39 protein-coding genes, 1 tRNA gene and 2 pseudogenes (1 of these 42 running past the window's edge) are annotated in these 57,671 nt (G+C 44.5%); 18 read left to right on the top strand and 24 right to left on the bottom strand.

What is annotated here, in order from left to right; translation table 11 throughout:
• Together ACM0OZ_RS29455 and ACM0OZ_RS29450 are read right to left on the bottom strand one after the other, a co-directional pair.
• Positions 1–369, bottom strand: the 5' portion of a protein-coding gene (locus ACM0OZ_RS29455) for an RNA-guided endonuclease InsQ/TnpB family protein (RefSeq protein ID WP_414586387.1). Its footprint begins 282 nt before the window's first position; 369 of the gene's 651 nt are visible here — the first part of the coding sequence; it begins with the start codon at positions 367–369; its stop codon lies beyond the left edge, outside the window.
• Between the two features lie 746 nt (positions 370–1,115).
• On the bottom strand, positions 1,116–2,801 hold the full coding sequence (locus ACM0OZ_RS29450; RefSeq protein WP_414586386.1) for a M14 family metallopeptidase: 1,686 nt from the start codon (positions 2,799–2,801) through the stop codon (positions 1,116–1,118).
• Between the two features lie 257 nt (positions 2,802–3,058).
• Here ACM0OZ_RS29450 and pntA point away from each other — a divergent pair, with 257 nt between their 5' ends.
• Both pntA and pntB read left to right on the top strand, forming a co-directional pair.
• A complete protein-coding gene (pntA, locus tag ACM0OZ_RS29445; RefSeq protein WP_414586385.1) occupies positions 3,059–4,717 on the top strand; it encodes a Re/Si-specific NAD(P)(+) transhydrogenase subunit alpha in 1,659 nt (552 codons plus the stop codon).
• A gap of 9 nt (positions 4,718–4,726) precedes the next feature.
• Positions 4,727–6,187, top strand: coding sequence for a Re/Si-specific NAD(P)(+) transhydrogenase subunit beta (pntB, locus tag ACM0OZ_RS29440; RefSeq protein WP_414586384.1), 1,461 nt, complete (start codon positions 4,727–4,729; stop codon positions 6,185–6,187).
• A gap of 462 nt (positions 6,188–6,649) precedes the next feature.
• Here pntB and ACM0OZ_RS29435 read toward each other — a convergent pair whose 3' ends face one another.
• The 3 genes from ACM0OZ_RS29435 to ACM0OZ_RS29425 form a co-directional block, all read right to left on the bottom strand.
• Entirely contained in the window at positions 6,650–7,294 is a 645-nt protein-coding gene (locus ACM0OZ_RS29435; RefSeq protein ID WP_414586383.1) for a retron system putative HNH endonuclease, read from the bottom strand.
• The gene (locus ACM0OZ_RS29430; protein ID WP_414586397.1) at positions 7,291–8,697 is read right to left on the bottom strand and encodes an AAA family ATPase; all 1,407 of its coding nucleotides are present in this window, start codon (positions 8,695–8,697) and stop codon (positions 7,291–7,293) included. The genes ACM0OZ_RS29435 and ACM0OZ_RS29430 overlap by 4 nt, the downstream gene beginning before the upstream one ends.
• Positions 8,698–8,828: 131 nt before the next feature.
• Positions 8,829–9,743 carry a metallophosphoesterase family protein gene (locus ACM0OZ_RS29425; protein ID WP_414586382.1) on the bottom strand — a complete coding sequence of 305 codons (915 nt, stop codon included), beginning with the start codon at positions 9,741–9,743 and terminating at the stop codon, positions 8,829–8,831.
• Positions 9,744–9,898: 155 nt separating this feature from the next.
• Between ACM0OZ_RS29425 and ACM0OZ_RS29420 the strand changes: the two genes are divergently transcribed.
• From ACM0OZ_RS29420 to ACM0OZ_RS29410, 3 genes are all read left to right on the top strand, one after another.
• Positions 9,899–11,044, top strand: a complete 1,146-nt coding sequence (locus ACM0OZ_RS29420; RefSeq protein ID WP_414586381.1) for a hypothetical protein — start codon at positions 9,899–9,901, stop codon at positions 11,042–11,044.
• A gap of 337 nt (positions 11,045–11,381) precedes the next feature.
• Positions 11,382–11,507 (top strand): hypothetical protein, encoded by a 126-nt coding sequence (locus ACM0OZ_RS29415; RefSeq protein ID WP_414586380.1) that lies wholly within the window; start codon positions 11,382–11,384, stop codon positions 11,505–11,507.
• A gap of 38 nt (positions 11,508–11,545) precedes the next feature.
• On the top strand, positions 11,546–13,624 hold the full coding sequence (locus ACM0OZ_RS29410; protein WP_414586379.1) for an NAD-binding protein: 2,079 nt from the start codon (positions 11,546–11,548) through the stop codon (positions 13,622–13,624).
• Here ACM0OZ_RS29410 and ACM0OZ_RS29405 read toward each other — a convergent pair.
• Positions 13,621–13,776, bottom strand: coding sequence for a hypothetical protein (locus tag ACM0OZ_RS29405; RefSeq protein WP_414586378.1), 156 nt, complete (start codon positions 13,774–13,776; stop codon positions 13,621–13,623). The genes ACM0OZ_RS29410 and ACM0OZ_RS29405 overlap by 4 nt on opposite strands.
• Here ACM0OZ_RS29405 and ACM0OZ_RS29400 point away from each other — a divergent pair.
• From ACM0OZ_RS29400 to ACM0OZ_RS29390, 3 genes are all read left to right on the top strand, one after another.
• Positions 13,764–14,003: a hypothetical protein gene (locus ACM0OZ_RS29400; RefSeq protein WP_414586377.1), complete on the top strand. Its 240-nt coding sequence runs from the start codon at positions 13,764–13,766 to the stop codon at positions 14,001–14,003. The genes ACM0OZ_RS29405 and ACM0OZ_RS29400 overlap by 13 nt on opposite strands.
• Positions 14,004–14,320: 317 nt before the next feature.
• A complete protein-coding gene (locus ACM0OZ_RS29395; RefSeq protein WP_414586376.1) occupies positions 14,321–18,742 on the top strand; it encodes an eIF2A-related protein in 4,422 nt (1,473 codons plus the stop codon).
• A gap of 97 nt (positions 18,743–18,839) precedes the next feature.
• Complete coding sequence (locus ACM0OZ_RS29390; RefSeq protein WP_414586375.1) at positions 18,840–21,230, top strand: tetratricopeptide repeat protein; 2,391 nt, start codon at positions 18,840–18,842, stop codon at positions 21,228–21,230.
• A gap of 521 nt (positions 21,231–21,751) precedes the next feature.
• Here the strand turns inward: ACM0OZ_RS29390 and ACM0OZ_RS29385 are convergent.
• The 4 genes from ACM0OZ_RS29385 to ACM0OZ_RS29370 all read right to left on the bottom strand — a co-directional run bounded on the left by ACM0OZ_RS29385 (position 21,752) and on the right by ACM0OZ_RS29370 (position 27,382).
• The gene (locus ACM0OZ_RS29385) at positions 21,752–22,885 is read right to left on the bottom strand and encodes a hypothetical protein (RefSeq protein WP_414586374.1); all 1,134 of its coding nucleotides are present in this window, start codon (positions 22,883–22,885) and stop codon (positions 21,752–21,754) included.
• Between the two features lie 379 nt (positions 22,886–23,264).
• Positions 23,265–26,705, bottom strand: coding sequence for a caspase family protein (locus tag ACM0OZ_RS29380; protein ID WP_414586373.1), 3,441 nt, complete (start codon positions 26,703–26,705; stop codon positions 23,265–23,267).
• A 341-nt stretch (positions 26,706–27,046) separates the two neighbouring features.
• Positions 27,047–27,199 carry a hypothetical protein gene (locus ACM0OZ_RS29375; protein ID WP_414586372.1) on the bottom strand — a complete coding sequence of 51 codons (153 nt, stop codon included), beginning with the start codon at positions 27,197–27,199 and terminating at the stop codon, positions 27,047–27,049.
• Positions 27,200–27,232: 33 nt separating this feature from the next.
• Positions 27,233–27,382 carry a ribbon-helix-helix protein, CopG family gene (locus ACM0OZ_RS29370; protein ID WP_414586371.1) on the bottom strand — a complete coding sequence of 50 codons (150 nt, stop codon included), beginning with the start codon at positions 27,380–27,382 and terminating at the stop codon, positions 27,233–27,235.
• A 15-nt stretch (positions 27,383–27,397) separates the two neighbouring features.
• Here ACM0OZ_RS29370 and ACM0OZ_RS29365 point away from each other — a divergent pair, with 15 nt between their 5' ends.
• Positions 27,398–28,765 (top strand): RNA-guided endonuclease InsQ/TnpB family protein, encoded by a 1,368-nt coding sequence (locus tag ACM0OZ_RS29365; protein WP_414586370.1) that lies wholly within the window; start codon positions 27,398–27,400, stop codon positions 28,763–28,765.
• Here the strand turns inward: ACM0OZ_RS29365 and ACM0OZ_RS29360 are convergent.
• From ACM0OZ_RS29360 to ACM0OZ_RS29350, 3 genes are all read right to left on the bottom strand, one after another.
• The gene (locus tag ACM0OZ_RS29360; RefSeq protein ID WP_414586369.1) at positions 28,721–29,200 is read right to left on the bottom strand and encodes a hypothetical protein; all 480 of its coding nucleotides are present in this window, start codon (positions 29,198–29,200) and stop codon (positions 28,721–28,723) included. The two genes, ACM0OZ_RS29365 and ACM0OZ_RS29360, sit on opposite strands and share 45 nt — an antisense overlap.
• Positions 29,201–29,300: 100 nt before the next feature.
• Entirely contained in the window at positions 29,301–29,654 is a 354-nt protein-coding gene (locus ACM0OZ_RS29355; RefSeq protein ID WP_414586368.1) for a winged helix-turn-helix domain-containing protein, read from the bottom strand.
• Positions 29,651–30,307, bottom strand: a complete 657-nt coding sequence (locus tag ACM0OZ_RS29350; RefSeq protein WP_414586367.1) for a hypothetical protein — start codon at positions 30,305–30,307, stop codon at positions 29,651–29,653. Before ACM0OZ_RS29350 ends, ACM0OZ_RS29355 begins: the two co-directional genes overlap by 4 nt.
• A 94-nt stretch (positions 30,308–30,401) precedes the next feature.
• Between ACM0OZ_RS29350 and ctpB the strand changes: the two genes are divergently transcribed.
• Positions 30,402–31,727, top strand: coding sequence for a carboxyl-terminal processing protease CtpB (gene ctpB / locus ACM0OZ_RS29345; RefSeq protein ID WP_414586366.1), 1,326 nt, complete (start codon positions 30,402–30,404; stop codon positions 31,725–31,727).
• A 774-nt stretch (positions 31,728–32,501) separates the two neighbouring features.
• On the opposite strand, the gene ACM0OZ_RS29340 is transcribed toward ctpB, so the two are convergent.
• The gene (locus ACM0OZ_RS29340) at positions 32,502–34,040 is read right to left on the bottom strand and encodes a slipin family protein (protein ID WP_414586365.1); all 1,539 of its coding nucleotides are present in this window, start codon (positions 34,038–34,040) and stop codon (positions 32,502–32,504) included.
• 693 nt (positions 34,041–34,733) lie between these two features.
• On the opposite strand from ACM0OZ_RS29340, the gene ACM0OZ_RS29335 reads away from it, so the two are divergent.
• Complete coding sequence (locus tag ACM0OZ_RS29335; protein ID WP_414586364.1) at positions 34,734–34,862, top strand: hypothetical protein; 129 nt, start codon at positions 34,734–34,736, stop codon at positions 34,860–34,862.
• A gap of 152 nt (positions 34,863–35,014) precedes the next feature.
• Here the strand turns inward: ACM0OZ_RS29335 and ACM0OZ_RS29330 are convergent.
• From ACM0OZ_RS29330 to ACM0OZ_RS29320, 3 genes are all read right to left on the bottom strand, one after another.
• Positions 35,015–35,084 (bottom strand) — tRNA-Cys (locus ACM0OZ_RS29330).
• A gap of 185 nt (positions 35,085–35,269) precedes the next feature.
• Positions 35,270–36,280, bottom strand: a complete 1,011-nt coding sequence (locus ACM0OZ_RS29325; RefSeq protein ID WP_414586363.1) for a zinc-dependent alcohol dehydrogenase family protein — start codon at positions 36,278–36,280, stop codon at positions 35,270–35,272.
• Positions 36,281–36,453: 173 nt separating this feature from the next.
• Complete coding sequence (locus tag ACM0OZ_RS29320) at positions 36,454–37,053, bottom strand: peptidoglycan-binding domain-containing protein (protein WP_414586362.1); 600 nt, start codon at positions 37,051–37,053, stop codon at positions 36,454–36,456.
• A gap of 690 nt (positions 37,054–37,743) precedes the next feature.
• Here ACM0OZ_RS29320 and ACM0OZ_RS29315 point away from each other — a divergent pair.
• The 4 genes from ACM0OZ_RS29315 (at position 37,744) to ACM0OZ_RS29300 (ending at position 42,278) form a co-directional block, all read left to right on the top strand.
• Positions 37,744–39,009 carry an HhoA/HhoB/HtrA family serine endopeptidase gene (locus ACM0OZ_RS29315; RefSeq protein ID WP_414586361.1) on the top strand — a complete coding sequence of 422 codons (1,266 nt, stop codon included), beginning with the start codon at positions 37,744–37,746 and terminating at the stop codon, positions 39,007–39,009.
• Between the two features lie 1,173 nt (positions 39,010–40,182).
• Entirely contained in the window at positions 40,183–41,286 is a 1,104-nt protein-coding gene (locus ACM0OZ_RS29310) for a M4 family metallopeptidase (RefSeq protein ID WP_414586359.1), read from the top strand.
• A gap of 18 nt (positions 41,287–41,304) precedes the next feature.
• A complete protein-coding gene (locus ACM0OZ_RS29305; protein ID WP_414586357.1) occupies positions 41,305–41,595 on the top strand; it encodes a protealysin inhibitor emfourin in 291 nt (96 codons plus the stop codon).
• A gap of 143 nt (positions 41,596–41,738) precedes the next feature.
• Entirely contained in the window at positions 41,739–42,278 is a 540-nt protein-coding gene (locus ACM0OZ_RS29300; RefSeq protein ID WP_414586356.1) for a protealysin inhibitor emfourin, read from the top strand.
• A gap of 163 nt (positions 42,279–42,441) precedes the next feature.
• On the opposite strand, the pseudogene ACM0OZ_RS29295 reads toward ACM0OZ_RS29300, so the two are convergent.
• The 6 genes and pseudogenes from ACM0OZ_RS29295 to ACM0OZ_RS29270 form a co-directional block, all read right to left on the bottom strand.
• A pseudogene (locus ACM0OZ_RS29295) lies at positions 42,442–43,083 on the bottom strand (response regulator); the annotation flags it as partial.
• Between the two features lie 372 nt (positions 43,084–43,455).
• Positions 43,456–44,043, bottom strand: a pseudogene (locus tag ACM0OZ_RS29290) (sensor histidine kinase); the annotation flags it as partial.
• A 210-nt stretch (positions 44,044–44,253) separates the two neighbouring features.
• The gene (locus tag ACM0OZ_RS29285; RefSeq protein ID WP_414586355.1) at positions 44,254–45,006 is read right to left on the bottom strand and encodes a hypothetical protein; all 753 of its coding nucleotides are present in this window, start codon (positions 45,004–45,006) and stop codon (positions 44,254–44,256) included.
• A 119-nt stretch (positions 45,007–45,125) separates the two neighbouring features.
• Positions 45,126–47,222 (bottom strand): PAS domain-containing protein, encoded by a 2,097-nt coding sequence (locus ACM0OZ_RS29280; RefSeq protein ID WP_414586353.1) that lies wholly within the window; start codon positions 47,220–47,222, stop codon positions 45,126–45,128.
• A gap of 183 nt (positions 47,223–47,405) precedes the next feature.
• Entirely contained in the window at positions 47,406–47,549 is a 144-nt protein-coding gene (locus tag ACM0OZ_RS29275; RefSeq protein WP_414586352.1) for a ribbon-helix-helix protein, CopG family, read from the bottom strand.
• Positions 47,550–48,365: 816 nt separating this feature from the next.
• Complete coding sequence (locus ACM0OZ_RS29270) at positions 48,366–49,043, bottom strand: N-acetylmannosamine-6-phosphate 2-epimerase (RefSeq protein ID WP_414586351.1); 678 nt, start codon at positions 49,041–49,043, stop codon at positions 48,366–48,368.
• Between the two features lie 414 nt (positions 49,044–49,457).
• On the opposite strand from ACM0OZ_RS29270, the gene ACM0OZ_RS29265 reads away from it, so the two are divergent.
• Positions 49,458–50,711, top strand: a complete 1,254-nt coding sequence (locus tag ACM0OZ_RS29265) for a cytochrome P450 (protein ID WP_414586350.1) — start codon at positions 49,458–49,460, stop codon at positions 50,709–50,711.
• A gap of 113 nt (positions 50,712–50,824) precedes the next feature.
• Here ACM0OZ_RS29265 and ACM0OZ_RS29260 read toward each other — a convergent pair whose 3' ends face one another.
• Positions 50,825–52,990 (bottom strand): ATP-binding protein, encoded by a 2,166-nt coding sequence (locus ACM0OZ_RS29260; RefSeq protein WP_414586349.1) that lies wholly within the window; start codon positions 52,988–52,990, stop codon positions 50,825–50,827.
• Positions 52,991–53,081: 91 nt separating this feature from the next.
• Here ACM0OZ_RS29260 and cobN point away from each other — a divergent pair, with 91 nt between their 5' ends.
• Together cobN and ACM0OZ_RS29250 are read left to right on the top strand one after the other, a co-directional pair.
• Positions 53,082–57,146: a cobaltochelatase subunit CobN gene (gene cobN / locus ACM0OZ_RS29255; protein ID WP_414586348.1), complete on the top strand. Its 4,065-nt coding sequence runs from the start codon at positions 53,082–53,084 to the stop codon at positions 57,144–57,146.
• A gap of 18 nt (positions 57,147–57,164) precedes the next feature.
• A partial coding sequence (locus ACM0OZ_RS29250) for a peptidoglycan-binding domain-containing protein (RefSeq protein WP_414586347.1) occupies positions 57,165–57,671 on the top strand: 507 nt, incomplete at its 3' end.

Raw genomic sequence — 57,671 nt, 5'->3', positions numbered from 1 at the left:
GATGGTGACTGTCTTAACTTTTCCCTCAATTAGTCTATGAAAAACTGCTTTAATAACACCAATTTTTGGAACTTCCAAACAGTCTCCCACAACTTTAACATTTTGAGGATACTGGATTGATTGCTTGTGGTGCTTTGACTTAAACCTAGGAAACTTAGCGCGTCCCTCAAAAAAGTTAGTATAAGCCTTGTTCAAGTTAATTGCTACGCATTGCAAAACAGCAGAGTAACAATCGTCTTTTAACCAAGGGTATTCTACTTTTAATTGCGGGAGATAAGCTTTGTAAACACTTAATTTCAAAGACTTTCCAGTTTCTTTGTAGCGTTGAATGCAAGCATTTAAGGCATAGTTCCAATACCCGGAACGCACAACCAAACGATTTGGATAGAGCTATTTCTTGTTCAGTTGTTGGGTATAGCCTGACCTTAACTGCTTTCAACACTTTTAATTACCTCCTTGTTGTACTTATGATAGCATTTATGGGGAGATAATGAGGAGATTTTATGAAAGACGATTATTTAAGAATTCGGATGAGCAAGCGTAGGATGGATAAGTTGCGGTTATATGCAACTATGAAAGATACAACAATGACTCACGTTATTGAAGACCTCATTGACTCGTTAAAAATCCCGGAGATTGACAAAAACTCGGACACCCCTCTCGCGCGCTAACTGACAGTCAACATAGGTCAGGGGTGTACCTCGTTTTTGTCCGGGCATTCATCCCACGTCTCACCCGGAGGGGAGCGTGGGATGAATGCCCGAGCTAGCTAAATTCATACTTTGAATCAGCAACGCCCAAAAAATAATACCCTTGGAAGAGGGGAAATATACGCCTGAACAGCCAGCTTTTGAGACTGGGCATCACAGATAACCTCCTTAACCGAACCGTATTGGTACCACTTGGAGTAGTTAAGTTACACTGTGTTGTACTATAGGACTCCTGTGCAGATTTTTGAACGGCACGCTTGCGGAGGGCAGTGCGAACGCAAAACCCGGATGTAGTTGGCAAAATACGGTAAGCACTGCCCACCCTACAATACTTAAGATTTTTCATAAATCCTGCGCGGATTGCTATAGAAAGATATGACTTGCGGCAATATTCAAAAATGGACATCACTGCAAAGTCACCTCAGTCTGTACAACTCCCGCACGTTCATGACGCGCTGACAGTTTGACTGTACCACCCTGAGGCGATCGCACAACCCATTCTACCTTCGCCCGATCCTGGGTAGAATCTGTATGCCGCCTAATTGGAGCTGAGGGTTTATAGGCACGTCCCTCTAATTGACCCAAGTCTTCACGCAGCTTACCTGTCTCTAAAGTTGCACCAACAGGCAACTCAATTTCACAGATACAGCCCCGCACCAGCTTTTTCTCTAGGGCTTTTTCAGTGACGTAGGTGGGTAGCCAGCCTGTATTATGTATAACCAGCCGCACTCGATAAGTATCATTGCCCAAGCTGTGGACACTCGCTTCGTAAATCTCCAAGTAGGGAGAGATTAATAGATGCCACACTAGCCAATCGGGAAAACGGGCAATTTCCTTCTCTAAAAATTCTGGTGGTGGATTTGACCAAGCATACATAGTATCCCAACCCCCCAGTTCGACTTGACCGAGTTGGGGATGGTTGAACGGATACCAGTCAATGTAGCCTTTTCCTCCCAATTGTTTGTCGCTCCAGCGCAGTAGCTTCAGGTCATCTTCTAAAGGGTGTTCGCGTTGCCATTCAATATATTTATACTCAGTAATACCTGCTTGGCGTTGAGGGCTCCAAACTTCTACCGTCCAGCCAAATACACCTTGGTGTTCATAAACCCAGTCGTGGAAAGTACCGCCAATCACCTGTTTCGGATGATAACGGAACTCATGAAATCCAGAAATAGCGGGGTAATCAGTGAGTTCAGTCCCCTTTTTGCCGATGTGCTGGTAGGTACGCAAGTCTTTAACAGGTAATTCCTCATCGCTGGCATAGCTATAGGCGCGTAACAAAACACCACTAAACGTGTGGAACGTAGTCGCTCCTGTGATGTTAGGATGAGTGCTGATAAATTGTACAAGCGATCGCACCTCCGGCTCAGAAGTAGGATAAGCACCAGAACCTGCCTGCTCATGCTCTTGTCGCCACATATTCGGAAAATTACGGTTCAAGTCTAACCCCTGCTTGGTAGGCTGGAGGTGAATTTGCACACCGTCGTAATTCTCTATACGTCCTTCTGGCAAAACTCGGTAATACTGCCCACCTGTTTCTGTTGGCTCACGGGGTACCAACAGGCGTGGTTCGGTGGGGCAGATTTTCCACGCTCCGTTAGGATCAGGAATTCGCATCATCAAGACGCGGCGATCGCCATCTATATCTTCAATGACTAAACCGTCCTCATCTTGCTCATCATGGGGATAAGGACGGGTGCTAGAGCGAATAAATTTTGGCGAACTCGCCAATGCCAACTCAGCTCCATCAGGGTTGACGCGGGGGCAAATGTAGAAGGTGCGGGTGTCCAAACAACGAGTGATATCTGGGTGAGTTCCGTAGCTTGTTACTAATGTTTGTATGAGGTACAGACAGACACTCGATGGTGCCACTTCTACGGCGTGAATATTGCCATCAACCCAAAAGGCAGGCTTTTCGCGAGCCGAACCTGTGGCAAAATTGGTGACTGTAATCAGCCAGATGTCACGCTCTTCGTAGCTCTTGCCGATGCTTTCTATACTTACAAGGTGAGGAAATTCCTGAGCATAAGCATGGAGAATACGAGTTAAATCTTCATAACCGTAGTATTTATCGAACCGAACATCTGGCATGGCAAAAACAAAGTTGTAATGAGCTAAGGATTATGTATTTAATTGCTAATTTTCCTATTATGCAGTGAACGCTTGTGCTTCAAAAACAATCCTGCTGAACCTAGCACTATCAATCCACTACAACCCTTCTTGTGAAGAATTAAAACAGCCAGACAGATATAAAACATTACCCTTGATAGTATATTTAAAGCCAAACTCTAGACGAGTGATGATCTCTCTTTGCCTAGGGAACTCAGCTAAATGGAAAGGAGACACCCATGAAGGTTGGTATCCCGAAGGAAGTTTACTCTGGCGAATATCGCGTAGCAGCCACCCCGGACACAGCCAAGTATCTTATGAAGCTTGGTTTCGATGTGCTAGTTGAGTCTGGTGCAGGCGAAAGAGCAAACTTTACAAACGCTGCCTATATAGAGACCGGATGCAATATTGTACCGGATGCTCCTACTTTATGGTCAGACGCAGATATCGTACTCAAAGTTCGTCCGCCCCAGATGCGCCCGGATCTCGGCAAAGATGAAACCGAACTGCTTGCTGAGGAGGGCACTTTGATCGGCTTCATCTGGCCAGCCCAAAACCCCGATTTACTGGACAAATTAGCAGCACGTAAGGTCACGGTGTTAGCAATGGATGCGGTGCCGCGTATTACTCGGGCACAAAAGATGGATGCCCTGAGTTCAATGGCAAATCTCGCTGGGTACCGCGCTGTGATTGAAGCTGCTAATCACTTTGGACGGTTCTTTAACGGGCAGATAACGGCAGCCGGAAAGGTGCCGCCCGCGAAGGTCCTGGTGATTGGTGCTGGTGTCGCTGGACTCGCAGCTATTAGTACTGCTAAGAGCCTAGGTGCAGTTGTCCGTGCTTTTGATACGCGCCTTGTGGTCAAGGAGCAAGTAGAAAGTCTAGGAGCAGAGTTTCTGGAACTTCAATTTGCAGAGGATGGCAGTGGTGAGGGCGGCTACGCCAAGGTCATGAGTGACGAATTTATCAAAGCTGAAATGGAGCTATTTGCTGCTCAGGCTAAAGAGGTTGACATCATCATCACGACAGCGTTAATTCCAGGGAAAAGAGCACCTGTGCTAGTGACGCAGGACATGGTTGAGACTATGAAGGACGGCTCGGTCATTGTTGATCTTGCTGCAGAGCAGGGCGGCAATTGTGCCTGTACTCACCCTGATGAAGTCTACTGTTACAAAGGAGTGACAATTGTAGGTCTGACTGACCTGCCTAGCCGTATGGCTCAACAAGCTAGCCAGCTTTATGGCACCAATATTTGCTATGTGCTTGAAGAAATGGGTGGAGCTAATAGCTTCCATGTCAATCTCGAAGATGAGGTTGTCCGAGGTATGCTAGTAGTCCATGATGGAGAGGTGACTTGGCCTCCACCTAAAAAGGACAAGGAGACAAGGGGACAGGGAGACACGGGGACAAAGAGACACCCAGACAAGGAGACACGGGGACAGGGAGACACGGAGACAAAGAGACACCCAGACAAGGAGAAAGAGCCTTCCCTTGTCTCTCCATCACCCACTTCCCCCCTCATCTCCTCCTCCGCTCTGAGTGCTCCGCAATTGAAGGGTAGGCGTGACCTGTTGTGGCTGCTCCTTGTTGGTTTCGCTCTGCTTGGTATTGGTATCAGTGCGCCTCCTTCGTTTTTGTCTCACTTCACTGTGTTTGTCTTAGCTTGCTTCGTTGGCTGGCAAGTCATTTGGAACGTTAAGCCAGCTCTGCACACGCCGCTGATGAGTGTCACCAATGCGATTAGCGGCATCATTATTATTGGCGGTATGCTCCAAATCTCTGGGGCATCGAATTCACTCACCACCATCCTTGGTGCGATCGCTATCCTGGTCGGGACAATCAACATTTCAGGTGGCTTCCTCGTCACCCAACGTATGCTCAGGATGTTTCAAAAGTAGAAAGAAACTATGTCAAATAACCTACTGACAGTGGCGTATATTGTGGCTAGTGCCTTATTCATTCTCAGCCTGGGGGGATTGTCTGATCAGGAAACGGCTCGCAAAGGCAATATTTACGGGATCATTGGTATGCTTATTGCTTTCGTTGCTACCGCGCTCTCACTAGACGTGAGTGCATACGGTATCTTGCCCTCAGTTGTCATACCAGGAGCGGTTATCGGTGCAAGTGTAGCTTCTCGTGTAGCGATGACTTCCATGCCGGAACTTGTAGCCATTCTACATAGCTTTGTTGGTGTTGCGGCAGTTCTAGTAGGCATTGCCAATTATCTGCAACAGTCACAATCGCTGACCGGAGTTGAGTCCACAATCCACCAGATTGAAATTTTTGTGGGTGTCTTCATTGGTGCTGTGACCTTTACAGGTTCAGTGGTTGCCTTTGGTAAACTACGAGGCATCATCAGCAGCAAACCTCTACTTTTGCCAGCACGTCATTGGCTTAACCTAGGTATGCTTGGGGCTGCAGTGTGGCTCGGTGCCCAGTTTTTAGGGGCAGAAAATATCAATGGACTGCAACCGCTGTTGATGATGTCCGCGATCGCCTCAGTGTTAGGCATTCATCTCGTGATGGGGATTGGTGGTGCGGATATGCCGGTTGTGATCTCAATGCTCAACAGCTACTCTGGATGGGCAGCCGCTGCTGCTGGCTTTATGCTATCAAACGATCTGCTCATCATTACAGGTGCGCTGGTAGGCAGTAGTGGTGCAATCCTCAGCTATATCATGTGCAAGGCAATGAATCGGTCATTCATTAGCGTGATTTTAGGAGGCTTTGGCACAGAGACGGACACAGCAGCTGTTGACGCTGAGGGAACTGTGGGTGAGGTCACCAAAACGACGATTGAGGATACTGCGGAACTCCTGCAAAATGCTAAGAGTGTTGTCATCGTCCCTGGCTACGGTATGGCAGTAGCTCAGGCTCAACATACTGTCTCAGATCTTACCAAACTGCTGCGCGATCGCGGTCTACAGATTCGCTTTGGCATCCATCCGGTAGCTGGTCGAATGCCCGGACACATGAACGTTCTTCTGGCTGAGGCTCGTCTGCCCTACGACATCGTACTAGAAATGGATGAGATTAACGAGGACTTCCCAAAAACTGATGTTGTACTAGTCATTGGTGCTAACGACACTGTCAACCCCAGCGCATTGGAAAACCCAAATAGCCCAATTGCTGGAATGCCAGTGCTGGAGGTTTGGAAGGCTGGCACCGTCGTAGTGATGAAGCGCAGTATGGCTAGTGGCTACGCTGGAGTTGAGAATCCACTCTTTTATAAGGACAATACTCGTATGCTCTTTGGCGATGCTAAGAAAAATGTTGACGAGATTGTTGGAAAACTCACACAACTTAGTCAGGAAAGTTTAGACCTCCGCCAACCGAGAAAAGTGGAATTGTTATTTCAACCCAAGTAGATAATTTCTTATCTTAAGTGCTAAGCTGTCACGCTTTTAATTGACACATTTCTTCGTGAGGGTCGTCCAGAGTCAAGAGTCAAAAAGCCAAAAAACTTTTGACTTTTGACCTTTGACTCTTGAGTGTTTTATGGCAAAAGGCAGCTATGCTGCTATGCTGTAGGGCGAAGCCCTTCCCGAAGGGTGGGCAGAAGGTTTATTAACCTGAGTTCGGGATAAGCTGAAACCCTGATTCCACCGTTACTTACTTTATGACTTTACTAACGTGTTTTCGCAGTTTCAGCCAATCAATGCTGCATAAGTGTCCTTAACCCGAACTGACGTTTTATTACTGATTTGCAGTTTCAATGAGTTTGTTGGAGCGCCCGCTTTCAGCGATCGCTTTGCGCCATTGCCCGCTTGGGGTCCCTCCTCAGCATCGTATAGAGCGCAGTGCCTGTTGGAGAATCGCAACTTTCCATACTAAAAATATTGTTTAAGTATATACATAATTGCTGCAGAAAAGGGTGTGTTTCTTCCATCTGCATCTGGCTTGTGATATCCTTGGGCAAGTAGCTGTATTTCTGTATCTGTTAACCCACTAGTCGCTTGCAACGCTGCATCGATGGCTGCACGTCTCATCTTTCTCAACTTATCAATACCAAGTGCTAGTTTTTGAATTGTGATATTAGCCGCTTTTTGCTTATCTACATCATCTGTTGGCAGAATTTCCCCAAAACCAGAGTACTTAAAGTAATCTGCACATTTTGGATCTAAGGGAGAAATCATCAGTTCCTCATCGAACCAGGCTTGTTTTTTGTGTCCACAATGCACTGGTACACGAGGTTTGTGTTCATCTTCACCTTGGCATGAAGCTATCAGATTAGCGTACTCAAATGTCAAGTGTTTATAAACACTCTTGGGTCTAAAGTGTTCTATATGGCATTGCTTCCTAGCTATGGACATACCACAGTAGCCACAGATGTAACCTTGCTCTTGTAATAGCGACTCGTACACCTCATTTTTGATTGCTTGTGGGAAGGATTTCCAATCAGGTGTCCTTTTCCCCAGTTTCTGCTTCCATTTCGTTAAGCTATCTGGTTCTCTGGTCTTTTGAATATATTTCATCGATTTAGAATTTCCTTGCGTCGGATAAGGACATCTGCTCGTACAAACTCCGGATCGTCTTCTCCAATTTCATCGGCTAAGTTTTGGCGCAATTGTTTGGCGCGATCAAGATGTCCCTGGTCAATTAATCTGAACAAATCACGGAGGTTTTCTTTAATTTCCTGTGGTCTTTCAGATACACCCATCAAATCTTCTAGGATCTGATTACTATCTCTGCCAAACGAATTTTCAGGTTGTTCAGTAACGATACCTTCAGGTGTTGCTTCTAGGAGGTAGATGCTATCAGGTTTGACATGACTCAGTACTTGTGGTGAATGGGTGGTGATGATAAACTGACAATTGGGGAATGTTCTAGTCAAAGCTGGAATAATTTGCCGTTGCCATTTTGGATGCAGGTGCAACTCAATTTCGTCAATGAGAACAACACCGTTCCCTTGGAGTGGATCTGGTAAACCTGGGTTGGCAATTGCCAAGCGCCTTGCTAAATCACCCACCAATGCTAATAAGCATTTTTCACCATCAGATAACTGATTGACGATGAGTTGCTGACCTTGTTTTTTTACAGTCATCCGCAAGGGCGATCGCTCAACCCGTAAGTCGGAAAAATCTGGTTGTAATGATGATATTGCCCCTCTGACCGATTCCAACTGTTTGTCTCGATGATTGGGGTTATCCCGCCGCAATTCATTTTCCAAATCTTCCCGGTTTCTAAACCATTCAAAGAAGCCTTTAAAGTCAATTCTTCCTCCCGTGAGTGCTTGATCATAGGCATTTCTTTGAGTAATTAAATATTCCTCGGAAATCTCCAAAGGCATATCAAGAACAGCACGATTTACTGGGTAGTAAACTGTCAAAGGTATGCTAGCGTTATTATTATTTGCTAACTCACTATTTATTTCATCAACCGCTCTTTGTAAATCTTGTAAAGAGTCTTGGCTTACGTCATCAGCTTCTATCTGGTTGAAATTGTCCAACAACTCTTCCAAAGCTCGTTTCAAGCTTTTGTTACCCGGCTGATTTTGCAGGGGTCGCTGTTTCATCTCTAATAAAGACTTGATTTCTTCCAAGCGCCTTGCTGCACTGCTTTGAGAAGATTGGTCTTCCGCCCGAACTTCACTTAAAGACCAGGTTAATTCCTGTCCTTCGTGCAAACTAATTGTAATTTCAATCTGCGTTTGTTGGTCTTCATTAGTGATATCCTGTTCACTTAAAGAACGCGTCGAAATTAGGGAATCTTGAATTCGCCCTGTCAACTGGGACAAAAGAATTGCAAGACAATCAAGTATCCTTGATTTTCCTACCCCATTGACACCGATAAGTACAGTTGGAGCCATGTCATCGAAATCGAGCGTCAAATCGCCGATTCCACGGAAAGAGTTCATTTTGAGGCGCTTGATTTTCATAAGTTGTAACTCATAAAATGACACGTCTGACTGGCAAGTATCGCGCTGTGTCATTTGTTCTTTGTAACAATAAAGAACAAATGACACTTTTTATAAAAAAACTGTAATGCCTCCATGTATCAGCTTAAGAATTAAGCTGATTTCAGTGGAACAATACCTTTATCAAAAACGCGGTTATCGGTGCCGATCCCACTAATTTCTATTCTATCTGCATAAACCTCATAAGCGGCAAAACTCAACTTTTCTGCTGAATATTCCGTCCATTCGGAACGTCCTACAGGACGAGTTCCCGCACCACCACCACATATTAAATAAGTCGTTCCATTAAGAGAACGAGTGCGTTCATAGTGGTGTTCGTGACCATTTATATAGAGTTGCACACCGTATTTTTGAAACAGTGGAGTAAAGCTTTTAATGAAGGCTGGATTGCTGCCATACACACCTGATGCATAAACTGGATGATGACCAAAGACAACTTTCCAAGGTGCATTAGAGGCGCTTAATTCTTGCTCTAACCATTTTAGCTGTTTTTCCCAATCAGCGTTCGTATTCGTATCTAAAGCAAAAAATTGCACATTATCGCGGCGAAATGTGTAATAGCGATCCTTCATATTAAAGCCGACATACTTCAGTTGCAGTTCACCGTTTGCCGTGCGAATATCATGATTTCCTAGAACAGCCTGAAATTTCACACCTTGCTTTAGTAAAGGCGCATAAGGACGCTCAAACACTGCAGCAATTTTTTCCATTTCGCCATTGGTGTAGATATTATCACCAGCTAAAACAACCAAATCATAAGCATTTTTGCTATGATAATCAGTCATTGCCTTAGCAACAGCGTACTGTCCTTGATCTCCAGTACCAGTATCTGCCACGGAAACAAAACGCCATAACAACTCGTTTTTGGCTGGATTACCGGGTGTTGCGGCTTTTGATGCAGCCATTCCACCATTTTTACCAGCTTGACGAGTAACACAGCCAAGAAATCCTAAACCAATGGCGCTGAGGCTACTGAAAAATAAAAATTGACGGCGTTTCAGCTTCATAAATGACCAAATTCAATAAATAGTAAAGTATAGCCGAAGCAATGAAGTGATAAATTAAGGCTGAGGAGGCTGCACCCCACCAGTGTAAAGACGCTTCAAACAGCGCGTCTCTACAGAACTCTTGTCTTTGATTCGCAGCTGACGGTGAAAGTTCCATGCCCCAAGACAATCAGAATTCACAACCACCATTTTCCCCTGAACCGGAAGACAATCAGCCGCAACCGATGGTTGAGTCAACAGCTCAACCTCCCCGAAAACAATACCAGAGAGTCCAGCCAATTTGGAAGGCTACAATTATCCAAATTCTACGAGGGACAATTGGGCTACTAGAAACAACGGTAGAGAAACTGGAAACAGCACCCCCTCGTGGTTCTGAGGAAACCCCCGGTTTTTTGCAGAAGCTTCAGCTGGGGTGGAGTGCAGCTTTAGGTAAAATTCGCTCTTTGTTACCAACAAATTTATCAAGGAAGTTCTCAGATACGGCTTTAACGGGGATAATTGCTGGAATTGCGGTACTGCTGATTTGGACAACTTCCACTGTTTTCTCAGGTAAGCCTACACAGGTTGCAACTGTTCCGCCTACCGAGGAAACACCTCCAGCAACGATCGCCATTCCGCCAGAACTAGAAGCACCTCCCGCACCTCCCGCAGCCGAACAAACTCCTCCGGCTGTAGCAGAAACTACACCACAACCTGAGGAAACGCCTCCCGCAACGATCGCCATTCCGCCAGAACTAGAAGCACCTCCCGCACCTCCCGCAGCCGAACAAACTCCTCCGGCTGTAGCAGAAACTACACCACAACCTGAGGAAACGCCTCCCGCAACGATCGCCATTCCGCCAGAACTAGAAGCACCTCCCGCACCGGCCGCAGCTGAACAAACTCCTCCGGCTGTAGCAGAAACTACACCACAACCTGAGGAAACCCCTGCGCCGCTGGAGGAAACTCCGCCGCCAGAACCGGAACCAACTCCCACACCAACCTTGGTATTGACGCCAGAGCAAACCTTGATTGCATCTATCGAAAATCAAGTCGCCCAGGTTAGCGATCGCTTTGCCCCTGGTTTGATACAGTCGATTCAAGCTAACTTCCGTTCCAGTAGTCTCGCTGTGACGATTAGCGATTATTGGTATAATATAAAACAGTTACAACAAGAGCAACTCTTGGCTCAGATGCTGCAACGCGCCAAGGAAATGGATTTCACACATTTAGACATTCTCGACTCACAGGGTAGACTGGTAGCAAGAAACCCTGTTGTTGGTACTGAAATGATTATTTTTCAACGGCGAGCCATAAGTTGAAGAAGAACTCACAAGTCACAAGTCAGAAATCAGGATGCAATTAGTTATGAAAAAGGATATCTGTGCAAAAGTCTGAAATTTTCTTTCCCCCTGCAAAGCTCTGGTCTTTATGAGAAGTCTTTAACCGGACTTACAGCAGTTTTCACGTATTTGAACCACACTGTAAGGGCACAGCAATGCTGTGCCCCTACGGCAAATGTGGTCTATTTACCTGAAAATAGCTGTAATATTATCGATCCGCCAGTTTAAAGAATTCATGACATTCGGGAGAGCGAAGTAGCGCTTCTATTCTTTCTTGTTAAAAATCAGAGCGAAAAGCTAATAGTAGAGATGAGCGATGGCACGTAAGCGCAAAGCGCAGGCACTCTCGCCGCGTAGCGTGTCCCTTTGGGACTCAGTGCCCGCCTTTTCTGCGGTGCCGCTAGGCTTACGGCGATCGCGTGATTTCTATTTTCTGCTATAGGATAATTATATAAAAAACATTGACAAAAACCTAGAGATATGCAAAAGACAGCGAAATCCGAGGAATCCTTGGATAAGTTTTTAGTTTGTGGGCTAGGTGGTTTAGGTCAGCATTGTGTTGTTGCTCTCAAGAAGTTTGAGGTCAGCGTCATTGCTATTGACAAAATTCAACCTCAAGATTGGGAGATTCCTAACCTTCCAGATTTGTGGGATGACTTAGTGATTGGTGACTGTCGCCAAATCAGTATTTTACAACAAGCCAAAATACAGCAGTGTCGAGCTGCAATCATCGTCACGAGTAATGAGCAAGTCAATGCAGAAACAGCTTTAGTCGTCAGGAAACTTAATCCCCAAACCCGCCTGGTTGTTCGTTCATCTAAACAAAATCTCAATGAATTATTGAGCGAACATCTGGGAAATTTTGTTGCCTTTGAACCAACTCAACTCCCTGCTTCTAGCTTCGCCCTTGCCGCTCTTGGTACAGAAATACTAGGATTTTTCAACATAGAAGGAGAGTGGCTACGAGTGGTAAAGCGCGTTTTGTTCCCAGGCGATCGCTGGTGTTATGGTCGTCTGCTACACGAATTGAATACTCACACTCGCAAGATTCTCTATATTAGTTCTGATGGTGCTAGTTTATGCGAATCTTTCCATGAATGGGAGCCTGATACACGTATAAAGCCAGGAGACACGATTGTTTATATCGAAGCAACCAAGCCATCTGCTCCTGCTTCAGAGAAATTTGCCAAGAATATCTTACGAAATCCTTGGCACTTCTTAAGAAGACTCAAGCGTTTTAATTGGTTAAATTTTAAGCAGCAAATCGCTGAATTTTGGCGAAAAAGTGATGAAAATCAACTCCAACAAGTATGGATTGCCTGCTTAATCACAGTAGGCTTTTTAGTGCTAGTGGGAACTGTTTTGTATCAGTTGAACGACCCCAACATAAGTTTGGCAGACTCCTTTTTCATTTCAGTTATGCTGCTTCTAGGCGGATTTAGTGACTTTTTTGGTGGTTTCGATTTTGAATTTCCTGTTTCTCTTTGGTTGCGGTTCATTAGCCTAGGAATAACAATTGCTGGTACGATTTTAGTCGGGATACTCTATAGCTTTCTTACGGAAAGACTTCTAAGCGCTAGATTTCAGTTAAGCAAACGGCGTCCACCCATTCCTCAAAAAGACCATGTGGTAGTCGTTGGACTCGGTCGAGTTGGGCAGCGAGTCGTAGCTTTGTTGCAAGAATACAAGCAGCCCCTCGTTGGCATTACATTAAATACAGATTTTGACACGACGATTTTACCCGAGATGCCACTGATTGCTGGTTCCTTAAAAGAGTCTCTTGCTAAGGCAAATCTCAACACAGCAAAAAGCGTCGTTGTCGTCACCGATGAGGAAATGCTGAATTTGGAAATCGGCTTGATGGCGTATGATGCTAATCCAAACAGCCATTTGGTTATCCGCACCACTGGTCAAGGTTTAAGTGAAAATTTAGCGAGACTACTACCCAGTGCTCAAGTGCTATCTGCCTACGCCGTAGCAGCCGAAGCATTTACTGGAGCAGCATTTGGGGAAGAAATTATTCACCTGTTCCGCGTTAATCAAAAAACTATATTAGTTACAGAATATCAAATTGAGGCTAATGATACTCTTAATGGGTTAATGCTATCTGAAATTGCTTACGGCTATGGAGTTGTGCCAATTCTCTATATAAAAGAACAAGAACCTCCTAAGTTGATGCCTTCTGAGGATATACGTTTAAGTGTAGGCGATGCTCCCAAAGGGAGCCGCCCTTTGGGCGATCGCATGGTGGTTCTGGCAACGACCAATGGTCTTCGCCGCATCGAGCAAGGAACAAAGAACTTTATGCCAAAAACCTGGCAAGTACACGTTGAAAGAGCCTTAACAGCAGAAGCAGTGTTTGAGGGAGCTAATGCCATCACCCGAATTTCTGGATGTAGTTTGACTATGGCTAGAAACTTTATGAACAACTTACCGGGAACATTGCATTCACCACTTTACAAACATCAAGCTCAGCGTCTGATCAGAGAACTCAGCAAATCTCAAGTGATTGCCCGCTTGGTTCCAATGACTGCTCAACAAGGCACAGATAGCATCTAAGTTGCCAACAAAAATCTTGGATTGGTTGGTTGCGATCGCCCGATGGTAAAAATCGTACCTTGCAAGTTGCGTTCTTCGATGGCGATCGCTTGTACCCCATTTACTTGGCGGCGTTTACGGCGGTTGATGCTGAATCTGGTTGATTGTCGCACAGATGGCGATCGCTCTCACTAACATTGGGGTTATTCTTCAAATAATCACGTATCCAGTTGCAACTCTAGACCGTCATGTACGGGAAAAGTTAGCAACTGTTAAAAAAGAACCAGAAGTAGCAGAAGCGATGTTAAATCGGTTTAACAGGGCAATGTCCGATTTAGCAGCGATGGCGCAAGCGCCCACCGTAGGTGATCGCAGATTATTTAAAGGAGTAGTATTTTAGTGGCGCATGGTCAGAAAAAAACCGAATCGAAAAATGGTAACGGAGCGAAATTAAATTTTGAACAAACCCTGTGGGCAGCTGCCTTACCTTGCGGCTCAGTATCGTCGTGAAGCTACAATGGCGCAAACAAAAGGCACTTCTTGCTGTTTATAGAAAAATAAAATTTTCTAAATTTTGATTGAGGAAATGTTTCTGGTTCATTAAATAACACTATTCTTATAGTACCTATTGAAGGCTATTATTTTACAGTAGGGCAAGCAGGCAATCCGAAGGTATCTTTAACAGAAATTTGATACAAAAAATAGGTGAATGCATTTATGCCTGGGCTTAAACGTAGGTTAGCAGTGGTTATCGGGATTAATCAATACTTTAATGGCATTCCGGCGCTTAAGACTGCTGTCAATGACGCAAGCAAACTTGCCCACATTTTAGAAACTAAATACCAATACCAAGTCCTGCTGTTGTTAGACAATGGAGCAAATTACAAAAATCTTAATCACCTATTTACTGCTTTTGAACAACAGATGTTGCCATTAGCAGATGGCAGTAAAATTCAAATTCAACCAAATGATAGTATTATTTTTTACTTTGCTGGACATGGCATTGCTTTAGATGCACTAGATAACGCTGATGGTCCATCTGGTTTCCTCATCCCCCAAGATGCAAGGCTTGATCTTGAAGGTAGCTTAGTGTCGATGCAGCAACTGCACGATGCCCTACTGAAACTGCCATGCCGTCATCTGTTGGTGATCCTTGATTGCTGCTTTGCTGGGGCATTCCGTTGGGCAGGAAATCGAGATGTGGTGCGATCGCAGAAAATGTATCGGGAACGCTATGAGCGCTTTATCTCTGGTTGTGCCCAACAAGTCATTACCTCTGCCGCCGATGACGAAAAAGCAGCCGATTCTCTGTTTCGTTTTGGACAGCGCAGCGAGTATGAGGGACACTCTCCCTTTGCCGAATTGCTCTTGAAGGGACTCTCTGGAGAAGCCGATTACAGCCGTGACGGTGCGATCACAGCTACAGAATTATACGTCTACATCCACGGCGAGTTGGGCAAGACAAGTGCCAAACAAACTCCAGGTTTTTGCCAACTCAAACGCCATGACAAGGGGGAGTATATCTTTGCTATCCCCGGTTTTAAGGCAAATAAATTGGAGGAAGCCCCCAAACTCGACGAAAAAGCGAATCCCTACAAAGGGTTAGAGTCATTTGAAGAAAAAGACAGCGACAAGTTCTTCGGCAGAAAAGCGTTAATCGAAACGCTGCAAGAGTTCGTGGCTAACCATCCGTTGACGGTGGTACTAGGGGCTTCTGGTTCGGGGAAATCCAGTTTAGTCAAAGCCGGATTAATTCCACAGTTGAAGAAACAGCGGGAGCAATGGCGCGTTTTAGATCCCATCCGTCCAGGAGAGTCTCCCTTCCGGGCTTTGAACCATGCGCTGGAACGAGAAAACTTACCTGTTTTTGGGATTCCCAACAAGCCAACTGATGACCTGAGTTTAGAGGACGCAAGCAAACAGGGCAACAGTAGCGACAATACCTTGTGGTACGAACAAGGCTTGCAAAACCTGTCTTCCAACTTGGTGGCTTGGAGAAAACTTTATCCCAACTCAAAGCTGCTGCTGGTAATTGACCAATCTGAAGAATTAGTCACCCTCAGCCGGGATGAAGTTGAGCGGGAAATGTTTCTCAAGGGGTTGGCAAGGGCGCTTAAAGCTTTTCCCGATTGGTTACGGATTGTGCTGACGCTGCGAAGTGACTTTGAACCCCAATTTCGGGAAACTGCTTTAGAACCTTATTGGAGTGGGGCGCGATTTCTTGTACCAGCGATGACGCGGGAGGAATTACGCCAAGCTATTATGGAACCTGCTACCGCCAAGGTGATGTATTTCGAGCCGCCAAAGCTGGTAGATCAGTTGATTGATGAAGTGGTGCAGATGCCAGGAGCGCTGCCCCTACTCTCTTTTACCTTAAGTGAGCTTTATCTCAAGTACATCAAAAGTGTCAGACAAGGCAAACGGAATAATCGGGCGATTACTCAGGAAGATTATGAACAACTGGGGGGAGTGGCGCGAAGTCTCACCCAAAGAGCGGACTGTGAATATGAGGAGTTAGTCAAACTTGACCCGGCATACGAGCAAACAGTACGCCATGTAATGCTGCGGATGGTGGCACTCAGTGGCAGTGAACTAGCTCGTAGGCAGGTGGATTTATCGGAACTGGAGTATCCAGAACCCAAAAATGAGCGGGTGAAGTTGGTAATTGAGCGCTTTGCCAGTGCCCGTCTGCTGGTGAAAGGACGAGATATTGAAGGGAATCTTTACGTGGAACCAGCTCATGATGCCTTAGTGCGGGGATGGCAAAAGCTGCGAACGTGGAAAGATCGAGAATTGGCTTCTCTTTTACTGCAACGAGAGCTAACAGCGATCGCGAATAAATGGACAACTAGCAGGCAGGATAAACAAGCTGTTGGTCTGCTTTGGGATGACGATCCCCGTTTACCATTAGTAAAGCAAGTATTCGAGTCCACGGATAACTGGTTGAATTGTATAGAGTTAGAATTTTTCCACAGCAGCATCCAGAGGAAACGCAAAAACCTCCGCCGTTTAGTTGGCTCTGTTGCTGGAGTTATCTTGGGCTTAACCGGACTAAGTATTTATGCTTTTGCCCGTACTGTAGAGGCTCAGTTTCAAACCCTTGATGCTCTGAGTGCTTCCTCACAAGCGTACTTGGCGTTAAATCAGGAGTTAGATGCACTGGTAGAAAGCACCAAGGCAGGGAAGCTACTAAAAAACTCTTTAGCAGGAGAAATATTGAAGTACTTTCCCTGGATCAAAGCTGATACTAAGATGCGAGTTTTGATGGCGCTGCGTCAAGCAGTTTATGAAATTCACGAGAGCAATCGCCTGAATGGTCATACTAATTGGGTATCAAGTGTTAGTTTTAGTCCTGATGGTCAAATGCTAGCTACTGTTAGTGAGGATAATACTATCAAACTCTGGAAGCGTGACGGTAAAGAAATTAAGTCTTGGCAAGGACATAACTTGCCTGCGTTAAGTGTGAGTTTTAGTCCTGATGGCAAAACGCTAGTTTCCGGCAGTAAAGATAAAACTGTTAAAATTTGGAAATTAGACGGAAAACTGGCCCCCCTTACGCTTCAGGGACATAAAGATGGGGTCAATACGGTCAGGTTCAGCCCCGATGGGAAAATGCTAGTTTCCGCTAGTAGGGACAAAACTGTCAAGCTTTGGAGTAAAGATGGAAAGCCGATCGCAACCATGTTTGGGCATACCAACGCAGTTAACGCTGTTAGTTTCAGCCCGAATGGTAGCACCATCGCCTCCGCCAGTGTAGACAAAACTGTCAAGCTTTGGAACCGAGATGGAAGGTTACTGCGATCGCTCACTGGGCATAACAGTAATGTCATTGATGTAAACTTTAGTCGTGATGGAAAAATAGCTTCTGCTAGCGAGAATGGCATCGTCAGGCTTTGGAACCATGATGGCGCGTTGCTACGACAGTTTCCGCAACAGGGTGGGGCGGTAACAGGAGTAGATTTTAGCCCCGATGGGAAAATGATTGCTACTGCTTGTGAAGATAAAACTGTAAAGTTATGGAGATTGGATGGCACGCTTGTCCAAACTTTTCGCGGACATGCACAGCCGTTGACAGAAGTGCGTTTTAGCCCTGACGGTAGAGCGATCGCATCTACAAGTAGAGACAATACCGTTAAATTGTGGAGTGTTAAGGCTAAGTTACCATTCATCTTGGGAAGACATAACAGTTTTATCAATTATGTCAGGTACAGTCCTGATAGTAATACCATTACTTCAGTTAGCCGGGATACTGTGAAAGTGTGGAGTTTAGACGGTAGGTTACGGCAAATACAAGAAAAAAATGGTCAAATCTTCAAAGTCAGCTTTAGCCCTCAAGGTAATACTCTTGCCTTGGCAAGTTCAGATAAAACTGTTAAACTCTGGAATTTAAGTGGTAAGCTACAGCAAATCAAAGGACATCAAGATCAAGTTTATAGTGTAACCTACAGTCCAGATGGTCAGATAATTGCCTCTGGTAGTAAAGACAAAACTATCAAACTGTGGGATAAAAATGGTAAATTACTCAACACTCTTAAAGGTCATCAAGATAATATTATAGCCTTAAGTTTTAGTCCAGATGGTCAGATAATTGCCTCTGCTAGTAAGGACAAAAATATCAAACTGTGGGATAAAAATGGTAAATTACTCAACACTCTTAAAGGTCATTTAGGCAGTGTTATGAGCGTAAGTTTCAGCCCAGATGGACAAACCATTGCCTCCGCCAGTAGTGATGGAACAGTTAAACTTTGGCAGCGTGATGGTACACTTATTACCACTCTACCCAGCCATAGCGGCTGGGTTCTTGATGTTACTTTTAGTCCAGATGGACAAACTATTGCCTCTGCCAGTGAGGATAAGACAATCAAGTTCTGGAGCAAAGACGGTGCGCTACTTGGAAACATTCAAGGCAGTGATGCGATTTCGAGTGTCAGTTTTAGCCCTGACGGTAAAAAGATTGCCTCAGGTAGTTATGACAAGAATTTGACTTTGTGGAATTTGGATTTAGAAGATTTACTGATAGATAGTTGCTATTGGCTAAATGATTATTTAAAAACTAACTATCATGTAAATGCACAGAATAGACACCTTTGTAAATCTACAATCCCTGTGAAGACATCAAATGTAAATTCTCTACATTAGATGTCGTTTTGAAAGAGGGTTGTAAAAACTTTATTTATTACGTGTAGAGCAAATTTTTCTTAGATCAACTAACTTCAGTTTTCAAGGGAGCATAAACATGGAAACTTTACGATTAGGCTCATCATATCATATGATGATGGAACTGCACAGCTTATTACAGGAGCTAAATTTGAATCCTGGTTCAGAATATGAGGTATTCAACGAACAAATGGAAGCCGCTGTGAAGGAGTTTCAACAGCAACAGAACATTACTGTAGACGGGATTGTTGGTCCACAGACTTGGGAAAAGCTAATTGAAGCCATTTCATTTCTAGATAAGAATGAGTTAAAAATTACTGCGACAGAGAATGCTGAAGTTTACTTTAACCGAGGAGTAATTTTTACTAATAACTACGATTACTACAAAGCTTTAGGTAATTTTAGCCGAGCAATTCAACTAGACCCTAACTTTGTAGCAGCATATTACGAGAGAGGACTTCTGTATACATACGTATTTTTTGAAAGGCAAAAAGCAATAGAAGATTTTACTCAAGCAATTCAGTGTGATTCTAATTTTGCTGCGGCTTACTTAGAACGAGGAGCTCTTCGTTATCAAGAAGAAGACAAGCAGGGAGCAATTGATGACTGGACTGAGGTAATTCGCATTGCTCCAAACAATAGTGAAGCTTACTACTGCCGAGGCATTACCCGTGAAGAATTGGGAGATAGCCAAGGAGCAATAGAAGATTATATCCAAGTTTTTCAGGTTTGCAGAGGAGTTTGCGAAGACGATGTTAAGGAGGTAATCCAAGAAGATTTGCAGCCTACTGAACTTGAATCCGACCTTGCCCTTGTTTACTATCGAGGAGTTGCCAGGTACTATGGAGAAAACTCTAAGTATAGAGAAGATTACTCAATACTGCTAAGTGAATTGTTCTCAGAAATTCCTTCTAGTACTGATAATTTGTCACTAGCAATTGAGCTAGATTCTAGTTTTGCCCCAGCTTACTACTACCGAGGTCGTGTTCAAAATTCGGCTGGTGATTTTACTCAAGCAGCTGATGATTTTACTCAAGCAATTGAGCTTAATCCAGAATTTGCCTGTGCTTACTATTACCGAGGGTTGGTGCAGATTAACGAGAACCAGCAAGGAGCAATAGAAGATTTTACTCAAGCAATTGAGCTTAACCCAGATTTCGCTTTGGCTTACTATCAACGAGGACTTCTTTACTCAAAACTTGGAAACGAGCTTGAAGCGATTGAAGACTACAAGCAATATTTGCGTCTTGATCCAGAAATAACTGAGGCTAAATTATATCAGGTAGCGTCTTACCTAAAACAAAAAGTTACTGAGAATTATCTGCAAACACTGCAAAGTTCTCCTCAAGATGCTGATGCTTATATAAAACGCGGTAGGTTGCGCTTCTGGTTAAGTGACAAAGAAGGCGCTAAAGCTGATTTTACTCAAGCAATTGATATTAGTCCAGATTATACCGTGTCATACTATGACCGAGGTATGCTTAATTGCCAAAGTATGTTTACTATTGATTTTCAGGAAGAGGAAGCGAGACAAGATTTTCAATCATGCATCGAATACAATCCTAATTTTGCTCAAGCATACTTCTGTTTAGGTTATGTCCGTTATTATCAAGAGACTTGGGGGGATGAAGAAAAGGATGCAAAAAATTTAGATCCATTAGATCCAGATGTATTTGCCGCTGTCAGCGAATATTTTACTCAGGCAATCAATAAAAATCCTAACTTTACTGATGCATACTATTTCCGAGGATGTTTGCGTATTAGGGATTTTGACGAACAGGATTTCCCTCAGGAAGCAATTGAGGATTTTCAATCCTGCATTCGCATCAACCCCTATTTCTATACCTCTACTTTTTATGTAGGAGACTTTGAAAAATATCTTTACCTTGATGAACATAATCAAAAAGCTATTGCAGAACTAACTGAGGTGATTCGCAGTAATCCTGAAGATGCAAATGCTTACTTAGAGCGGGGTATTACTCATTACAAATCTGGTGAACAGCAGGCGGCGATCGCCGATCTTACAGATGCAATTCGCATCAAAGCTGATGATGCAGATGCTTACTATTGTCGTGGGTTAGCTCATTACATACAGAAAGATTATACCAGCGCTATTGAAGATTTTACTCAAGCAATAGCAATTGATCCCTTGTTTGCCGATTTATACGCTCTACGAGGGATTGCATATTATGACTCCGGCAATTTACAACAAGCAATTACCAATTGCAATCAGGCAATTTGGCTTGCTCCTGTTTATGCCAATGCCCATTTTATTAAAGCTTGTTGCCACAATGATCTTGGGCAAAAGGCAGTGGCTCAAAAAGGTTTCAGAACGGCGGTTGATCTGTGGCCTATTCCCTCATTATTTAGTGAGCAAACGGGCGGCGGAAGTTACCAAACCACACCTTCCACCATTAGACAAACAGATACTCGACAACAGATCGCGCAGAGCACAGGAGGGGGTAGGTAAGTCGGCGTGAAAAAACCAAACTATGTGAAGTGCTGTAGACGGCGGCTTAACAACTGTAAACACGAGATTAAAAAATCGGCGATCGCTTCGTTACTCGGTGACACGCCCGCACACTCCGCTATCATCCGACGATTGATAAACTAAATATCGAACTTTGGAGGCGATCGCCTCCAAAGAACTTATGAATCGGTATAGCAAAATTAGAAATAAACTACACTATTTTGATAGACTATTAATATTTATTAAAAATAATTATTTTATTGTATAATAATATACCCCTATTTTATCACTCTCCGAAAACAAAAATCGAAGGCAACTTTTAAAACTCTGATTGGATTAGGTTTGTGGCAATATTTTCTAATATGATCGATACAATCATTGCTTTAAACTAAAACTCTTGCCTGGTAAGGGTTACATCTTTTTATCTACGGAGAGTGACAGAAGAGGGGTATTTGGTTATATATACTTTTAAGGTCAAATTGAAACTATTAACTTGTGTTGAAACTAAAGCCTATACAATATTATTTTTTGTCATCGCTATTGCTCTTGCCATCACTATTATTTTTGTCATCAATGGATGTATGCAATGCGTTATCATCTCTATTACCAGTAAAAGCACGTTCAGCCCGACTTACAATATCTCTAGCAAATCTTTCACTAAAACCAATAAGAAATGCTACCGAATAATAAAAATACTGTTTTTTTCCAGGTATACTTTCATCAACTTTTATGGGAAGCGTATTAGAGCTAATAAGGGTAACTAACAAAATTCCGAATGATGCGCCTATGATAGGTTTAAATGCACCGATAATTATAGGTAGAGATGCATCTTCATACTTCTCGGAGTCATACTCTTTAATTCTAGTAAGAATACTTATTAAACTGCCTAATGCGCCTGCTGAACCTGCAAGAATTATTATAGCAATGTTTTCTTTATAATCATTAAAATCATTATAATTACTTAATGGGTCTTTATCTTGCTTCTTATTGTCATTGGCGGTGCTATCAGTTGTATACTTAGTCAAATTATAAGTGTTAGCCGAATTACTAGGGGCTTTATTCTCATTGCTTGAATTATTAATTTCTTTGTCAATGATACTTTGTTTAAAGTAGGTAATTTTTGATATAAAATCAATATTTATAACTGTAATTATTGGTAAAATAATATATATGGGAAGGGCTATAATTAAACCAGTAATTACTTTTATCGGTGTGGAAGTGGCATGGATAAAATATTTATAAATATTCCAGAGATTTCCTAATATAAAGTTTTTTTCTCGCCGTACTTTATATTCAATATTACGTCTTATTTTTCTAGAAATAACTAATTTTGGTTTAGAATGAGAAACAAGAATAATCGCACTATGTACGAGTTGCATCATATCTGATAACCGCTTTTCACTTTCTGCAATATATTTTTCTCGCTCTTGTGTAAATAAACCTCCTAAAAACACTTGTAGTTTATTACGTTTTCTCATTTTTAATCTTAATTCTTTAAGTTCTTCTAATAAATTAATTAACTTACCAATTTCTATCTCAACTTCATTACTTAGAGCAGCATCTTTTTGTAAAGTAATTAGCTCGTTGCTTATTTGTTCTTCTTGACTTGACTTATGAGAATCTACAAAATGTGTATTTTTGTGGTTATCTGGCATAAATTTAACCCTTCAAGTCTTTACTGAGGCAGGACTTACGCAACTGGTACAAATATCGGGCAGAGGGCAGCCCTGACAAGCGACAATTTAAATCAAACCAAGCACATAAGAATACTTGGGCGTTTTAGTTGCTGCATTAAATAATTAGAAAGCGATTTATTTCTTTTTTTAGCAGACTACACTGGACAAACTCTGTTTCCATCTTATTAAGCCAGTTATTCTCTGACTCAAGTACCATCTTTTTCAAATACTCAAGGCGGGGATTAAAATTTCGGTAAAACTGATATTGAGACATAAATAACCTTCTTTCAACAAAAATCACAGTTGTGAGAAAAGCAAAAGTAAGAGAAGAAAATCCCTACTTTTGCTTCTTTGCCGTTTATTTCTGCTGTGCGAAAGCTGCAATCAAAGCTTTTAAGCCTTCTGGGTGGTTGAAATAGGTCAAGTGGTCGCAAGCCACTTCTTGAATTTCAGGAGGAAGTGACCGTCCATCTGTGACATTCCTGATACTTTGTACAGTGACAGCGATATCATTTGGCTGTCCAAAGAAAGGTAAAGCAACAACTTTTCCAAATAAGTTTTGCATGAGTCGTTCTAGCAAACTAGATTTTTCTCCTTGTTGCTGCACGGCTGCAGGAATAATCGATGTGTTACCAGCAATAATCGAGTAGGGAATACCAGGGTCATCACTCTGTGCTAAAGTCTTAAGAAAATCAGAGTTGGGCTTCATCTGGTCTAGCGTTACATCAACAGCCTCTATTGCACTGATTAAACTCCCCAGCACTTTCACGGGCCAAGCGACTGTAGAGAGGCTATTAAGTCCAATACCTAGAGCCAAAGTTGCCCAATCTTGAACAGTGGGCCAAGGAGAACCACCATTTGGCGTACCTAACATAATGAGGTGTTGGACAACTTGGTTTCCTCCTTCTCGCTCAATAAACCAACGGGAAACTAGCCCTCCCATTGAGTGAGCTACAATATGCAAGACTTTGCCGTGGTTAGCTCCCAAACCCAATGCTGCGAGTCGTTTTTTCAAATTCCGAGCATTTTCTTCAATTGAAGTGTTAATGTTTTCGTAGTCAAAGGTCAGGACTAGGTCGTAGAACTGGCTGATGGAACGTTTTTGTCCATCCACTCCAATTGTGGGTTGATGGATGCTAGAAACTAAACTTTCAGTATCGCCAGTAATCCCGTGGACATAGACGACAATTCGCTTTGCTTGCGCCACCAGCTGTTTAACTTGTGCCTGATCAGCCTCGTATTTTACTGATTGGTCATCACCAACAGAAGCCACCGCAAGCATGGGATACTGATATTCCAACCCCAACTTCTCGCTGATCACTTTCTGAAATAGAATGCGAATAGCCCCTTGCAAGCTGCGACGACCTTCACTCACGGGTGCTGGCAATCTTTGTAACTCAATTTCAGTCTTACCCTCTTGATTTGTTTTCCCTCGACCTAAAGGCAGGAAAAACTCACCGTTGTAGCCAACAGGCAAAAGGTGTTCATCTTTACCTAAGGTTGTGTCAACCAACAACTTTAAGGGCGTATCTGGAGTCACGACTGTATAGTCTTGCACATTGTTAAGTTCCACCACGCTTAATCCTGGGTCTGTGCCTCGGCTGCTAGTAAATTGAAAGGCTTGGGTCACTTCAGGATTTTCTCGTAAGATAGGTGGTAAAATTTTATTCCCCAAGTCCCGACTTGTCTGTGGTATTGTCGTTAAACGAACGTTAGCTTGTAAGCTGGGATGCGGCTGCAATCTGACACCAGTCCCTAATTCCTTCTGTTCTGTGGGAGAAACTGAAGTAGCTTCCAATGGGCGAACAGTGATGATTGTGACTTCCTCAGCGTACCAATCATCAAACCTGCCGTTACTCTTAGGTTTGATATCACGGTGTTGAACCCGATTCATCAAACGATCCAACGTACCTTCATTCGGGGACGCCAAATCTCTTTTTGTGGGTCGAGGAACGTCAAGTGCTTCCTGGGTAAGTAACCGAGCATCAAACTCGGCAGTGCTTACAATTAATTTAATAATGTCTTTGTACTCGGTAATTCCTTGTTCCCATAACTCATCTGGCACTTCCAGTTGCAGATAGTGCCCATCTAAAGCCCAAGCTTCTTCCCCTGGCTCTAGTTTTATACTACCTGCTTCAAAAAACGGAGCGCTGACAGCGTAAAGGTCTGTAAGATTGACCAAAGCACAGTGAAGTGGCTTTTTACTATTGTTAGTTAGTTTGAGCCGAAAAGCCGGAGGTTGCCACTCATCGTCGCTGTAGTTGTACTCCAAACGCATCTGCTTAGATTGAGAGATGTCTTTATCTTCAAACAAAAGTTGCATCTGGATATAACCCGGTTGAATCTGGCTGGTCGCAGGGCTTGAGAGTTCAGCAATAGTCGTCCAACGGGCTATATGTTCTAAGCGTTGAATTGCTTTTTTTGCATTCTCTGGTGTGTAACCATCAATCTGTGCCACCAACGGTCGGTCATCTGCGGGTCGAGCAATCAAATACTGCTCATGACGGCACAATAGGCGAAACTGTGCTTGAGTGAGTTCCTGTTCTTCACGCACATAAGCAGAAGGTTGGTTTCCAAAACCGACTGTTTGCAATGCTTGGCGTGCTAAGTTGACACCTGCTTCATCTCCGTCAAAGTAAATTCCCAAAGGTGGCAATGGTAAGCTAGTGACAACGGCTTTGAAGGTGCGTTCAGAAGTCAAGTTTTCCACACCGCTGATATTGATCTTACTGAGCGATGGCAGTACTTGTGTGACTTCAGCTTCACCAATGGACTGAGACGGGTTGTGCAAGTCCTCAGTGTTGCTGTCTATTGGGAACAGCGCCAGTAAAGTTTTTTCACCACTAGAAGCAATTTTTATTCCGTGGATAGCACCAGCATCAATGACCCAGCCATTGTTCTTGTCATGGCTTACAGTGAAGTAGGGGGTACGTTCTGCGATCGCACCATCAAGGAAAAATCCGTTTTCATCCTCACCATGAGTCACTTCAAACTGAGGGGACTGAGTTGTGACCTTGCTGCGGACTAAGGCATTGGCTTGCTTAAACAAGTTCCGATAAGTCAGCTTTCCATTATTTCGCAATGTTTCTAGCAAAAAATAGGAAAAAGCTCCCCGTTGTTTGCCGTTTCCATTGTATTCCTTGGCTTCCTCACTATCTCGGCAAGCCCCAAAGAGAATATGACGACCTTTGGGTATGTTCCAACCAGTGGGAGATTCTTCAAGACTACGAGAAGCAGATAGTTGTTCTAAATCTTCAAGTGAAAAAATAAAACTATCTAGTGGTCGCTCACGTTTATCTGTAGGAACACGGCGTATCCCCGTTTCTTGTAGCGGGTTTTTTGTACCAGAACCAGAATGACAGCAATCCAGGATAATAGTAATATTGGGGTCTTTTGCTGCAACTTCAGCAATTAATTTCGCCAATTCTTTATCTGCTAAATCCCAACCTCCTGCATGGCGGCTGTCATAACAGACCAAAGTTTCATCGAGTCTGTCTGGTTCTAAGTGCCAAAATTCCTGTGGTGCTTGTTCTTGAGAACCATGACCGCTGTAATAGAAGAGAACGATATCGTTACTCTGTGCCTGACATAGATGCTCCCGAAACCCATCAATAATTGCCTGACGAGTAGCATCTTGGTTTAAGAGTGTGCGTATATGAAGCTGATATCCATCAGTAGCAACCCGTCCTTCCAGATATTCTTTTATAGCTACGATGTCATTAACGCAGCCATTTAAGGGAGAGACTGGGCTGAGGTATTTGTCAATGCCAATCAGCAGCGCGTATATGTTACGAGTCATGACGATATAACCTTGATTACTGCTGGCTCTTGTAAGAAGATCTATCAGGCAATGTCTTTGGTAAGTAGCAATCAATACCTATTAATAAGACGAAAAAGTTGGAGGTATTTGCACGTGGTTGAATTAGCTCACGCTATATATGCTGAGACATTCTGGAATGATCTCCAAGCAAGGTCAGTTGAGAGAACTTTACTATTTAATAGGTGAAACACAAGTTGACTTATGCAGAAAGCTGACAGCCCTAGAGCAGAGCGCAATACGCTTACAGGCTTAAATCGCATCGCCCGTCTACGGAGGGGTTTCCACTAGCTCAACACAGCTAGCTGCTTTTCCTTAATTTGTCACAATCGGGCTACAGTAAAATTGGGTTTCGCGACGGAAATAATACTACCGCTAGTGCTGCCATAAGTGCTATCAATACCGCCATCTAGACCTCCCTTCGGGTACTCCCGCCACACGCGGAGCGTTGGCGGTGATGGGGAATTGCGGGGCAATGGAAGGGACTCGATGTCCCTTCCATTGCCAGATCAACTATCTTGAGTACGCCTAATTTTCTTTTTAAGACTACGGATAAATTCACGAATCACCTCTGTCTGAGTTCTACTTTCTTGTTCGCAGTAAGCTTTAAGGATTTCTAGTTCTTGCTCTGGAAGTCTAATATCTATGCGAGTAGTCATGCTAGGTACGGAAAAATGCTGTACAATAGTTATATGCTACTCACTTACCAGTACAAACTTAAACCCACGCCAGAACAGGTTGTCACTCTTGAAACCTGGGGTGAGTTGCTGCGTCGTCACTACAACTATGCACTAGGGCAAAGACTGGATTGGTTAAGTCGGACAAGGTCACAGATTGACCGTTGTAGTTTAGTTTGTGAACCAATTGGTGAGATTCCAGACAAGACTGACTATTACACACAAGCATCAGATCTCAAGCAAACTAAAGAACTGTTTCCCGACTACAAAAATATTTACGCTGACTGCCAACAACAGAACTTGATGAGGTTGGACTCATGCTGGAAGCGTTGGTTAATCCCTGACAAAAACGGTAAGAGGGGAGGACGCCCGCGTTTTAAGAAGCGCGGTGATATCTGTTCTTTTACGTTTCCGCGTGTTAATTCTCCAAAGGCAGGCGCACACCTAACAGGCAAGACTCTCAAGCTGTCTAAGATTGGTGAGATTGAAGTTATTCTGCACCGTCCAATTCCAGATGGATTTGAGATTAAGCAAGCAACGATTTTACGCAAAGCTGACGGATGGTATGTAAGTTTCTCCTTGGAAGATAAAACCGTACCCTATGAAGTACCAATTGATGAAATCAAAACAGCTACTGGCATAGATGTTGGTTTAGAGAAGTTTTTAACAACTGCTGATGGACAAAGCATTGAAGTACCACAGTATTATCGGAAAGCGCAAGCAACTTTAGCTCGAAGAGCTAGCAAGCTTGCACGTAAAACTAAAGGGTCTAAGAACTACCAAAAGCAAGCAAACAAGGTTGCCAGACTTCATTTGCACGTTGCCAGACAAAGAAAAGAGTTTCATTATCAAGTCGCACATTGGTTAGCTAACTCCTATGACTTAATCATTTTTGAAAACCTGAACATTAAGGGCTTGGCTAGAACACGACTAGCTAAGTCGATACTAGATGTTGCCTGGGGTGCATTCCTTCAAATCATGCAAGCAGTGGCGGTAAAACGCGGTAAGCATACACGAGGAGTTGACCCCAGAGGGACAAGTATCAATTGTTCCGGATGTGGCGAAAGAGTTGAGAAAACCCTTGCGGTTCGTGTTCATAGTTGTTCTTGTGGGTTGGTCATTGACCGCGATTGGAACAGCGCACTGAATTTGAGGCAGCGCGGTCTTGGGGTTTCACGCCAGGTGCTTCAAGCGGGGGAACCCCGCCAACGCACTGGCTCCCCAAGTGGAGCGACTCGAGTGTTAAAACATGGGTCGGTTGGACTACCGATTCCTGGCTGTGGAGGATACTTGGATGCAAGTCCTGTGAAGCAGCAAGTCTCATTTGTGAACTTGAGATGCTCCCGCTACATTGCTTGCAATTAGCGGGAGAGTTGTCACTAGTAACACCGCTATGACCACCAGTACCACTGCGAGTGCCACCATCAGCGCCGTTAGTGATACTAATCCATGATTCGCAACAGGCAAAAGAAAAACTTCATTTTCGTTTACATGAAAAATCAGGACACGACTGGTAACAATAGCTCTTGTAAAGGCTCTCTTGCTAGAGAAAATATCAGGATTATCAACTAATAAATTTAGTAGCCTTAGACCCTGTAACCCTTTGATAGCAATAGTATCATTATCAATATAAGTGGCATTCAATTTTTGTACGTAATTGTATATCTCTGTAGTAGGTAAATTGGAGTGGTAGAAAAGGGGAGTGACTTGAGTGTTAGCGTAAGCTGGGTATGGTGCTATTACAGCCGAGCTAATTGCTACACCAACAGTCGTCACTGCTAATTTATGATAAATATTCATTAGATTTCTTGCAAAAATCCTGTTTAAAGCTATTTAGAACCGCAGATGGACGCAGATAATTTATTTGTATTTTCGAGATATCTAATTGGCTAAAGTCGAGCTAAACGGACTGAGGTGAAAGATCTTCAGAAGGTGGGGCGCTTGATTCAGTTGTACTGTCAATAAACTGCTGCATCTGCTGGCGATAGGTTTCAAAAGCTGCACGACCCTTTTGACTCAGTTGGCAGATGGTTCGAGGTACCTTACCTCGAAAGGTTTTCTCAACCTCAACATAGCCTGCTTCCTCCAATTTCGTGAGATGACCAGTTAAGTTACCTTTAGTTAAACCTGTCTCGTGCAACAGGTAGAGGTAGTCAACCTGCTCCCAAGCGTAGAGAATGGTAACAATCATCAGTCGGGCTGGTTCGTGGATGAGGCGATCAATTTCCATTAGGTTGCGAAAGTCATGACTCATAAGATTTCCTGACTCAAGGGTGGGTTTTGACGAAGGAAAATCCAGAGGGTGATGCAGCCCGAAAGCATCTCAATCATCCCCATCAGACTGCTATAAAACTCAAATCCCAACACAGTGTCCATTCTGGCGAACAACAGCCCCACAACCAGTACAAGAGAAACGGCGGCTAGCAGGTAGAAGCGGGGCAGGTCCCGTACGTACCCCATGTACAAATGCATACTGGCCATAAATAACCCAAACAAGACGGGAAACTCTTGTAGGAATGTCGGCGGCAAGGTTTTGGTTAAGATGAGCAGCGCCGTACATATCTCAAAGCTTAGTAAACGGAAAAGCCAGTGTTGCCAAACGACTGGGCGGCGAAAAGGAAACGCGTAACCAACTCGCAGATAAGTAAGGTTAGTCTTTAATTGTAGCACAACGTAGGCGATCGCCCAAAACACACCCAAGAGCAGCAAAACAGCACTGATAGCCAAGACAATGAGCAGCAGTACGCGACTGAGTAGGCTCTGTGGGAGTAGTGCAGGAAGATAAAAACTCAGTACCAAATTTAGCCCGCAAACGCACAGTAACATACTGCCAACAGCTAAGTCGGGAAGACCATCAATATACCAGAAGCGGAGCGTACGCCCCATGAGTTGGTTAACGTTGTGCATACTGGGTCGTTGTTCTCGAATATTAAAAACAAGTTTATTGCACAAACCTGTTTTTTTTAGATAGAATTCACAAAAAGGTTAAAAACCTAACACAATGTTTCAATCTTCAAACCGCTGCTCGCTGCTCCAAACTTGCTTATTCAATGGAGTGCTGGCTACGACTGCTGCTTTATCCTTAGTCAGTTCTGTTGAATGTCGTCCAGTCCGCGCGGAGTTACAAGATAGCCCAAAAGCTCTGGTAGATGAAGTTTGGCAAATCGTCTACCGCCGCTATGCTGATAGCACATTCAATCAGGTTGATTGGCAAGCAACCAGACAGAGCCTGTTAAGCCAAAACTACACCTCCCGTGAACAAGCTTACGCTGCTGTACGTGAGGCATTAAAAAAGCTCGGAGACCCTTACACTCGCTTTTTAGACCCCAAACAGAACCAAGCGCTGAATGAGCAAACAATTTCCGGGGAAACGTCTGGGATTGGGATTCAGATAAAACTCGACGATACAACCAAGCGGCTCACTATTGAGAAAGCTCTGGAAAATTCCCCAGCATTCACTGCTGGCATTAAGGCTGGTGATCAGATTTTAGCAATTGATGGTAAACCCACTCAAGGAATGAAAGTGGAGGATGCTTCCAAGCTGATTCGCGGTCAAGCTGGTACACCAATTATCCTGCGGATTGGGCGGCAGCGGCAAAGTGACTTTGACGTAAAGATTACACGCGCAACTATTGAATTGCCAAAGGTGAGTTACACGCTCAAGCAAGAGGGTTCAAAGCGTGTTGGCTTCATCCGTTTATCAGAGTTTAGCGCAACTGCACCCAAGCAAATGCGTCAAGCAATCCAAGCTCTCAGTCGCCAGCAGGTTGGTGGGTTTGTGTTGGATTTGCGCGGGAATGGCGGTGGGTTGGTAGGTGCGAGTGTGGAGATTGCCCGAATGTGGTTGGATAAAGGCGTGATTGTTCGTGAAGAAGAACGTGTACGTGGCAATATAGAGTTCAAGGCAAATCATACAGCACTGACACAAAAGCCTTTAGTGGTTTTGGTAGACGGAGATTCTGCCAGTGCTAGTGAGATTTTGGTTGGAGCACTCAGGGATAACAACAGAGCGGTGATTGTTGGGAGTAAAACCTTTGGTAAAGCTCTAGTTCAGCAGCTTCATCCCCTCTCGGATGGTTCAGGACTGGCAGTTACAGTAGGTCGTTACTTCACGCCGAAGGGAGCGGATATTAACAAAATAGGGATTATGCCTGATGTCAAGATAGACTTGACAGACGCCCAGTTGCGACAGCTAGCAACGAACCCAGCTTTGATTGGTACTGCGTCTGATCCTCAGTATGCTCGGGCGATCGCCGTTTTGATCAACAACTCCTTCACGGCTGAATCCTCGCCAAATCCATCGTTCATCCCAACTGGAAAAAGCTAGGGCATCGTTTCCCATTTGTTTTGGGCGCATTTACCGAAGCCGTTTCAGGAAAAATAACTTCGACTACATTCGGGAACCCGTCTATTAACCTGCTGGAATAATTCATTGCGACTTCCATCAGGTAAATTGTGAAGCGATCAAAACTTGAAAAATTTTGGTTGTGTTGCAATTGATTGAGGATAGAAGAATTGCTCGATACAGGTGTAGTTAGCCTGATTTCTCACAAGTCTCACAGCGAATTTAGCCTGAAACTAAAATGGCTTGACTTTTACCAAAAAGATGGGTTTAAAGCCCCGTCCTTCGTTTGACGGCTTTGGAGCGCGAATTATCTCAAGTACGGTACAATAATAAATGGCAATGCGGTAATACGCCTAGATAGCCAACGTTGGTAGCTCGCCCTTCGGGTTCAGCAGTCGCTCATGGGGGAAACCAACGCCAGTTACCTACGGAGGGAAACCCTCCTGCAGTACTGGCTCCCCAAGACCGCGCTGCTTCACCATCCACAATGCACAAGCTAGTGCTCTTGTTGTGGAAATGAAAAATAAAAAGAATTGAATAAATCCTTTCAAACGCGGTCGGACAGTCCGTGTACGCTTGTGGACGTATCCAAACGGGGGCATCTGAATGCTTGCATTCAGATGCCTAGAGAGGACGGATGAAGCAAGAATCCTCGTACCGCGATAGTCGAGGAGTGTCAACTCAAGCAAATAGAGGTTTCGATTATTCACGCCTTGGTTAACCTTGGCAAAATGATCATAGGCCATTATTAGGGTTTTATTGGCGATTAATCCGAATTAAGTCGGTCAAAATGCTATCTAAGCTCCCATTGACTTGGATTTTTTCAATCTTCTCTGCAATTCGCTCCAATACTTCTAATTCCTTCAAACGCAACGCGACGGGGTTATCCTCCATCACCTTAGCAGTATTCAACATACTGCGAGTAGCAGCAGTTTCTTCACGACGACGAACTCCATTTGCTTGGGCTGCTTTTTCGGCTTCTACTACCTTGCCCAAAATCGTCTTAATCTCACCAGGGAGAATAATGTCTTTTACTCCTACCGAATCTACTTCAATTCCATAGTCTGAGGTTTTCTGACGAATGTAATCAAAAATACTTCTATCAATCGCACCTTTATCCTCCAGTAACGCATCCAGAGTTTTTTCGCCAACAGCACCACGTAAAGCAAATTGTAGCTCTTTGTATAAATAGCTAGTCAGATCTGATAAACGGTTTTTGGCAGTTAGTGGATCGAGTATGCGGTAGCCAGCAGTTAAGTTTAAGCGCAAAGGCACTTTATCTTTAGAAAGAATATCTTGACCGGATACTTCCATAGTTTGCAGGCGTTGGTCGAAGACTTCCGTTTTTAAAGAACGCCCAAACACCCACCATGCGTGCCTTCCTGGCTGGAGTTGTGTTTGAAACTCTTGATTGATGTACAGTAGCCCCATGTACTGTGCGGGTACTTCACAAATATGTAAACAATTGCGGCTTAAAGTTAAAGCCTCTGGCAAACCCGAAACTAACTCAGCAACTAAGCGAGATGGCAACTTAGCATCGGTGGTGATGTCAATCACCTCTATCTCCACACCTCGCCAAAACAGCTTGCGACTGCATGGCGCTAGGATGGAAACGACTTTACCTTGATAGCGTACAATGGCTACTTGCTGATTCTGTAATTGTACTGCTTCGCAGTAAGCAGCTACAAATTCGGGATGTTGCTCAATCAATACATCTTCTAAAGGAAATTGTGGATTCGGTATAATACGGCTCTGGGTACGGACTGAAACATCTCTATTCACGACCCAAAAAGCGTACTCACCAGGTTCTAGCGATCGCACAAAGTTATTCTGCACGTAAAGCAAACCAATCTCATACTCCGAAATTTGGAACTTCTTGATTTCATTCAAGGCAATTCCACGTACTTGCTGTACGAATTCAGTAGGTAATTCCAAGCTTTCATCTAAGTTGAAAAGATGTGATTCTACGTCAATAAAACCACGCCAAAAAGCTCGTAGTTGATTTGGTGCAACACTGACCCAATTTTGCCCCAAGCGTACTAAAGCAGCTTGATTGAAAGCAGTTCTAACGACTAAAAGATATTGCTGTAACTCTGCACTGTGCAAACGCAGCAACAGTTCCAAGTTCTCTATCTTGGACTCAGGTTGGTTGAGGTCATAGGTTTTTACTTGCCAATGCCGACCAAAATAGGTGTAAGTACCAGGCTGCAAAATTTTTTTAAAATCACTGCGGTGATATAAGATTCCAATCTCGTTAGGCTTGATATAAAAAGTTTTCCAAATGGAAATTTGCATAGATAACTTGGGCAGTTGTAGCCGATGCAGAAGGTTTGATAAAAACATTTATAGATTTGGCGTGGAGAATTTAACAATCCTCGCTCTCATCCCCCGGTGTAGGAACGGAACCGGGGGATGAGAGCGAGGGCAGAATTTCTGGTACAATACGAGTAACATTGGTTAAAAAACCAACCATACTCCGCGAAAACCAAGCGGCACTCACAAAAATCAAACTGCCTGCGGAAGGCGGGCAGCTGCGCGGGTTCCTCCTTGAGAGGATAAACGGCGAAAGCCGAGAGACGCTGCGTAAGACCAAATCGTGGTAACACGACGAGGCAGCGGCGAATGAGACGCGTGCCTCCTGCGGAGGAGCTAACGCTAACGCGGAGCGTGCGCCTTAGCGCTTAGCCCCGCACGTAGCAAAAGCGAAGTGCGTGGGTACTTCACCCCTGTGTTCTTATAAAGAGGCTGTATCTCGTGCATTAGTTAGAGGTAGAGACTCCAGCTCTGTTCTGAATTTGGCACCAAAGGAGTCAATAACTTTTGACTCTTTATAATACATATACTACACAAAATTTTTAAACTCTGCAAATGCAGGTGTTTACAGTTCAGTTGCGGGCAAATTGCATCTCCTCTGACTGGATTAAGATTGCTGTTTCTTACACCTAGACTACTTAAGAGCAATCTAGAAAAAGACAACAACGCTCAAATATGCCGTTGGGTTTGCCAGTTCCAGAAAACTGGATCTGGAAACCGAAGGAACATACTCAAGTTAGGGAGATAACATCTGCTCTGGCTCCTTCACTGCTACTACCGAACATCAGTTATGATGACCAGTAGTAAGCCTACATCGCAGAGTTCATACTATATAATTGGCTACCTTCTTTTGGTAGTGTCTTTTGACCCGGACAGGGTTGGCGGAAAGTACAGGAATCGAACCTGCAACACATCGATTATCAGTTGATCGCTCTAAGCGTGAGCTAACTTTCGGGAGTTTGATGTAGGAGTTGAACCTACGTCCAGCCGATTGCTTCGGATGCTCTGCCACTGAGCTAATCAAACAATAGAGTAGTGACACGTTGCTCTACGTTACACGTTCAATCCAGAGGTTGACGTGCCAGTTGGGTATACAGAACCCAAACTATAGCTCGGCTTATGTATTACTCCTTGTTACTTACTGTAGCACAAACAAAGATGAGATTGCATCCTTACTAAAGCGCAAAGAGCGCTTACTATAAACCATGCTTCTAGAAGCGCAGGGCTATTTTACCGAAATGCGCCCCACTCTCCATGTACTCCAACGCTTGTCGTGCTTCCTCAAACGTGAACACTCGGTCAACAATAGGTTTGATATTATGCAAAGCGATCGCCCGGTTCATTGCCTCAAACATGGCGCGACTGCCTACGTAGATGCCTTGTACAGTAATACCTTTGTGCAAAATAGATGTTGTACTGACATCTGCGCTGAATCCAGTAAGCACCCCAATCAAACCGATATACCCGCCGTAGCGAATAGCACGCAGCGATTTGTTGAAAGTTCCTGCACCGCCAACTTCTATGATGCGATCAACTCCCACGTGATTTGTCAGTTCCCAAACTTTTTCATCCCAGTTCGGCGTGGTTTTGTAATTGATGACTTGGGATGCACCAAGTTGCTTTAACTTGTCTAACTTCAAGTTGCTGCTAGAAGTGGCAATGATTTGCGCCCCCATGATCTTGGCAAACTGTAGCGCAAATAAAGAAACCCCACCTGTACCTTGTACAAGAACAGTATCGCCAGCTTTAAGCTTGCCATCCGTTGTAAGGGCGTTCCAAGCTGTTACAGCAGCACAAGGTAAGGATGCAGCTTCCTCATCAGAAAGGTGTTCTGGTACATGAACAACGCCGTCTTCATGAAGTGTTACGTACTCAGCCAAGATACCATCAATAGCACCGCCCAGCGCTGATTTTGATTTGTCTGCGGAAAATTCTCCTTCTAACCAAGTTTGCATGAAGATACCAGCCACGCGATCGCCTACTTTAACTCTAGTGACCCCATCGCCAACCGCAACCACTTCCCCCATACCATCCGAGAATGGAACAAACGGTAGCTTTTGCTTGGATCCATATGCTCCTTTGACAGTCAACAAGTCCCGATAATTGAGCGAAGCAGTACGCATCTTTAGGAGAACCTGTCCCGCCTTTGGTTGTGGTTCTGGTCTTTCAACCAGTGTCAATGCATCCAGACCTTCTTTAGACTGAACTTCCCAAACTTTCATCGCAGTTCCGTATTGTTTTTTCTACTGCTTGCTTACCACAAATTGGTTCAATTTTGAATCTGCGTTACCTGAACAACCCAAGGTTTTTCTGCTAAATTCCCAATAATTTTCAAGCTTAGTGAGTCATCTAAGGGCGGCTCACTAAGCTTGCAAAAACAGGCTGTACGAGTTGGTTAACCTAAGCTAACGGTTCTATCGCATGCCACTCTGGAGACTTCAAACAATTTTCCCCAAGTATTGGCACCAACTTCTCCATCTGTGCGGATATTTGCAGCTGCTTGGAAATTTCTGACGGCTGTATCGATGTCTTGTGAGAAATTGCCATCGAAGGAGTCATTGCTAATATAATTGAGAGCGAGTAACATCTGTTGCAGCAATCTTACAGCTTCACCCTTATCATCTTTTTTGAGAGTTGGCAGGTCGTTGCCGGTTATATTGGGAAATTTTACAGCGTCATCCCATTCTGTAGGTCCGCAAGTGCGATAGAAATTGTCGCCTAAAGCACGCCAAGTCTTCTCTCCAACTTGCCCATCAACTGTTAATTTAGGACGTTCGACATTAGGAACTGAATTATATTGTTGTTGGAATTGTTTGACAGCATTCTCTGTGTTTGCACCAAAGTCTCCGTCTACTCCAGCGCCACTAACATTAATGCCATAGCTAATCAACAGGAATTGCAAGTATGCTACAGCCCGACCCTTAGAACCTCTTTTCAGAATTGGCAGATTTTTCGTTGCAGTAGTCTGTGCAGCAGATGGATCGATAGATGTCATTATTGTTTTCCTTATATTGTTTGTTGTGTTTGAGTTGTGGAATTTTGTTTTTCCTTGACAATAAATAGTTGAGGCTAATTTTGACTTATGCAGTTTGAGCAACTTTGGCGTTGTGCCGAAATTCCTGTTTTTCCGCAATTAACCTGACACAGAAATTCTGAGTAGAGCGGATTGGGGATTGGGGACTGGGGATTAAGTTATCAAACGAAAAATTATGGAAGGCTTCGCCATGAGCGCTCAGCCGAACGGGGCAATAAAGGCCATCACTTAGTCGGGAGCATTTTCCCCAACAACCGTCGCCAGTGCCCAAGGAGAGGAGCGGCATTCCTCCACCCACCAACTTTGTACGTATGGTGGGGACTCCTTGCCGCAACCAGTTAAATGCAGTGTTTACTTGCTTGAATCTAATGTTATTTTCATCAGTTCAACTGGTTGCAGGCAATACAGTAATGTTCTGAAAAGTTCAGGGAAAGTTCTGCTCAAGTAACGATAAGTATATTTGCTTAGCATGACTAAGAGCGAGTGGCAGTACGCCGAACAGCACAACCCCCAAGTCATAATGGTTGTAGAGGCGCTGATATGATCAACGCTGATTTTTTGAATGTAAGTTACAAAATGTTAATAGGTTGTAGAAACTCGATTTATCAGCTTTCTACGACCTGTAAGCTCTTTGGGATAGCAGAAATTACTATGTCTTTGTCATCTTCTGAAGAACAACGTTTCTCGCCCCTGTTGCGTCAAGTGACTAGCCATGTTTTGGTGGCTGTTTTGAGTGTGGGATTGACTTTAACGACTTTATGGGCATTTCCCAACCTGCAAATTCTGAAGCGGTCATTGCCTATTGCTACCGCACCAAGTACGACCACAGTAGAAACAACTGCAGAAACGACTGCACCGTCAACAGCTGCTTCCCAACAAAAAGTTGCTATCCGCAGTTTTGTGAGTGCTGCTGTCAATCGAGTTGGACCCGCTGTCGTGCGGATTGATACAGAGCGTACTGTCACCATGCGTGCGCCTGACTCGTATTTTGGGGATCCCTTCTTCCGGGAGTTTTTTGGTAATGACTTCTCTTCCAGAGTGCCTCAAGAGTACCGCCAACGCGGAGAAGGGTCTGGTTTTATCATTGACCCCAACGGCATGATTCTCACCAATGCTCATGTTGTCAGCGGTGCTGATTCTGTTACCGTCACCCTTAAGGATGGACGAAAGTTGAAAGGAGAGGTGAAAGGAGTAGATGAACCTTCGGATTTGGCGGTTGTCAAAATTAATGGCAAAAACTTGCCAGCAGCCCCCCTCGGTAACTCCAAGGATTTACAAGTCGGTGACTGGGCGATCGCAGTTGGCAATCCATTAGGGTTAGACAATACTGTTACTCTAGGTATTATCAGCACCTTAAACCGCTCTAGTGCTCAGGTTGGCATCCCCGATAAACGCTTGGACTTTATCCAAACCGATGCTGCTATCAATCCTGGTAACTCTGGCGGTCCCTTGGTTAATGAGGAAGGTGAAGTCATTGGCATCAATACAGCGATTCGTGCTGATGCTCAGGGAATTGGGTTTGCCATTCCCATTGACAAAGCCAAGGTCATTGAACAAGCTTTGGCTCGTGGTCAGAAAATTCCCCATCCTTACATCGGTGTGCGGATGATTACCCTCACCCCAGAACTGGCAAAACAATCTAATAGCGACCCGAATACAACGTTGACTTTACCACAAATCAATGGCGTGTTAGTGATGCAAGTTATGCCCAATAGCCCTGCTGCTTCTGCTGGCTTGCGTCGGGCAGATGTCATCATTCAGGTAAATGAACAAGCGATGACAACTGCCGAACAGTTGCAAGAGTTGGTAGAACAGAGTCGAATTAACCAGCCCTTGCAGTTTACAGTACAACGAGGTGATCAAACTCAGCAGATCAGCGTGCGACCGGGTGAACTCCGGGAAGCCGCTTCTGAGTAGTAAACTACCCCACCCTGCCTAACAGGTCTTGGTGGGGTCAGAAAAGGATTTGGGTCTGAAAAATCAATTAAGTTTTGTCGTTTTATTTTTTTGTTGGTAAGACTTAATCCCACACTTCTTTGAAAGCAGATTTCGAGAGATTCCGGCAGATTCTCTACTCTCGCTCAAATAAACGGCGCTTAAGGTTCTGGAAAACTTTTCGATTTACTGACACTAGGGCATTTGCAATTGCGATTGCTCCAAAGGGGCAATCGCAGATGAGAATAACCTTAATACAGTTTGGTTGATTGTTTATTCGCACTTGATTAATAACTGTCGCAACTCTTTTAAGGGCGAAATGTGAGTTAGAAAGATTTGTAATATTACTTTAGTAAAGTAATATAAATAAAACTACTTTCTGGTTCTATTTCTTCGCTATTAATTAACTTAAGAATTGAATAAATTGTTATTTGCTTGATTGAGTTAGAAAATAATCAAATCAGCAGAAATCCACATTTGGATAATATTAGACTTTTTGTCTATAGCAGTCCTAAATCATTTATGAGAAACACAGTATTGGTTATTAGCATGGAAGCGTTAAGTAGGGGTTTGTTGCCAACGTCCGACTATAAGCATCCGTGACAGGTTAAGATTCTGACGTTTTTGTCAACAAGTAATATTACTTAATCATAGACCGAGAATTGAGGTAGAAAACACAATTTTTGTAGGAGTGATTGTGTAATGTTTAGCATTGTCTGTATCTGCAGATCAATTGCACTGCGGCGGCAAAATGTTTCAGCTATCTACAATCCACGTTCCATCGGACGCCAGTGCATAAGTTAATTTCACTGACACCTACTTAAGAATACAGCTATGAAGACTTATGTCCTCGCTAGTTCAAAACTCTACTAAGTTGAGGTGATTTATGTCTTATGGACTATGGCAGCCACACAATCAAAATTTTGGCGTAAGTTCTAGACTTATTCTTTGGCGCTCGCCAGCCCCCTGTCTCAACAGTTAACAACCCAAACTACCACACTAAGCGCGATCTCGAAGTTGATTTTGAATACGCTGCCGATATTGCTCGTGTAGTAGCGGCCGCCGCCTGGATGACAGCTAATTCCTAAAGTTTTTCTCAATCGACGTTTCAAGACTCTTAATAATTCAGCACTAGGTAATTAAGGAGCATATGTCATGTGTGAACATAGAAACCCAATACAATGCATCGTGCCACCCTACATGGTCGAAAAAATAATCGTGGGCTCAGGGGATGCCGAGACTAGCCAGGCAGCCTTAAGGAATCTCCGGCGTAGTTCTTACATTCGCAGGCTACGAGCGGAAACTCAGGCAAGAGGCTCTCAGTTTGCTGCGTTTCCGGACATAGCAGTCGAGGCGCACAATGCACAACTCGTTCGGCAGGTCTTTGATTGCGAAAAACGGGAAATCGTACCTGGGAGATTAGTGCGATCAGAAGGCGAAGATGCAACAGGTGATAGTGCCGTCGATGCAGCCTATGACGGCGCAGGGGATACCTGGACCTACTACAAAGAGGTACACAGACGTAACTCCATTGACGACGGTGGCATGATTATTAAGTCTAACGTTCACTACGGCGATCGAGTTGATAACGCCTTTTGGTTTCCAAGCCCAATTAAACAAATGGTATATGGTGATGGCAGCGGCACCGTCTTCACTAACTTGACGGGTTCACTGGATGTAATTGGCCACGAATTGACTCACGGAGTCATCGAACACGAAGGCAACTGGGTCTATGAGTTTCAGAGCGGCGCCCTAAATGAGTCCTTCTCAGATGTGTTCGGCTCGCTCGTCAAACAGTACAAGCTGAAACAGGATGTCAAGACGGCAGACTGGTTGGTCGGTGTAGAGGTGATGGTTCAGCCTGATGAAGAAAAGCCAATTTATGCACTCCGCTCCCTTAAAGAGCCAGGTAAGGCTTATCAAAACCATCCGGTTTTAGGGGACGATCCGCAACCCGCAACAATGGACAACTACAAGGATCTGCCAATATGGGAAGATAATGGCGGAGTTCATATTAATTCTGGTATAGCCAACCATGCCTTCTATCTGGCAGCCATGGACTTTGGCGGATATGCTTGGGAAAAAGCAGGGCAAATCTGGTACCGGGCAATGCGTAGCAGTCAACTCCGGCCTACCCCCTCTGCCCCTATCAATTTTGTCAAAGCTGCCCAGGCAACTATACAAATTGCCCGTGAGCTGTTTGGACCTGACGCAGAGAGGATAGTTGAAAAAGCCTGGAATGAAGTACAAGTGATTTAAGAAGCAAGGAGTGACCAAATGAGAATCCGGTTTCAGCAATCAGGCGGTCTAATTGGAAAATCGAAGAAATTGGATAAGGAAGGAGAGGAGTTTCCTAACGAGGAGCTAGCGAAGATTCGAGAGCTCGTTCGTCAGTCTGATTTCTTCGATATGCCCGAACCCCAACGAAAAAACATTCCGGATGCTCATACAGTCATGATGCACATCGAGCACGAGGGGCGTTCTCGCACCATAGTTTGCACTCGTGAGACTGCCCCTCCAGCCCTGAAGGAATTGATTAAAGTATTAGAAAAATTTGCTTCTTACTAAAGAAGCTTGAATCATCCGCCTTCCTTTCCCCGCACAATGTGCGGTGTTAGTGGTCTGTAACTGGTTGAGCCTGGAGAGCGGTCAAACTAGATACTAGCTTGCGCTCTCTATACCTGATTGATTGACAAGGAGAGTATTGAGTAATGATGAGCTGGACGTTCAGCTTAGTAGTTCCAATTATCGGGCTTCTACTTGCTGCGTTTACACCATTTAGTGTAGCAACACAGGTAATGGCTGCCGCTCACAACGGGATGCACTTTAACGGTGCAAGTGAGCTTCAACTGCACAAAGCTAAGGAGGAAGGCAGTGACCTAGAAACTAAAACCCCGTGTTCCAAGCTCCTCAACGATTCTGATTGCAATATGCTTTCTGAAACCCTGGAACCTAATGATATAAGAATTCGGTTTGAGCAGTCAGGGGGTCTAATTGGTAAACCAAAAACCTTGGATATGGAAGGAAAAGAGTTCCCAGACGAGGATCTGGCTAAAATTCGGGAGCTTGTCCGTCAATCTGATTTCTTCGATATGCCCGAGCCTCAGCGAAGCAATATTCCGGATGCTCATACAGTCATGATGCACATTGAGCACGAGGGGCGTTCTCGCACAATGGTTGTCACCCGTGAGACTGCCCCTCCGGCGCTGAAGGAGTTGATCAAAGTGTTAGAAAAATTCGCTTCTTACTAGCGGATTTTGTAAATAGACCTATGCTGGCTGACAGCCTATGGCAGTTGGAGCAGCATTGCCCTTTGGCATAGCGGTGGAAATCAGGATGGTGGTTGAAGTCTTTGGCAGCTGAAGGCATAGCATTTGCTATCTTTGTTGGAGTGCCCTAGAACCGACACCTTGGTTATTCTTGGTTGTACTTAACTAGCTCAGAAATCGCTTCAATTAACAAAGTTGGATCTACTGGCTTAGAAATATGCTTTTGAAAACCCGCTGAAAGTGCTTTTTCTTCGTTCATTTCCCCTGCATAAGCAGTTAGGGCGATCGCTGGAATTTGTCCTCCCTGTTCTGGCGGCAAAGTTCTGACTTGCCGTATCAACGTGTATCCGTCGACTTCCGGCATACCGATGTCGCTAAGGAACACATCTGGCAGAGACTGGGTTAAAGCGGTGAGTACTTCACTGGCTTTTGTCACTGCTGTTACACTCGCCCCATACTCCTCTAGCAAGAAGGTGACAAACTCCCGTGTATCGGTATCATCATCTACCAATAACACCGTTACGTTATTCAAATCCGGGCATGACTGAGACTGTGTCTCATTTTGGAGTGTCTGTTGTGGTTGAGTTGGCATCAGCGGTAGTTTTACTGTAAAGCTTGCCCCCTCACCAACGCCCTTGCTCTCTGCTTGGACTGTTCCGCCATGTAGTTCGACTAAATGACGGACAATCGCCAGCCCTAACCCCAGTCCACCAAAGTTTCTGGTTGTGCTACTGTTCTCTTGGCGGAAGTAGTCAAACACATAGGGAAGAAAGTCAGGCTCAATACCGCTTCTAAAAACCGAAGCATATCTGGGCATTAGTCCGTAAATATGGGCAAGCTCAACTCCACGGTATAAGTTCGCTCGATTAGAAGCGCTTGGAAGCTTGGTTCCCTTGCTTCGTAGCTCAGGTTCTTTGACCACTAATCCCCAGTTAGAGATACTGAAACGAATTTCAATACGAGACTTAAAAAATATTCAATTTTTAATAATTAGTTTGTGCCAAGTGTTTCAAGGGTTTCACGCCAAGTAAGCTATGAGATCCCGTACTAATCAAACGTTGATTGATTATACAACAACAAACGTACAGTTTCCGCATTCCGATGGGCAATAATTCAGACATTTGCCTAGATATGCACAAAATTAACCGAGCAGCATCCAACCCTTACCTATATCAGTTACTACAATTTGGGCGTAATGTCCAACGCGTTCTAGTCGGATATTCACCCGTCCTCCCTGTTGTGTGAACTTCACCGCATTTGCCAGCAGGTTCCAAACGATTTGCTGCAATCGGCTTGAGTCACCCAGAACTTTCCCCAAATTTGGTTCAAACATTGTGTGTATTTTAATTGACTTAGCTTCAGCCGACAAACCCACTGTTTCCATTGCTGCTGAAATTACTGCTGCTAGGTCAATAGGGCAAATATTTAGACTAACTTTACCCCGTAGAATTCGGGAGACATCGAGCAAATCTTCAACCAATTGAATCTGTACTTTAGCATTGCGTTCGATAGTTTCCAAAGCGCGGTCTGTTGTCTTTTGGTCTAACTTTCCTTTGCGAAGCAGTGTTGTCCAACCCATAATCGGGTTGAGTGGCGAGCCTCCTGTCTCCTTCGGAGACGCTGCGCGAACGGAGGAGCTTCGCTAACGCAATTCATGGGAAAGGACTGCCAAAAACTCGTCTTTAATGCGATTGGCTGTTTCTGCGACTTCTCGTGCCTTTTGCTCTGCATAGTATAAACGAGCACGTACAAGTGCCTGAGCGCACTGCTGTGCCATTGTCAGCATGAAGGCACGATCATACTCGTTAAACTCCCTAGCTTCGCCGAAAGCTAGGGAGATTCCACCCACGGCTCGCCCCTCTACCAGTAACGGATCGAAATCCAAGCCTCGTAGTTATACTGAGCGTACATTTGAGTCAGATGTGGATAACGAGCGACTCTTGAGCCACTCTGCGGTCTAAAGACACGCAGATTCAGGCAGAGATGAGACTAGCTTTTCGCTCGTTATAGCTATCTGGCTAGACGTTCTGCCTTCGTTGGAGAACCGCTCTAAGGGAGAATCAGTCTTCCTGCTTTCGGACTCGCCTACTTGCTTGCGGCTTTGTGAATGTTGCTCAAACGCCTCCAATAAGACCGACTCCAGCCTTGGATACTCGTTTAGAGCATCCTGCAATGACAACTTATCCTGATTGACATACCTACTTAAAAACGCACTGAACAAATCCCGGTGATGCTCCGGAATGCCTGTTACATCGCGATGAACTCGTTGAGACAAGGACTTTTTGATACGGCTACCGTCCAAGTGGGTTTGAGACAGTGCAGTTTTTTGAGTAGAGAATTTTGTGAACGAACCGCCAGCGTTTTCAGCTTTGCGCTTCAGTTCTGATTGTACAAATCCTGGGGACTTGGCAGAAATAGCTTTACCATATCGCTTCTGCCAACCCTTAACTGAGACGTTCTCAGTTTTGATATCCTTGCCATGTCTCAAAATCTCGTTAACAACCCGACGATTCTGGGTTTTGGCATATGCAGTTTTTTTGCGTTCTAGCTCACGTTTCTTTTGTGCAGCTTTACGGTAGTTAACAGACTTGTTCCACTGACGCTTGCCCTTTTTAGCCTTGCCTTTCTTTACAACTGTTTTACGTCCTTTACGTGCTTTAAAATCCGGTTCATAGTTGTCAGAATTGTTAGCACGTTGGGAACGCTGCATCTGACGTTGTAGTACATGTATCTAAGTTTGAAAACTGGGAACGCTCTCGGCAAAGGGAAGTAGTCCAGCATGGTTATCACCAACAAATGCAATGTTTGAAACGTTGAGGTCAAGCCCAATCAATCCATCAGAAACCTGATAATATCAACGACGCACCAATCAGCGATTGGGCTTTGCCCAGTGCCAGAGGCAATCGCAGGCACTGCCAAACGAGCCACACTGGCTAAAGTTGTTTCATAATCCAATGATGAACCTAGGATATCGCTTGCTTGAGCAAGAAAGCGCAATCTCTCCTCAGCCTGCTTACGCTCCGTGATATCCCGAGAGGATGCCTGCATTTCTAAAATTTGCCCAGTTTCTGCATCGCGGATAGCTCGGACAGTGGCTTCAATCCAGATATAATGTCCGTCTTTGTGACGCGCTCGATGAGTTATGGTATATATGTCTGGTAAATCTGCATTGACTGGGTAGTTCCTAGCAATCTCAACCAAATCATCTGGGTGAACTAACTCCGCACTGGAACGACCAACCAGTTCCTCAGGTTTATACCCAAGCACTGTATAACAAGCAGGTGAAACGTAGCTAAGAATTCCACCAACTGAGTGACGCGAAATAATATCAGTTGAATTTTCAGCCATCAGCCGAAAACGCGCCTCACTCTCTCGCAATGCCGCTTCTGACAGCTTGCGCTGTGTGATGTCAACCGACACTCCAACGATCCGCAAAGGTTGCCCATCGGCTCCCCGGTGGACCACGTTTCCCTGACTCACTATCCACCGTACCTTGCCATCGGAACCTACCACTCTGTACTCTAAAATATAAGGTATTTCACTACGCAGAGCGAGGATGCTCGTTTGTAAGACTTGGGGACGGTCTTCTGGGTGAATGAATTCTACAAATTCATATGGTGTTCCGCGCTGAATTCCCCAGATTTTTAAACCACTTTCAGAGCAGACAACTTGGCGGGTTCTTATATCTAAATCCCAAGCAACCATGTCAGCCGCTGCCAAAGCGAGTTGCAACCGGTGCTCCATGTCTCGAAGTGTTGCCTCTACTTGCTTGCGTTCTGTGATGTCCATCAGAACGCCAATCAGCTTGTGTGGTTTACCAGCGTTATCATGAAGCACCTGACCGATACTAGCTGCCCAACGGATGCTACCATCTGAGTACAAGAGGCGATACTCAATATTGCAATCCAAGGATTGTTGAATAACTTGCAGACTGGTTTGGTGAACGCGCTCTCGGTCCTCTGGGTGAATGCAATTCAGAAAAGCTTCATAACTGCTGTTGTCAGTACTAGGAGTTAGCCCGAATATTTGATACACTTTGGGGGACCAATATCCTGCATCTGTTGTTAAATCTCGCTCCCATATCCCCATCTTGGCAGCTTGAAGTGCCAGATGTAAGCGTTCCTCACTTTCGCGCAAAGCTTGCTCTACTCGCTTTTGTGCATCAATATCGGTACAGGTTCCAAACCAACGAGTTATCTTGCCTGTCGCGTTCTGCTGTGGTAGCGCTCGTGCTAAATGCCACCGATACGAGCCATCTGCCATTTTCAGACGGTACTCAAGTTCATACTGAGTTCCAGCACTGACAGATTGCATCCAGCGATCGATTGTTCGCTGCAAGTCATCCGGATGCACAACCGGATGCCAACCTTCTACCAAAAGTTGCTCTAAAGTGATGCCAAATGCATCAACAGCTTGCTGGTTAAAATACTCCGCTTCACCATTGGAACGACAAGTCCAGACAATATGTGGGATGGCATCGGTGATCTCACCAAACCACTCTTCGCTGTTTTGGTGAGGCTCAGTAATGTCCGTGATCAAAATTGAAACTCCATCGCCGGAAGGATAAATGCGGTTTTCAAAGTGGCGTTGCCAAGGCGAATAGAAGTAGTCGCACTGGACAAATCTTTGCTCTGCGATCGCTCGATGCGCTTCCAAGTAGAACTGGCTCCCCACTGTATCGGGAAACACGTCCCAAATACACTTGCCTAACAGCTCTTCCTTGGGAATTCCCACGACTTCCGCGACAGTGTCATTAACGTATGTGTAGCGCCACTCCTTATCCAGTACCAAAAATTGGTCATTGATTCTAGATATGCCGTTTCCTGTGGTTACTTTGGCTACGTTCATTTTTGGCACCAGCGCCTTTACTTCGCCACCACCAGCAAACGAGTCCTCTGGTACGTCTGCCTTCACCTTAGGAGTCACCGTCTCTACTCCTCATTCTTGAAAGTATGTGGCTATCAGGTCTTTGCCGCTATTATCCACTTAGTGCAGTAGCTCCTCAATCATTTTCAAAGCTGAGAGTAAAAGTTTTGTCTGCCCATTCTTACAGAGATTGAAGCAGAAAGACCACGGCTTCTAGCCGTGCTGAATGAATGCGCTCTTTCTTTAGCCCCCGTCAGATATCTTTTTAAGAGAACGAATCCACTCACGAACTAAGTCTGTCTTGGTTCGTTTTGTCTCCTTAGCATACTTTTCTAAAGTCTCCATTTCATTTTTTGGCAGTCTAACATTTAAGCGAACTTCTTCCATCTAAGTGAGTCAAATCTACTCACATATGCTATCATTATTTTAGTGGGTAGGGTATTCAACCACTTAAAAAACCCAGAGCCGAAAAGGCGTCGCACCTTGAAAACTGTTCGCGTAGCGTGCGCGATAGCGCATAGATAGGGGGTTCTAGTAGGAAAAGCACTGCTAGGTAAAATCTTCATGCACCAAGGAAGGCGAAAACCAAGATTTATGGTTGAAACCGTACGGTGGGGCGCACCGGAACGGGCTTCTGTAATGGAGCAAAAAGCTTGTTGTCGGGAACCACCTCTGGCGCAGTCGGGTAACTGATTGTGGTAAGTGGACTCGTAGAGGCAAGAATCCCACGGCTTTAACGTAAGTGGAGCCGTGGGAGCGTCAAGAACTAACTCTGCCAACCCTCACTCCACAATCGCGGATACAGGGCGAGTCCTTTTCACTTTTAATTTTAATTTAAAGCTCAATATATCAGGCGATATCTTTTCTATTCCATCTACTAAAAGGGGTAAAATCTATTTTAGCCACAATTATTAACATATTAGACATATTAACAGTGTCTTTTAACCTGCAAGGCATATCTCGGACACAGTTAAATACTTTTGTTATCTGTCTACAGATACTAGAAGCAAACTTCATGAAAACGTTATATTTAACTTAGTTTAAAAACCGCTAGCTAGCATATAATTAAAAATCCAAAAATATCCAATTTACAAGCGCCATTTTTGAAAAATACAGAGCTTTCAAAACCACATACTAGAGGCGCATTATTGGTGTACCCCAATAGAAAATTTGTATGTTAACCAAATTGGAAACTGCTACAAATCACAACTCTTTTACATATCTTTTGACAAGATGATCAATACCAGTGATCGCAGTGCCGACAACAACAGCGTCTGCCCCTAAATCAATAGCACGACGAGCCATTTGGGGTGAAGATATGCCACCTTCACAAATTGCTGGAACGTCTAATTGCTGCACGATTTGGGTGAGGAGTTCCCAGCCAGGGGGAGAAAGATGCTTGGTTGAGTCAGTGTAACCAAAAAGAGTTGTCCCCACAATATCTGCACCAGCCGCGACAGCTGCTTTTGCTGCTTCAATCGTGTCTACATCTGCCATAACTGTTTTGCCTAATTGATGAATTCGGGCAATGATATCTGCCATTGTTTCATCTCCAGGGCGATTTCTGGTAGTCGCGTCTATGGCAATTATATCTGCTCCCGCTTTTGCCACAGCAGCAGCATGGTGAAACTGTGGTGTGATGTATACGTCATAACCAGATACGACTTGTTTCCATAATCCAATAATTGGAACTTTTACTTTTTGTTTGACAGCAACGATGTGAGCAGGAGTATCAATTCTGACTCCAACAGCACCATTCTTGACAGCAGCTTGCGCCATTGCTGCGATAACCGTTGGTTCGTGCAGTGGTGATTCAACAGGCGCTTGGCAAGATACGATCAGTCCGTGATGCAGGGCTTGAATTAAAGAGTCATTAGTCATTAGTCATTTACCCTTCAGATCCCCGACTTCTATAAGAAGTCGGGGATCTTGTTTTTCACGAATCATTTAGGATTGCTCTATCTATTAATCATACTTTTGCAAGATATTTATTAGTTATTAGTTCTTCCTATAGAAATGAATTTCTATATTTAGGTCTATTGACAAAATTAACTTGTTTTCAACTTGTTATCAATGGATCAAGCAGTTACAATACCTTAAAACTTTCTTTCCCCCTACCCCCGTTCGGGGTTCGGCGAGTTCACCCGAGCGTTCGACTGAGCTCACGCCGAAGTCCGCCTTTGCTCACGGCCGAAGCCTGCCCCCTTAATGATAAGTTTTTAGCCGGACATGATATGAGGCTAAAGCGTGACTACCTAAATTTTTTTTAGTTCAGTCCTAATTGAGATTAAGCAAATGAATTCACAACACAAGAATATGCCAGCAAAAGCAAACCAGCAAACGTATGATCTGTTTGCACCATCCGCTTTGGACAATTCCTATCCACTCTTCAAACGGATGCGTGAAGAAGACCCCGTTCACTATAGCGAATCTTTCGGATACTGGGTTTTGACACGCTATAGAGATGTTGAGGCGGCTTTACGGGATGAGCGTTTGAGTTCAGACCGGACAGCGTTGTTTATCAATCAGTTAGGAAATTTTGATGTCAAAGAGATCCAGAATTTCCTTCATCTGATATCAAAAATGTTGCTTGAGAAAAATCCACCGGAGCACACCAGACTGCGGAAGTTAGCCAATCAGGGATTTACAACACGCGCTATAGAAAGCTGGCGATCCATTATCCAGAATACCACCAATGAATTGTTGGATAACGTTCAAAATTACGGCTACATGAATGTTGTATCCGATTTGTCGGTACCACTACCAACGCTCATTCTTACTAAGATATTTGGCGTGCCAGAAACCGACAGGGCGAACTTCATCAAATGGGCTATGGATATTGGCACATTTTTTGGCGCACCGGGCGGCTCAAATATTGAAGAATTTGCACGCAAGGCAGACCTCGCTGCCGCAGAGTTTTCTGCACTAATTAGGCAACTGATTGAACAACGGCGTCGGCAACCCGGAACCGACATGATTAGCCTGCTGACCGTAGCCTACCTTGAGCAGGGATTTAATCTTGATGAACTCCCATCTCAATGTATCTTGATCTTAAATGCAGGTCTGTTGACCACCACAGACCAGATTTCCAATGGGGTGAATGCACTGCTGCGTCATCCGGATCAACTGCAAAAACTGAAACAAAATCCGACTCTGATCAATTCCGCTGTCGAAGAAATGATCCGTTTCGATACCTCCGTTCCTTTTTTCTTTCGGATTGCCAAACAAGACCTGACGATTGGCGGTAAGGACATCCCGGCGGGTAGCGTCATAGCACTGGGACTTGGGGCGGCGAATCATGACCCCGAGAAGTTTGACTCACCGTCCGTTTTCGATATTACACGATTGCCCAACGAACACCTTGGGTTTGGTGCAGGGATTCACTTTTGTCTGGGATCTGTTTTAGCTCGCATGGAGTTAACTATTTGCTTCACCACATTACTGACAAGACTACCGAATCTTAGCTTCGATCCCGATAAGCAAGCTATTCCAACAAAACATACAACTCTGATCTTCAAGGGGTTCGATTCGCTACCCGTAAAGTTCTAGCACAGGCTTAAGTTAATGCTAAAGTAGCCATCATGAACTGTATATACTAGGACAGATGAAAATTTATTTTTTCTTCTGCCTTCCTAGCTGCGGAGTTCTATTTTCAAGTCAGGCTAGGCTGGTATCCAAACAGTGAATACTGAGCCAGCGCCTACGGTGGATTCTACTTCAATTCGACCCCGGTGGAGTTCTACAAGTTGTTTCGTTAAAGCCAAACCCAGTCCGGTTCCTCCGTAACGACGGCGGTATGGTGTATCAAGTTGGTGAAATTTCTCAAACAGTAGGGACAATTGTTCTTCTGGAATGCCTATGCCAGTATCCTCTACTTGAAATACTGCGGTTTCGTCTTCTACCCAAAGACGTAAAGTGACATTGCCGCCTTCTGGTGTGAATTTTATCGCATTGGTTAACAGGTTCCAGATAATTTGTCGCACTCGCCTGACATCAGCAGTAAATATGTCTTGCTGCGGGTTGAGTTGCACATCCAGGTTGAGATTGACTCGCTGACTTGTTGCTTTTTCTTTGAGCGCGTTGACTGTGGATTGGGCTATGTTTACCAATGAAAATTCTGTAATATTTAAAACAGCCTTGCCTGCCTCAATTTGAGATAAATCGAGGATATCATTAATCATGTCTTGTAAATGTTCACCACTGTCGTGGATAGTTTGGAGATAATCGCGTTGACGCTGAGTCAATTCACCAAAAGACCAGCGTAACAAAGTGGAAGACATGCCGATAACGTAAGTCAGAGGTGTAAGCAATTCATGGCTAATGGTGGCAAGAAATTCACTTCTGAGACGGCTGGCGGCTTCTGCGGCTTCTAGGGCATCGTGAAGCGCCATTGTACGCTCAACAACTCGTTGCTCAAGAGTTTGTTTTTCTTGAGTGAGCGATCGCATTAATTCTGCTTGATGAATCGCGATCGCCAGTTGTTCAGCCACAGAACTCAGCAAATTTTTCTCACTTTCACTCCAGTGGCGAGGAGTATTGCACTGATGAGCAATCAATAGCCCCCAAAGTTTCTCCTCATACACAATTGGGGAAGCTAACTTTGCCCTGATTTTAGCTTTCCTTAAAAAATGTAACAAACACTCTTCTAGAGCATAAGTTTTTTCTACATCATCCACAGCCAACGTAAAGCCTTGGCGATACTTTTCCCAACATCGGGGTATCTGTGCAAAACAATTTTTTTCCTTATAATTCAACACTGATGGAATATCATCGTCAGCCCGGACTTCGTAGACAATGCAGCCTCCTTTGTCGGGTAATTCTTGCTGCTGTGTTTGGAAAGGTGTGGAGATGGAAAGTTGTGGAGATGGAAAGTTGTGGAGATGGAAAGGTGTGGAGATGGAAAGTTGTGGAGATGGGAATGGGGAGGTTGTTGAGTGTTGAGTCTTAACTGTTGATTCTTCAAATTTGTAAACGACAAGCCTGTCTAATTCCAAAAACTCTCGTACTTGTGCAACTGCTGTTGCCATAATCACAGGCAAATCCAGAGTTTTACGGATTTGACTTGTGACCTGATTTAACAGTCGTTCTTGAGCAATCTGTTTATTCAGAGCATGTTGCACAGGTTGACAGACAGACACCTGAGGATAAGTTGGGGGGAATGATTTTACCACCTCATGGCTTCCTTGTGGCAAAAAATACTTTAATAACAAAAGTGAGAATTGACTTTGAAGCGTGCCATCATTAGGAACGGGAATTTGACGATATTGTTCAAGCTTTTGGTACGTCTGAGAATCTCGCTCAAACAAATCTCTCAAGTTCAAAACGAAGGAGGCGATCGCTTCTGGATCAAACGTCAATTGCACATTAAGTGCTGAGAAGTTTTTCGCCTCCTCTGGTTCCCATTGAGGAGCCAGCGCTGTGGACAAGTCTGACGACTTAAGGTGAGGAGCCTGCAACTGTCCGTTGGAGTTCCCATTGTAGTCACTGGCGTTGCTGAATGCTGAGTCAAAAGTCTGCTCCCCCTGCTCCCCTCCTCCCTCGCTCCCTCGCTCCCTCACTCCCTCGCTCCCCTGCTCAAGAGCTCCCCTGCTCAAGAGCTCCTCTGGGGAACCCACAAGCAGCCCACTAAATTGTTCAGAAACCACCACAGTAAACCGTTGTGTCTGCCATTCTTGGGGTAGATCAATCGGTATCAACACAGCTTCTGTGAGTACCAAAGCCGCCTTTCCCACTGCTTGTTGAGCCATCTGCTGCAAGAATTCCCCAAGCTGATCAAAAACATTACTAGGCAAGGTTCGAGAAAAGCTCAAATCGCGAGAACTAGGCATTGTTAAAAATAAAAGTGAAAGGGGCTTTGTGCTATTGCTCAAAAATTTGTACTGTGTTCTAACCAACAGTTTAAGACGGTAATACAGGATTATGCATCGTATTAATGCCACATCGGGTGGATGGAACCCTCAATCGGAAGGCTTAATTTTTCTAGAACAAACCCCTGCTCCCATAGTGTTTCTTACGTCTGCTGATACCGATATTCAAACTTTGGCGGCGGCTGTACCCAAATTACCCACGACATTTCCTGCTTTAAGAGTTGCTAATCTACTGCAATTGCAGCAACAAGTAAGTATTGATGACTATGTCGAAAAAGTTTTAGAATTTGCTCAAGTAATAATTCTCCGGTTGTTAGGAGGGCGTTCTTACTGGGCTTATGGCTTAGAAGTTGTGCAGGAAATTGTGGAACGTAATGGTACAACCCTCATTGTAATGCCAGGGGATGACGCTATAGACCCCGATTTAATCTCTCACTCTACTCTACCTCTGAGTACTGTTAATCAGGTGTGGCGCTACTTTAACGAAGGCGGAGTAGAAAATATTCTCAATGCTCTCCAGTTTATCGCCGATACTTGCTTTTCAACTTCTTTTAATCCTTCTCCTCCCCAGGTTGTTCCGCGCGTGGGGCTTTATGGATGGCAAATGAGAGATGAGGGAGATGAGGGAGCAGGGGGAGAAATCAATTCAAAATTCAAAATTCAAAATTCAAAATTACGAGTTTCCTCCTCATCCTCCTCATCCTCCTCATCCTCCTCATCCTCCTCATCTCCTCAGCCTCTCACCCCGAAAGTAGGAATTCTTTTCTACCGTGCTCATTATTTGGCGGGAAACATCAAGGTGATAGATGCTTTGTGCGATGCTTTGGCAAAGCGAAATCTAACACCAGTACCGATTTTTGTTTCTTCTTTGCGTGATGTTGATGTTCAAACTGAATTGTGCGAGTTTTTTCAACCCAAAGACACGCAGCAAATTGCACTGCTGCTGAATACCACGAGTTTTTCTCTGGCGCGTTTGGAAACAGAAACACCCCAGGTTGATTTGTGGCAAAAATTGGATGTGCCTGTGTTGCAAGTTATCCTTAGCAGTGGTGCGGTTGAGCAGTGGGAGTTGCAATTTCAAGGGCTTTCACCTCGCGATATGGCGATGAATGTGGCGCTTCCAGAAGTAGATGGGCGAATCATCTCTCGTGCTGTGTCTTTTAAAACGGTACAAACGAACAATCCTGATTTGCAAACTGATGTGGTAGTTTATGAACCAGTAAGCTCGCGCATTGAGTTTGTCGCTTCTTTAGCCGCTAATTGGGTGCACCTGCGTTCTAAGCCTCCTGAAGAACGTCGGGTGGCGCTGATTTTGGCAAATTACCCGACTCGTAATGGACGTTTGGCTAATGGTGTGGGATTAGATACGCCAGCTAGTTGTGTGGAAATTCTTCAAGCTTTGCAGTCTGCTGGGTATCATGTGGAAAATTTACCTAGTAATGGGGATGAGTTGATTGAATGTCTCACGGCTGGGGTGACGAATGATCCGGAAGGTAGAGAGTTGCGTCCGGTGCTGCAAAGTGTTTCTTTAGAGGAGTATGAGGAGTATTTTGGTTTGTTACCGGAAGCTGTGCAGCAAGGAATTGGCGCAAGGTGGGGAAGTGTTTTTGAAACGAACCGCCAAGACGCCAAGGACGCAGAGGAAGAAAGAGAGAAAATATATTTTAATTTCCCTCCCTCCCTCACTCCCTCCTTCCCTATTTCTGGAATTCAGTTGGGTAACGTTTTTGTGGGAGTTCAACCAGCGCGGGGGTATGATGTTGATCCAAGTTTGAATTATCATGCGCCGGATTTGGAGCCAACTCATGATTATTTAGCTTTTTATTATTGGCTGCGGGAATGTTTTGGCGCTGATGCTGTGGTTCATGTGGGGAAGCATGGAAATCTGGAATGGCTTCCGGGTAAAAGTGTGGCTTTGTCGAGTCAATGTTATCCTGAGGTGGCTTTGGGAGCTCTTCCCCATTTGTATCCGTTTATTGTAAATGATCCAGGTGAAGGTTCGCAGGCTAAACGTCGCGCTCAAGCGGTGATTGTGGATCATTTGACGCCGCCTCTGACTCGTGCAGAACTTTATGGTTCTCTGCATGAGTTGGAAAATTTGATTGATGAGTATTATGAAGCGGAAAGTTTAGATCCATCTCGTTTGCCAATCATAGGCGATCGCATCCGCGAACTGGTTGTCAAAGAAAATCTTTTCTTGGATTTGGAATTAAAGTATAAAGCAAAAGGTTTAACGCGAAAACAAGATTCTTCTGATTCAACGTTTGACTTGTCAGTTTTACCTTCGCTTGATGGTTATCTTTGTGAATTGAAGGAAGCTCAAATCCGCGATGGATTGCATATTTTTGGGCAATGTCCTCAAGGGCGACAACTGCGAGATTTAATTGTGGCGATCGCCCGTCTTCCCAATCGCCATCATATTGGATTCACCCGTGCTTTAGCTCAAGATTTGGGCTTAGATTTTGACCCCCTGACGGCTGATTTCAGTACTGAACTATCAGTTCAAGATATTGAGCTTTTAGCTGACAAAACTCAACACACCTGTCGCACCGTGGGCGATGCTATCGAAATCTTAGAACAACAAGCCGCCGAAATCGTAGAAAATCTCAGAACTCAGAACTCAGAACTCAGAACTCAGAACTCAGAACTCAGAAACGTCCTCAACTGGATACGCACCCGCCTGCTTCCTTCTTTACTACAAACTCACGAAGAAATTACTAACTTGTTACGCGGACTCGATGGCGGCTATGTCCCTAGTGCTCCCGCTGGCGCACCCACGCGGGGACGTCCGGAAGTTCTGCCAACTGGTAAAAATTTTTATTCTGTAGATATCCGTGCTGTTCCTACGGAAAGTGCTTGGGATGTCGGGAGGAAAGCGGCTGAAGCGCTCATCGAACGTTACGCTCAAGAGCAAGGTGAGTATCCGAAAACACTAGGATTAACTGTGTGGGGAACTGCCACGATGCGGACTGGAGGTGATGATATTGCCCAAGCGCTGGCTTTACTTGGTGTGCAACCTGTGTGGGATGGTGCGGCGCGACGGGTAGTAGATTTTGAAATTTTGCCGCTTTCTGTTTTGGGGCGTCCGCGTGTGGATGTCACGTTGCGAATTTCTGGTTTCTTTAGGGATGCTTTTCCCAACTTGATTGATTTGTTCGACTCGGCTGTGCAAGCAGTCGCAGCTTTGGATGAACCACCAGAGGAAAATCCTCTTGCAGTACAAGTTCGACAGGAGACTGATTTTTGGACAAAACTTGGTTTAAGTTTACCAGAAGCAAGAGTGCGATCGCGCTACCGTATCTTTGGTTCTAAACCAGGTGCTTACGGCGCAGGACTCCAAGGTTTAATTGAATCACAAAACTGGACGGATGACCAAGATTTAGCTCGTGCTTACATCAACTGGAGTTCCTATGCGTACACATCAGGAAGAGTAGGGGAAGCAGAGGGAGAAATTACTTCCTCATCCCCCCCATCCCCCTCATCCCCCTCATCCCCCTCATCCCCCTCATCCCCCTCATCCCCCTCATCCCTTCAACAAGGACGTTCCGCCCCAGAAGCGTTTGAAATGCGGTTGCAACAAATGCAGATAGTGTTACAAAATCAAGACAATCGCGAACACGATTTGCTCGATTCTGATGATTACTATCAATTTCAGGGTGGTTTAACAGCTGCGATACGTGCTGTACGAGGAGAAAATCCCCAAACCTATTTTGGTGATAATTCGATTCCTGCTCAACCGCGAGTCCGCCAACTTAAAGAAGAAATCGCACGGGTGTATCGTTCTCGCGTCGTGAATCCTAAATGGATTGCGGGAGTGATGCGCCACGGTTACAAGGGTGCTTTTGAAATGGCGGCGACGGTGGATTATTTATTTGCTTACGATGCTACGGCAAAATGTGTGGAAGACTATATGTACGAAGGGATAGCCCAGGCGTATTTATTTGACCCGGTTGTGTCGGAATTCATTGAGCAAAAAAACCCCTATGCTCTGCGTGATATGGCTGAAAGATTACTAGAAGCACATAAGCGCAGTTTATGGCACGATGTAAATATGCAAACACTGGAACTTTTGCGAAACATAGTACATCAAGCCGAAGCAGCGATTGAAGAAAAATAAGTGGTGTAGAAAAAAAATATGGAGAATCTTGCGTATCTGCACGTAGCTTCTGACTACGAGGACCTACCCCCTAGTGAATTAATTTCTCTGAGCCATTTGTTTAAGAAAACAGCAGCACCTGATTGGACACGGTTGTCTGGTAGAGCCTGGAAATATATGCTGCCCCTAGCCATTGCCTTGTCTATTATCAGTAGTGTGAGCAGTGTGCTAGCACTTGAAAAAGGCGATCGCGGTCCTTCTGTGAGAAACCTACAACAACAGTTGAAAAGGACAGGCTTTTATCAAGCTCCTATAACTCAAGTCTATGACGCCTCAACAGAAGATGCTGTGCGCCGCTTCCAATCAGCTGCTGGCTTGGATGTTAACGGTGTTGCAGGATCTGTGACTGTACAAAAATTAGAGGGGTGGCGTACCTCTACTGAAGCTTCCCAACCTCGAAACACCAGTACTGAAAATCCCCAAGCGAGAACAACCAGTACTGAAAATTCTCAAGCCAGAAGAACCAGTACTGAAAATTCTCAAGCC

Origin of the sequence: Scytonema sp. PCC 10023, assembly GCF_963920835.1 — a bacterium.
GTDB lineage: Bacteria > Cyanobacteriota > Cyanobacteriia > Cyanobacteriales > Nostocaceae > Kalymmatonema.
The sequence above is the reverse complement of the archived record's forward strand: the minus strand, read 5'-3'. Positions and strand labels throughout refer to the sequence as shown.

Excerpts from the sequence above, each read along its gene's own strand:
- ACM0OZ_RS29450 (WP_414586386.1), bottom strand. The coding sequence starts at position 2,801 with ATGCCAGATGTTCGGTTCGATAAATACTACGGTTATGAAGATTTAACT.
- pntA (WP_414586385.1), top strand. The coding sequence starts at position 3,059 with ATGAAGGTTGGTATCCCGAAGGAAGTTTACTCTGGCGAATATCGCGTA.
- pntB (WP_414586384.1), top strand. The coding sequence starts at position 4,727 with ATGTCAAATAACCTACTGACAGTGGCGTATATTGTGGCTAGTGCCTTA.
- ACM0OZ_RS29435 (WP_414586383.1), bottom strand. The coding sequence starts at position 7,294 with ATGAAATATATTCAAAAGACCAGAGAACCAGATAGCTTAACGAAATGG.
- ACM0OZ_RS29430 (WP_414586397.1), bottom strand. The coding sequence starts at position 8,697 with ATGAAAATCAAGCGCCTCAAAATGAACTCTTTCCGTGGAATCGGCGAT.
- ACM0OZ_RS29425 (WP_414586382.1), bottom strand. The coding sequence starts at position 9,743 with ATGAAGCTGAAACGCCGTCAATTTTTATTTTTCAGTAGCCTCAGCGCC.
- ACM0OZ_RS29420 (WP_414586381.1), top strand. The coding sequence starts at position 9,899 with ATGCCCCAAGACAATCAGAATTCACAACCACCATTTTCCCCTGAACCG.
- ACM0OZ_RS29415 (WP_414586380.1), top strand. The coding sequence starts at position 11,382 with ATGGCACGTAAGCGCAAAGCGCAGGCACTCTCGCCGCGTAGCGTGTCC.
- ACM0OZ_RS29410 (WP_414586379.1), top strand. The coding sequence starts at position 11,546 with ATGCAAAAGACAGCGAAATCCGAGGAATCCTTGGATAAGTTTTTAGTT.
- ACM0OZ_RS29395 (WP_414586376.1), top strand. The coding sequence starts at position 14,321 with ATGCCTGGGCTTAAACGTAGGTTAGCAGTGGTTATCGGGATTAATCAA.
- ACM0OZ_RS29390 (WP_414586375.1), top strand. The coding sequence starts at position 18,840 with ATGGAAACTTTACGATTAGGCTCATCATATCATATGATGATGGAACTG.
- ACM0OZ_RS29385 (WP_414586374.1), bottom strand. The coding sequence starts at position 22,885 with ATGCCAGATAACCACAAAAATACACATTTTGTAGATTCTCATAAGTCA.
- ACM0OZ_RS29380 (WP_414586373.1), bottom strand. The coding sequence starts at position 26,705 with ATGACTCGTAACATATACGCGCTGCTGATTGGCATTGACAAATACCTC.
- ACM0OZ_RS29370 (WP_414586371.1), bottom strand. The coding sequence starts at position 27,382 with ATGACTACTCGCATAGATATTAGACTTCCAGAGCAAGAACTAGAAATC.
- ACM0OZ_RS29365 (WP_414586370.1), top strand. The coding sequence starts at position 27,398 with ATGCTGTACAATAGTTATATGCTACTCACTTACCAGTACAAACTTAAA.
- ACM0OZ_RS29360 (WP_414586369.1), bottom strand. The coding sequence starts at position 29,200 with ATGAATATTTATCATAAATTAGCAGTGACGACTGTTGGTGTAGCAATT.
- ACM0OZ_RS29355 (WP_414586368.1), bottom strand. The coding sequence starts at position 29,654 with ATGAGTCATGACTTTCGCAACCTAATGGAAATTGATCGCCTCATCCAC.
- ACM0OZ_RS29350 (WP_414586367.1), bottom strand. The coding sequence starts at position 30,307 with ATGCACAACGTTAACCAACTCATGGGGCGTACGCTCCGCTTCTGGTAT.
- ctpB (WP_414586366.1), top strand. The coding sequence starts at position 30,402 with ATGTTTCAATCTTCAAACCGCTGCTCGCTGCTCCAAACTTGCTTATTC.
- ACM0OZ_RS29340 (WP_414586365.1), bottom strand. The coding sequence starts at position 34,040 with ATGCAAATTTCCATTTGGAAAACTTTTTATATCAAGCCTAACGAGATT.
- ACM0OZ_RS29335 (WP_414586364.1), top strand. The coding sequence starts at position 34,734 with ATGCCGTTGGGTTTGCCAGTTCCAGAAAACTGGATCTGGAAACCGAAG.
- ACM0OZ_RS29325 (WP_414586363.1), bottom strand. The coding sequence starts at position 36,280 with ATGAAAGTTTGGGAAGTTCAGTCTAAAGAAGGTCTGGATGCATTGACA.
- ACM0OZ_RS29320 (WP_414586362.1), bottom strand. The coding sequence starts at position 37,053 with ATGACATCTATCGATCCATCTGCTGCACAGACTACTGCAACGAAAAAT.
- ACM0OZ_RS29315 (WP_414586361.1), top strand. The coding sequence starts at position 37,744 with ATGTCTTTGTCATCTTCTGAAGAACAACGTTTCTCGCCCCTGTTGCGT.
- ACM0OZ_RS29310 (WP_414586359.1), top strand. The coding sequence starts at position 40,183 with ATGTGTGAACATAGAAACCCAATACAATGCATCGTGCCACCCTACATG.
- ACM0OZ_RS29305 (WP_414586357.1), top strand. The coding sequence starts at position 41,305 with ATGAGAATCCGGTTTCAGCAATCAGGCGGTCTAATTGGAAAATCGAAG.
- ACM0OZ_RS29300 (WP_414586356.1), top strand. The coding sequence starts at position 41,739 with ATGATGAGCTGGACGTTCAGCTTAGTAGTTCCAATTATCGGGCTTCTA.
- ACM0OZ_RS29285 (WP_414586355.1), bottom strand. The coding sequence starts at position 45,006 with ATGCAGCGTTCCCAACGTGCTAACAATTCTGACAACTATGAACCGGAT.
- ACM0OZ_RS29275 (WP_414586352.1), bottom strand. The coding sequence starts at position 47,549 with ATGGAAGAAGTTCGCTTAAATGTTAGACTGCCAAAAAATGAAATGGAG.
- ACM0OZ_RS29270 (WP_414586351.1), bottom strand. The coding sequence starts at position 49,043 with ATGACTAATGACTCTTTAATTCAAGCCCTGCATCACGGACTGATCGTA.
- ACM0OZ_RS29265 (WP_414586350.1), top strand. The coding sequence starts at position 49,458 with ATGAATTCACAACACAAGAATATGCCAGCAAAAGCAAACCAGCAAACG.
- ACM0OZ_RS29260 (WP_414586349.1), bottom strand. The coding sequence starts at position 52,990 with ATGCCTAGTTCTCGCGATTTGAGCTTTTCTCGAACCTTGCCTAGTAAT.
- cobN (WP_414586348.1), top strand. The coding sequence starts at position 53,082 with ATGCATCGTATTAATGCCACATCGGGTGGATGGAACCCTCAATCGGAA.